The organism is Nonomuraea salmonea (assembly GCF_042428605.1).
GTDB classification, from domain to species: domain Bacteria; phylum Actinomycetota; class Actinomycetes; order Streptosporangiales; family Streptosporangiaceae; genus Nonomuraea; species Nonomuraea salmonea.
Genome location: NZ_JBHMCF010000064.1, coordinates 1 through 57,671, shown reverse-complemented (window position 1 = coordinate 57,671; position 57,671 = coordinate 1). Strand labels below are relative to the sequence as shown.

Sequence of the window (57,671 nt, the reverse complement as noted above, 5' to 3'; positions counted from 1 at the left end):
CCGGCTACACGGGCGTGGTGGCGACGAACTGCGAGCAGACCTACCACCGCTACGTACGGGTGGGCGAGCGGCTCACCCCCGCCACCCGGCTGTCGGGGCTCGCCGGGCCGAAGCGCACGGCACTGGGCACCGGCTACTTCACCACCTGGAACGTCACCTGGTACACCGACGAGGACGAGCCGGTCGCCACGATGATGTTCCGCGTACTCAAGTTCCGCCCCCCGGACAGGGAACAGGCCGAGGAGCGCACGCCGTACCCGCTGCGGCCGGCCGTGAACGAGGACACCGCGTTCTTCTGGGAGGGCGCGAAGCAGGGCGAGCTGCGCATTCAGGCGTGCGCCGACTGTGGGGAGCGGCGCCACCCGCCGGGCCCGCTCTGCCCGCGCTGCCGCTCCGCCAACCGGGGCCACACGGTGGCGAGCGGTGAGGGCGTGCTGTTCAGCTACGTCGTGCACCACCATCCGCCGGTGCCGGGACGGGAGACGCCGTTCGTGGTGGGGGTGGTGGAGCTGCCGGAGGGCGTACGGGTCGTGGGCGACGTCGTGGGCTGCCCGCCCGGGGACGTGGAGGTCGGGATGCGGTTACGGGTGCGGTTCGACGCGATGGACGCCGAGCTGGTGCTGCCGAGATGGGAGCCCGCATGATCGGGACGACGCTGCCCGAGCTGACGATCGAGCTCACGCCGACCATGGTGATCTCGACGGCGCTCGCCACGATGGACTTCACACCCGTCCACCACGACACGGCGCTGGCCCGCGCCCAGGGCTCGAAGGACATCTTCCTCAACATCCTGACCACGATGGGCCTGGTCGAGCGGTACGTCACCGACTGGGCGGGACCCGGAGCGGTGATCAAGGCCATCGACGTACGGCTCGGCGTGCCGGCGTACGCGGGGGACCGGCTGACCTTCAGCGGCACGGTCGTCGAGGGCGCGGACGGCGCGCCGGCCGTGCGGGTGCGCGGCCGGGTGAGCCTCGGCGACCACGCCACCGCGACCGTCACGTTCCTCCAGGGGGAGAGCCAGTGAACACCGCCATCGCGGGCATCGGCGCCACCGAGTTCAGCAAGCGGTCGGGACGTTCCGAGCTGCGCCTGGCCGCCGAGGCCGTGCTGGCGGCGCTGGACGACGCGGGCCTGTCGCCCTCCGACGTGGACGGCCTGGTCACCTTCACCCAGGACAGCAACCAGGAGATCGCCGTGGCCAGGGAGACCGGCATCGGCGAGCTGACCTTCTTCTCCCGCGTCGAGTACGGCGGTGGCGCGGCCTGCGGCACGGTCGCGCACGCGGCCATGGCGGTGGCGACGGGCATGGCGAGCACGGTGGTCTGCTACCGGGCCTTCAACGAGCGTTCAGGACGCCGGTTCGGGCAGCCCAACTCGGGGCTGAGCGGGCAGCCCACCTCGCAAGGGCTGGAGATGAGCTGGCACGTGCCGTACGGGCTGATGACGCCCGCCGCCTGGGTCGCCATGTTCGCCCGCCGCTACCAGCACGTGTACGGCGCCACCTCCGAGGACTTCGGCCGGGTGGCGGTGGCCATGCGCCGGCACGCCGCCACGAACCCGGCCGCCTGGTTCCACGGCCGGCCGATCACCTTGGAGGAGCACCAGGCGTCCCGGTGGATCGTGGAGCCGCTGCACCTGCTCGACTGCTGCCAGGAGAGCGACGGCGCGGTGGCCCTGGTCGTCACCTCGGCCGAGCGGGCCCGCGACCTGCGCAGGTCGCCCGTCCTGATCGCGGCCGCCGCGCAGGGCGCCGGGGCCGAGCAGATGATGATGACCAGCTACTACCGCGATGACATGACCGGGCTGCCCGAGATGTCCGTCGTCGGGCGCCAGTTGTGGGCGAAGTCGGGGCTCTCGCCGGCCGACGTCCAGACGGCCATCCTGTACGACCACTTCACCCCGTTCGTGCTGACCCAGCTGGAGGAGCTGGGCTTCTGCGGGCGCGGCGAGGCGGCGGGCTTCGTGCGGGACGAGGGCATCGAGCTGGACGGGCGGCTGCCGGTCAACCCGCATGGAGGGCAGCTCGGGGAGGCGTACATCCACGGCATGAACGGCATCGCCGAGGCCGTCCGCCAGATCAGGGGGACGGCCGCCAACCAGGTGCCGAACGTCGCCAACGTCCTCGTCACCGCCGGGACAGGAGTGCCGACGAGCGGGCTGATCCTGTCCGGCGGCTGACCGCCCCTGACCGTCCTGGGGCGGTCAGGGGTTGACGAAGACCGGCATGGAGAAGAAGACGATCATCGCGATCGCCACGCACAGCAGGAAGCCGACCACTTCCCACACCCAGTCGTAGTGGCGGTTCTTGCGGCGGCGCTGCTTCTGCGGGCGCGGGGTCACCTCGGGCCGGCGCTTGGTGACGGGACGGGCGCGTACGGGACGCGGCGCGATCAGCGACGCCTCCTGCCACCCCGCCTCCAGCCCGACCTCCCGCCCGGCCCGCTGCCCGGCCTCCCAGCCGGTCTCCCGCGCGGCCTGCCGCCCGCCCCGCCGCTCGGCCCCGCGAAGAGCGTCCTGCCCGAATTCCCGCGCGGATTCCTGCCCGAGTTCCTGCGCGGATTCCTGCGCGGTCCTGGTCTTCTGGCCGCTGCTCCACGGGGTCTCGCGGGCGGGCTGGGCCGAGGGCTCAGGGGTGGCGGGGCGCTCGGGCAGGCGGTAGACGGGCTCGCTCGCGGGCTTGCCCTTGGCCGGCCTGTCCGGGGCCTTGCCGCCGGTCGCGCGGTGGCCCGGCTTGCCCGTCCCGCCGGACTTCTGGGGCCGTTCGGACGGGCGGGAGCGCGGCTTGAACAGCGGCGCGGCGGGCTCGCGGACCGGCTCGTCCGTCAGAGCCGCCCCTGAAGGCATCTCGGGCAGGCGGCGGAACTCCTCCGGCGTGGGCTGCGGCTCCAGCGACGGCTGGCGCCGGTCGCCCCGAGGCGGCGGGACCGGCCGGGCAGGACCCTTGTGGAGGAGGACGTCACCCGTCATGTACGGATCGGGCGCGTCCTTCGGCAGGATCACGTCACCCGTCGCGAACGGGTCGGCCGCGTGGGGCTCGGGCTCGGCCAGGTAGAACGGCCGCTCGACCGGCTGCCCGCCCGACGTACCGGACCAGGCGAGGACGTCGCCGGCGTCGCGCGGATCACGCGCGGACCCGCCGAGCGGACCTCGGCCGGCCCGCGGGTCCTTGAAGGCGCGGGTCGAGCCGAGCGGGTCGCGCAGCGGCACGCCGGGATCGAGCACGTCGCCCGGCGGCCTGAGCGGATCGCGCAGCTTCGGCATCGGCGCCGTGGTGGCGTCGTGCTCGGGCCGGTGCGATGTCGCGGGCGGCGTCAGCAGCTCGGCCGGGAAGATCACCGTGCTGGTGGCCGGGTCGGCGTCGGCCAGCGGCTGCGGCCAGACGGGCGGGCTCGGCCAGCGCGGCTTGGTGAACAGCGGGCCGGGCGCGGCGGGGCGCGAGCCGGCGAAGTGGATGCGCAGCGCACCTGGCGGCTGCGGCCACGGCAGGCGGCCCAGCACGTCGGGCAGCGGCGCGACCCGCAGGGCGCCGTACACGTCGGCGATCGGCTTGGGCAGCCGGGCCCCGGTGGAGGCGAGCGCGGTGCCCAATGCCTGCCTGAGCTGGTGTCCCGCTCCGATCGCCAGCTCTTCGGCGGTGTCGGGCGCGACGTCGAGCACCCAGGCCAGCTCGGCCTTGCTGAGCCCGCACACCGCGCACAGCACGAGCACCTCGCGCTGGTGCGGGCGCAGCTCGCGCAGGGAACGCTCGACGAGCGCGGTGGCCGGGTCGATGAGCGGGTCGACGGTGGGGGGAGAGTAGACGATGTCCCTGCGGTGGATCTCGCGGCGCGCGAACGCGTAGAGCGCGGCACGCGGCGGAGCGGTGGCCGGGACGCCGTTGAGCACGGACGCCAGGACGTCGGACGCCGCGCCGAGATCCCCGAGCTGGTCGGCGCAGTACGCGAACAGCCCGGCGGCGTGGCGGTCGTAGAGCTCTGCGATCAGTTCGGCGCGCTGGCGCTGATCGGTGAGCGGCTGAGACACGTGGCCGGTCCCTTGCTGGATGCGGACGCTGGGGGGTGAGAGGCGCGTCAGGAGGTTGTGAGCTGATGCGTCAGGATGCGTGAGGGTAATCATGCCAACTGGCGTGGTCCGGCGCACTACCAGATGCGGAATTGCCAGGAATATCCGGTCTTTACGCAGGTTTTCTGTGATGCGGCAAGTGAAGCGTTTCAGGAAAACCCGGGAGGACAGGCCGGTCAGAGTCACCGTAGTCTGTGGGTCCAGCAGATCATGCGGCGGTCGTGGCACGGGGGCTGCGGCGCTGCCTCCCGAAGCCCGAAGCGAGAGTTCGCGCGTGATCACATTCGAATCCGTCACCAAACGCTATGCCGATGGCACGGTAGCCGTCGATCACCTCGACCTAGAGGCGCCCACGGGCGAGATCACCGTGCTCGTCGGCCCGTCTGGCTGCGGAAAGACGACGTCCCTGCGCATGATCAACCGGATGATCGACGCCTCGGAGGGCCGCATCCTCCTCGACGGCGTCCCGGTGCAGGGCATCGACCCGCCGACGCTGCGGCGCGGCATCGGCTACGTCATCCAGCAGGCCGGTCTCTTCCCCCACCGCAAGATCGTGGACAACGTCGCGACCGTCCCCTACCTGCTCGGCTGGGACCGCAAGAAGGCCCGCTCCCGGGCCATGGAACTGCTCGAACGCGTCGGGCTCGACCCCGCGCTGAGCCAGCGCTACCCGTTCCAGCTCTCCGGCGGGCAGCAGCAGCGCGTGGGCGTGGCGCGGGCGCTGGCCGCCGACCCGCCGGTGCTGCTCATGGACGAGCCGTTCAGCGCGGTCGACCCCATCGTCCGTACGAGCCTGCAGGACGAGCTGCTGCGGCTGCAGAGCGAGCTGAACAAGACGATCGTGTTCGTCACCCACGACATCGACGAGGCCATCAAGCTCGGCGACCGGGTGGCGGTGCTGCGGGTGGGCGGCAAGCTGGCCCAGCTCGCCGACCCCAAGACGCTGCTCGCCGCGCCGGCCGACGACTTCGTCCAGGAGTTCCTCGGCCACGACAGGGGCATCAGGCGGCTGCAGTTCGTCTCCACCGAAGGGCTGCGGCTGCGTACGGACCTGACCGTGCCCGAAGACTCGACGGCGGCGTCACCCGAGCCCTGGCTGCTGGTCGTGACCGGCGACGGCTCGCCGGTGGGCTGGCGCACCGGCGAGCCGGGCGGCGAGCTGGAGCCGTTCGGCACCTTCCGGCACGGCCACGACAGCATGCGCACCGCGCTCGACGCCGCGCTGCTGTCGCCGTCCGGCTACGCGGTGGCGCTCGACGCCGACGGCAAGGTGGCCGGCGTGGCCACCCGGCAGGCGCTCGACGAGGCGCTGGCGGAGGCCGCAGATGGGTGACGGTCCTCCCTCCCTGTGGGAGTGGATCGGGCGCAACTGGGACACCGGCCGGGTCGACAGCATCAGCAACCTGCTCACCGACCACCTCGTGATGTCGTTCATGCCGATCCTGCTCGCGCTGGTCGTGGCGCTGCCGCTGGGCCTGGCCTGCGCGCGCTGGCGCTGGCTCTACCAGCCCACCTCCGGGCTGATGAACGTCGTCTACGCGCTGCCTTCGCTGCCGGTCTTCATGCTGCTGATCTCGGTGACCGGGCTGTCGCAGACCACGGTGATCATCCCGCTGGCCTTCTACGGCACGGCGGTGCTCATCCCCGCCGTGGTCGACGGCCTCGACTCGGTGCCCGACCACGTCCGCCAGTCGGCCGTGGCCATGGGCTTCACGCCGCTGCGTCGGCTGCTGGCGGTCGAGCTGCCCATCGCGGTGCCCGTGGTGCTGGCCGGCCTGCGGGTGGTCGCGGTCTCCAGCATCAGCCTGGTCAGCGTGGGCGCGCTCATCGGGCAGGGCGGGCTCGGGGGCCTGTTCACCCGGGCCTACCAGAACCCGTTCATGCCGCCGGTCATCACCGGCATCGTGCTCATCGTCGCGCTGGCGCTGGTCGCCGACGGCCTGCTGGTCCTCGCCCAGCGACTGCTGACCCCCTGGGTGCGCGCACGGAAGGGGACCGCGTCGTGACCTGGCTGACCTCCTTCTTCGGCTGGCTCGGCGACTTCTTCGGCGACCCGGCCAACTGGTCGGGCACCGGCGGCATCCCCGCCCGTCTGCTCGAACACCTGGAGTTCTCGGCCCTCGCGCTGCTGCTCGCGGCGGTGATCGCGGTGCCGCTCGGCCTGCTGATCGGCCACACCGGGCGGGGCGAGGTGCTCGTCGTCGTCACCGCGAACCTGGCCAGGGCGCTGCCCACGCTGGGGCTGCTGGTGATGTTCGTGCTGCTGCTGCTGGGCACCGCCTCCATCTGGCCGGTGATCATCCCGCTGGTCCTGCTGTCGGTGCCGCCGATCCTGGTCAACACCTTCGAGGGGATCAAGGGGGTCGATCCCGAGCTGCGCGACGCCGCGTACGGGATGGGGCTGCGCGGCGGGCAGGTGCTCGGGCGGGTGCTGGTGCCGGTGGCGCTGCCGCTGATCCTGCTGGGCTGCCGGTTGTCGGCCATCCAGGTCGTGGCCACCACGACGGTCGCGGCGTACACCGGGCTCGGGGGACTCGGCCGTTATGTCATCGACGGTTTCGCGACCAAGGATTACGCGAGCGTCGTCGGTGGTTCCGTACTGATTGTGCTGTTCGCGCTCGTTGTGCAGGTGCTGTTCGCTCTCGCCCAGAGAGTGGCGGTCTCTCCGGGGGTGAGCCGGCGCCTGAAGGTTCGCTAGGTTTTGCTGTATAACCTCCCGCTAAGAAGGGAAAAGTCATGAGACGCACGTACGGCATCGCGGGGGTGCTCCTGTCGGCGATGCTCGCGCTGACCGCCTGCGGTGGGGGTGGCTCCACCGGGGGCAACCCGCTCGACACGACGAGCGCGGCCCCCTCCGGCTCGGCTTCCGGCGGGGGAGGCAAGGCGATCGTCGGCTCCTTCGACTTCGACGAGAGCGTGCTGCTCGCCTCCATCTACGCCCAGGCGCTTGAGGCCAAGGGCGTGCAGGTGGAGGAGAAGCCGCGCATCGGCAGCCGCGAGGTCGTCTACGACCAGGTCAAGAGCGGCGGCCTGACGATCGTCCCCGAGTACAACGGCAACCTGCTCGCCTTCGTCGACATCAAGGACACCTCGGTGACCACCGACGAGGTGAACGCGGCGCTCAAGCAGAAGCTGCCGGCCGAGCTCGAAGTGCTCGACTCCTCGCCCGCCGAGGACAAGGACAGCCTCTCGGTCACCAAGGACACCCAGGCCAAGCAGTCGCTCACCACCATCGAAGACCTCGCCAAGGTCTCGAAGGACATGGTGCTGGGGGCTCCGCCCGAGTTCAAGAAGCGCTGGGAGTCGCGCTTCAAGGAGGTCTACGGGCTGGAGTTCAAGGAGTGGAAGCCGACCGGCCCCACCACGGCCGACGCGCTCAAGGACGGCTCCATCCAGGTCGGCAACGTCTTCACCACCGACCCCAAGATGACGACGAACGACCTGGTGCCGCTCGAGGACACCAAGAACATCTTCGCCGCCCAGAACGTGACCCCGCTGCTGCACAAGGCGTCCGCCGACGACACGATCAAGACCACCCTGAACGGCATCTCGGCCAAGCTGACCACCGACTCGCTGCTGCAGATGATGCAGAAGATCTCGGTCAACAAGGACGAGCCCGCTACGGTGGCCAAGGAATGGCTGACCGGCAACGGCCTCGCCTGAGCGCCGTCACTCACGTCAGGGGCCTCCGCACGCGCGGAGGCCCGGCCAGTTGCTCGCCGGGGCGGGCGGCGCGGTGAGCGAGCTGTTCACGGAGGCGATGGCGCAGCTCGCGGCCGGCGTGGCGGTGGTGACCGCGCGCGACGGGCGCGACGACATCGGCACGACCGTGTCGGCGCTGATGTCGGTCTCGCTGGAGCCGCCGCTGGTGCTGGTGAGCCTGGCCAGCCGCGGCTACCTCAACGAGGTGCTGCTGCGGCAGGACCGCTGGGCCGCCTCGCTGCTGTCGTCCGGGCAGGCGGCCGTCGCCAGCCGCTTCGCCACCGCGGGCCGGCCGAGCGCCCGCCTGCTCGTCGCCGGCACCCCGCACCACCGGGGACCGCACACCGAGGCGCTGGTCGTCGAGGGCGGGGTGGCCGCCGTCGAGGCCGAGACCACCAAGGTCGTCGCGGCCGGCGACCACACGATCTTCATCGCCGCCGTCCTCGCCGTCGACTACGTCGACGCCGCCAAGCAGCCGCTGGTACGCCTGCGCGGCCGCTACCGCTCCACCGGCTGAGAGCCTGCCTTGAGGGACCGCATCAGCTGATCCGGTACCACGAGGGCAGGAGGAGCGGGCCGCCGGCGGGCAGGCCCAGCTCGGCCGAGAGGCGCGCGAGCGGCCCCCACGCGTCGAGCCGGATCCTGGCCAGCGCCGCCGACTTGTCCTCGCTGGACTCCGGCCCGCGCAGCCGTTCGAGCGGGTTGAGCCGGGGATAGGTGCGTACGGGAGCGTCGTCGGTCAGCCCCGTGCGCTTCCTGGCCAGCGCCAGCGCGTCCTCGAGGCCGCCCAGCTCGTCCACCAGCCCGTTGGCGTGCGCGTCGGCGCCCGTCCAGACGCGGCCCTTGGCCAGCTCGTGCGCCCGCTCGGGGCTGAGGTCGCGGCTGCGCGCCACCTTGCCCACGAAGTCGTCGTAGATGCGGTCGAGCCAGGCGTTCACCCGCTCCCACTGCTCGGGCGAGAAGCCGCGCGAGGAGGAGAACATCCCGGCGTTGGCCCCCTCGGCCAGCAGCTCGGAGTTGACCCCGATCTTCTCCAGCAGCTCGGCCAGCACCGCCTTGCCGCCGTAGACGCCGATCGAGCCGGTCAGCGTGCCCGGCTGCGCCACGATCACGTCGGCGGCCATCGACACGAAGTAGCCGCCCGAGGCCGCCACGTCGCCCATCGACACGATCACCGGCTTGACCTTGCTCGTCAGCGTGACCTCGCGCCAGACGGTGTCGCTGGCCACGTAGGAGCCGCCGGGGCTGTCGACCCGGAACACCACGGCCTTGACGTGCTCGTCCCGCCGGGCGGCGCGCAGCGAGGCGCTGATCGTGTCGGAGCCCATCGCGCCGCCGCCGCCGAGCGGGCTGCGTCCGCTGCGGCCGCTCTTGATCATGCCGGTGCCGTGGACGAGCGCGATGCCGTCGGCCATGGGCTGGGGCAGCTTGCGTACGGAGGCGCCCTTGGCGTAGCGGGAGACGTACAGGAGGTGGGCGTCCTCGCCGGCGGCGCGCTTGAGCTCGTCGTAGACCTCGTCGCGGTAGGCCAGCCCGTCGACCAGCCCCGCCTCCTTCGCCTCGGCGGAGGTGAACGGCCCGCGGTCGATCAGCTCGCGCACCTTGCCGGGGTCGAGCCGGCGGCCGTCGGCGATGCCCGCGACGACCGTCTCGGTCACCGACTCCAGGATGCGGGCCGCCGACTCGCGGTGGGCCTCGGTCATGTGGTCCTGGGTGAAGGTGTTGACCGCCGTCTTGTACTCGTGCCGCTGGCCGGCCTCGTAGCCGATGCCGAGCTTGGTCAGCGCGCCCTTGACGAACCGCTGCTCCATGGCGAGGCCGGTCAGCCCGACGTCGCCGCTCGGCTGCAGGTAGAGGCGCTCGAACGCGGTGGCGAGGTAGTAGGGGACGGTGCCGCCGCCGAACTCGCCGAACGTCTCCGCGTACGCGACCGTCAGCTTGCCCGACGCCCGGAACCTGATCACCGCCTGACGCAGCTCCTGCACCATGGCGAGGCCCAGCGGGTTGCCGCCGACCTTCACGACCAGCGCCCTGACCTTCGGATCCTGGCGGGCCCGCTTGAGCCCGGACAGGATGTCGGCCAGGCGCGGCTTGCGCATCGACAGCACCGCGGCGAGCGGATCGGACGGCGGGCCCTCGGTGAGGCCCTCGGTCAGATCGAGCTCCAGCACCAGCGGGGCCGTACGCCGCTGGCGGAGCTTGCCGACGGTTTCGAAGATCGCCTTGCCTGCGTCCATAGAAGCCACCCTAAGCGACACAATTCGAAATGCGGCCTTGCCGGACGAGGGGTTCCCCGGCTCACATCGTGAGGACGACCTTGCCGGTCGCGTGCCCCTCCTCCTGGTAGCGCATCGCGGGCCGCAGCTCGTCGAACGCGTACGTGCTGTCGATCACCGGCCGCACCTTGCCGTCGTCCATGAGCCCGGCCAGCTCGTCCAGGTTGCGGCGGATGTCGGGGCAGCCGACGACGTTCGCCACGACGGCCCGCTGCGAGACCAAGGCCGACGCCGCGATCGTCCCGATGAGCTGCCCCATCGGCTGCACCCACCGCCCCGGCGAGCCGCCGATGAGCACGCACACGCCCTTGGGCCGCAGCACCCGCCGGCACTCGCGGAACTTCCTGTTGCCCGCGATGTAGAGCAGGGAGTCGTACGGCCGGCCGCCCCTGGTGAAGTCCTCCTTGGCGTAGTCGATCACCTCGTCGGCGCCGAGCGTGCGCATCAGGTCCGCGTTCCTGCCGCCGCACACGGCCGTGACGTGCGCCCCGTACGCCTTGGCGAGCTGCACCGCGAACGTGCCCACCCCGCCCGACGCGCCGTTCACCAGCATCCGGTGCCCTGGCCTGACCTTGGCGTGGTCGCGGATCGCGAGCAGTGCCGTCATGGCGGCCAGCGGCACGGCCGCCGCCTCCGCGAACGACAGGTGGTGCGGCTTGCGCGCGACCTTGTCCGCGGAGATGGTGACGTACTCGGCGAACCCGCCGCCTTCGGGCATCGACCACACCTCGTCGCCCGGCGCGAACTCCGTCACCCCCTCGCCGGCCGCGACCACGACGCCGGAGACGTCCGCGCCCAGGACGCTGAGATGCGGCCGGCGCAGGCCGAGCGGGCCCACCAGGCGGGCCATCAGCGGCTCGCCGCGCATCAGGTGCCAGTCCCAGGGCTGGACGGACGCGGCCTTGACCTGGACCAGGACCTCGCCCGGGCCGGGGGCTGGGCGGTCGAGGTCGGTGAGATCGAGCACGTCGGGGGAGCCGTACCGGCGGAGGACCCAGGCCTTCATCGCGCATCTCCTTCTGCTGGTTCGCTGCGCTGACGGCCTCAGTGTGGGCGCGGGAGCAGGGGCGGCGTAACGGCCGTAAGCGGGACCGTCCGGCAGCCGAAAGTACGACGTGCGAGCCCGCCGGACGGCCCCAGGGAACGGACCCCTGGACCGATGCCCCGGTGTGGTCCGCGCGGTCACCATCGCAGCATGAGAACTCCAGGTGGATGGGCGGTGCCCGCCGGGCTGATCGCGTTGGGGCTCGTGCCCGTGGTGGCCGGGGTGCTGCGGGTGGGCGACCTGCCGGGGGAGGCGGCGCACGGGGTGCCGCTCGCGCTGCACGTCACGGCCTCGCCGCTCTACACCGTGCTCGGCGCCTTCCAGTTCGCGTCGGGGTTCCGCCGGCGCAGGCGCGGGTGGCACCGGGCGGCCGGGCGGGTGCTGGTCGTGGCGGGGCTCGTGGCGGCGCTGTCGGCGGTGTGGATGACGCTGTTCGCGCCGCTCCCGCCGCGCGACGCGGGCCTGCTCACCGCGTTCCGGCTGGTGTTCGGGACGCTCATGGCGGTCGCGCTCGTCCGCGGCTTCGCCGCCGTCCGGCGCAGGGACGTCCGCCGGCACCGCGCCTGGATGACCCGCGCGTACGCGATCGGCCTCGGCGCCGGCACGCAGGCGTTCACCCTGGGGATTTGGGAGGCGGCGGCGGGCCCGCCGGACGCCTTCGCCCGCGCCCTGCTCCAGGCCGCCGGCTGGGTGATCAACCTGGCCGTCGCCGAGTGGGGGATCCGCAGGTCAGCGCCGCACCCGGCGGGTCTCGTACGCCCACATGGCGATCTCCACCCGGTTGCGGAGCCCGAGCTTGGTCATCAGGCTGGCGACGTGACTCTTGACCGTGCTGAGTGAGATGTGCAGCTCGTCGGCGATCTCGCTGTTCGTCCGCCCGCGTGCCACGGTGAGCAGGATCTCCTCCTCCCGCTCGGTCAGCGGCTCGACCGGCTGCGCGAGCGGCTGGGCGGGCCCCGTGCCGGCGAACGCGGACAGCAGCCTCGCCGTGACGTTCGGGGCGATGAGCGCGTCGCCGGCCGCGGCCGCGCGTACGGCCTGGGCCAGCAGGTCGGGCCCGGCGTCCTTGAGCAGGAATCCGCGGGCGCCGGCCCTGAGCGCCGCGTAGACGTACTCGTCCAGGTCGAACGTCGTGATGACGACCACCGCGAGGGGGTCGGCCACGTCGGGCCCGGCCAGCCGCGCCGTCGCCTCGATGCCGTCGCAGCTCGGCATGCGGATGTCGAACAGGCACACCTCCGGCCGCAGCCGCCTGGCCAGCTCGACCGCCCGCGCGCCGTCCCCGGCCTCGGCGATCACCTCGATGCCGGGCTGCGCGTCGAGGATCATCCGCAGCCCCGTACGCGCGATCTCCTGGTCGTCCGCGACGATCACCCGAATGGGCTCGCTCACGCCTGTCCTCCCGCCCACCGCTCCGTCCGGCTCGCGGCCGGTCGCCTGCCGAGCTCCGCCTGAGGTCCTGAGCGCGGCAGCACGGCGGTGACCGTCCAGCCGCGGCCCGGGTTGGGTCCCGCCTCGCAGGTGCCGCCCAGCAGGTCGGCGCGCTCCGCCATGCCGAGCAGGCCGTACCCGGACGAGATCACGGGACGGCCGGCGGTGCTGTCGCCGTCGTCGCTCACCTTCACCCGCACCGACGTGTCGTCCACCGTCACCCGCACGTCGATCCTGGTGGCGTGCCTGGCGTGGCGGCGGGCGTTCGTGACGGACTCCTGGGCGATCCGGTAGACCGCCGCGCCCACCGACGGCGGCACGCCGCCGAGGTCGCCGTCGATCTCCAGCACCACGACGGGCCCGGTGCCGGACGACCGTCCCGCGAGCTGTTCGAGGTCGGCGAGGCGCGCGTTGGGCGTCCGCTCGGCGACCTGGTCCCTGCGCAGCACCCGCACCATGGCGCGCATCTCGGCGAGCGTGCGCGACGCCTCGGCCTCGATCACCCGCAGCGCGTCAACGGCCGCTCCCGGATCGGTGGTGGCGGTCGCGATGCCCGCCTGCGCCCTGATCGCCATCGCCGAGACGTGGTGGGCCACGGTGTCGTGCAGGTCGCGGGCCAGTTGCTCGCGTTCGAGCAGCTTGACCTGGTCGAGCTCGCGCATCCTGGCCCGGGTGAGGAAGCGGAAGGTCGCGCCCAGCGCGAACACCGCGAACACGGCGCTGAACGCCCCGAGCACGTCGCCCGGCGCGATGACCCCGGAGACGGTGGCGGTGAGCACCGCGAGCACCATCAGCCCGAGCGCGGCCAGGGCCTCACGCCCGCTGCCCCAGCGGGCGGGCGCGTGGAGCAGGAGCAGCACGTACGCCGACGCGGTCAGCTCCGACAGGTCGGCCCCGATGGTGAGCTGGATCAGGCCCGTCAGCACGATGGGCACGGCCAGGGCGAGCAGCGGATGGGTGCGCCGCATCAGCAGGGTGGGCAGCAGCGCCAGCGCGAAGATCATGGACAGCGGGCGGTGCTGCAGGTCGTCCCTGAGCAGGCCCTCCAGCACGATGGCCGGCACGAGCAGGCCCACCAGCACCCAGTCGTGCCACACCCGGCACGGGGGATCGGGCGGGCGGGGCTCGCTCCAGATGGAGCGTAAGAAGCCGGGCACGTGCACATCGTACGTTCCCGCGCGCCGCCGGGGGGTCTCAGCCCCCGGCGGCGAGGTGACGGCGCCGGTCGTCGCCGGCGCGCTTGAGCGCCTGGGGCAGCTGCTCCGGGCTCAGAGCCGGGGGTCCATGCTGGCCTGGGCCGTGGTGGTGGCGCGTTCCAGGTCGATCCTGGAGGTGACCACCGGCGTGCCCGAGGCGTCGAACTGGATCGCCGTCCCGGTGTCCCGCAGCCGCTGCAGGCTCTGCGCGACCGTGAAGTCCGGGTTGGCCTGCCGCAGCAGCGCGAACGCCCCCGCGACGTGCGGCGCGGCCATCGAGGTGCCGCTCTTGTCCCCGTACGCGTCGTCCGGCACCGCCGAGTTGATGGTCACGCCCGGCGCGAACAGGTCCAGCAGCGGCCCCCTGTTCGTGAACGAGGCCAGCCGGTCACCGTCGTCGGTCGCCCCCACGGCGATGGCCGTGGAGATGCAGGCCGGCGAGGCCACCGCGTTGGCGAACCCGCTGTTGCCCGCCGCGACCACGGGCGCCACGCCCAGGTTCACCAGCGCGTCGAACTCCGGCTTGACGGCCGCGGCGGTCGGGTCGCCGTCGCACGCCTCCGAGTACGGCGTCCCGCCGCCCAGGCTCATGTTCACCGCGGCGACGTTGTGCCTCCTGACCACCCGCGAGACGTACTCGAGCGCCAGCTTCTGGTCGGAGGTGTAGCTGAGGAAGCAGGGCGCGGTGCTGCCCCGCAGCGCGCAGGTCAGGGCGTTGTCCACCCGGCTGAACACCTGGATGGGCAGCAGCCGGGCCTCGGGGGCGACGCCGTTGGCGGGCGCGCCGTCGGTCATCTTGCCCGCCGCGATGCCCGCCACGTGGCTGCCGTGCGAGCACGCGTTCTGCCCGTTGACCAGGCACTGCGCGGTCTCGGCGTCGGCCGCGCCAGGCCCGGTCTGGCTGGGCTGGTTGTTGGGGCAGAGCGAGACCGTGCCGTCGGTGGCGCTGGCGGAGGAGAAGCAGGCTTCGTCCACGATGCGCCCGGTGAAGAATGGATGGTCCCGGTCGATCCCGGTGTCGAGCACGGCGATGGTGGTGCCGGTGCCGTTCCAGCCCGCCGCGTTCGCCCGGTTCGAGCGGATCAGGGCGGTGCTGACGTCGAGAAAGGGCATGCTCAGCTCGTCCTTGTAGACCGAGTGCACGCGATCGTCCTGCTTGAGCTTGTCGAGCGTGCGCCGGTCCACCTCGGCGACGAAGAAGTGCGGCGAGCCCGTCGCCTCGACGATGCGGCTGCCGTCGGACGCCTGCTCCAGGTCGGCGGCCACCGCCTGCACGCTCTGACCTGGTTTGAGCTGGATGATGGAGCGGACCCGGCTCTTCGCCTGCACCTCCGAGGCCAGTGCCGGGCTGATGATGGGATCGCCCGTGTCGGCGGCGTCGGCGTGGAATGCGGGGGCCGCGTACAGCACGGCTGATGTCAGGGCCAGCGTCGCCGCGCCGGCCAGCAGAGACCGTAGCCTCACTTGTTCCTCCCGGAGGCTGGAGCCGTGAAGCGCGTCCGGCTCCCGGCTGATTACAGCCGCTACCTCCCCGCCTGTGACAACTGTGATGTCAGTGGCCTATGTGAGGCAGAGAAACGATGGAGGGTTCTTTACGGGGAATCGGGAGAAGAGAAGAAGGCCGGTCCACATTCGACCGGCCTTCTCGCTACATGTGGCTATTTGACGGTTTTGAGGATGTTCGTGGTGGCTTTCTTCAGCGCCTTAGCGGACGGCTTGCTCGACAGGCGCACCTTCTCCGCCGCCGTCAGCGCCTTGGTGCCGTTCGTGCCGTGCGCCCAGTTGAGCCAGGCCGTCAGCAGCGCGCCGTCCAGCTTCGCCTTGCCGCTGCTCGTCCCCTTGATCACCCGGTACGCCTTGCCCAGCGACGACGCCTTGGTCAGCTCGGGGAACACCTTGCTCGACTTCGCGATCAGCTTCAGGTAGCAGGTCAGCGTCTCGTCGGACAGCTTGCCGCTGCTGCGGTGCAGCTCCACGGCCCACTTCTTGGCGCTGAGCTTCTTGGCCCCGTTGTGGGCCGCGGTGCCCCGCGTGCACACGGCCGCCGCCGGCGCCGCGGGCGTCGCCGTCTGCGTCACGGTCACCGTGACCGTCACCGTCGGCAGCGGTACGGGACTGGGCGGCGTCGAGGGCTGGTCACCCGGCTCCTCCGGCTGCGGCGTGGGGCCGCTGCTGTCGGTCGGGTTCGGCTCCAGCTCGCCGGGCGGAGGCTCGGGCGCCGGGCTCTGGGAGACGGGCGGCTGCGTGGTGGCCCCCGTGATGGCCGCCGCCAGGTCCAGGCGCGGCGTGCTGACCTGGGCGCCGGCGGCCTCGTACACGTACGGGCGGCCGGTGGTCTTCAGCTTCTCGATCAGCTCGGTCATCGGCGTGCCGGGGTTGGCCTCGCGCATCAGCGCCAGCGCGCCCGCCACGTGCGGGGTGGACATCGAGGTGCCGCTGTAGGCGGTCGTCGCGTCGTCCGGCACCGCCGAGGTGATGTCCACGCCCGGCGCGAACAGGTCCAGCAGCGGCCCCCGGTTCGAGAAGTCGGCGATGCGGTCCTCGTTGTCGTTCGCGCCGACCGCCACCGCCGTCGAGACGCAGGCCGGGTGCGCCACGCCCTCGTAGTACTCGTTGCCCGCCGCCACCACCGTCGCGATGTTCTTGGCCAGCAGGGCGTCGATCGTCTCCTTGAAGACGGCGCCCTCCGGCTCGGTGTCGCAGCTCGTGTCGTACAGCCAGCCGCCCAGGCTCAGGTTCACCGCGGCGATGGGCCTGGCGACGTTCAGATCCCGTACGTACTCAAGAGCCCGGCGCAGCGACGACTCGTACGCCATGAGGCAGGCCGCCTCGCCGCACAGGTCCTCGTCGTTGATCCGGCTGAACACCTGCACCGCCACGATGCCCGCGCCCGGTGCGACGCCGCCGGTGCCGGCCGCGATGCCCGCGACGTGCGAGCCGTGGTCGCACATGTTCACCGAGCCCAGCAGGCACTTCGGCGTGGTCGCCGAGGCCGCGTCGCCGTCGAGCTGCTCCGTCGCGCCACTCGGGCAGAGCGACTCGACGCCCGCGTCCTCGGTCGCCGAGAAGCACGCCTGCGCCAGGATCCGGCCCTGGAACCAGGGGTGGTCCACGTCGATGCCGGTGTCGATGACCGCCACGGCCTGGTTCGCGCCGGTGTTGCCGCCCTGGTGCACCTGGTCGGCGCCGATCAGCGAGAGGTTCGGGGTGACCTCGGCCGGGCTGTAGAGGCGGTCGCGGTGGATGGAGGAGACGCGCGGGTCCGCGGCCAGCTTGGCCAGCTCCGCGGCGGTGCCCTCGACCACCATGAACGACTGGTCCTGCGGCTGGAGCAGCACGTCCACGCTCTCGGCTGCGGCCTGCGTGGCCACGGGGGCGTGCTGGGCCGGGTCGGTCAGCTCGACGATGGCCCGCTCGGTGCCGCCGTCGACGCCTAAGCCCTCCTCGACCTTCTCCTCAGGAGTCCTGGGCGTCTCCTGCGGCGGCGGAGGCGTCTCCTCAGGGGCCGGCTGCTGCTCCGGGGGCGGCTGGGTGGCCGGCGGGGTGCCGGGCGGGGTGACCGGCTGGGTGACGCCCGGGGTGGGCGCCGGCGTCGGATCGGCGTACGCCGGGCCCGCGAGCGGCAGCAGGGCCAGCGCGATCGAGGTCACGAACAAGGGGCGGAATCGCACGCGTCCTCCGAGAGGGGATGATCTCGGAGTTTAGGGTGAATTTCCGGGCAGGCACAGGCCCCCGCCCCGCTTTCTCACCGAACTTTCAGCAGCTGCCCCTCAATCGTCCAGCCGGCTGCCCGGGTGCGTGAGCCAGACCGCGCCGAGCGGCGGCACCCGCAGCGTCGTCGAGTACGGCAGCCCGTGCCACGGCTCGTCCCCGGCCTCGACCAGCCCCATGTTGCCCACGCCGCTGCCCCAGTAGTCGTAGGCGTCGGTGTTGACCATCTCCGTCCACTGCCCCGCGTACGGGAGCCCCAGCCGGTAGTTCTCGTGCGGCCCGCCACTGAAGTTGACCACGCACGCCACCGCCGACCCGTCGTTCGCATAGCGGACGAACGAGAACGTGTTGCCCAAGGCGTCGTCGGCGTCGATCCACCGGAACCCCTCCGGCCTGGAGTCCTGCTCCCACAGCGCGGGGGTCTCGCGGTAGATCCTGTTGAGGTCGCGGACCAGCCGCTGCACGCCCTGGTGCCCGTCGAACTCCAGCACCCACCAGTCGAGCCCGCGGCTCTCCGACCACTCCGAGCCCTGACCGAACTCGCCGCCCATGAACAGCAGCTGCTTGCCCGGATGCGCCCACATGAACGCCAGCAGCGCCCGCAGCTGCGCGAACCGCTGCCACTCGTCGCCGGGCATCTTCCCCAGCAGGGAGCCCTTGCCGTGCACGACCTCGTCGTGGGAGAGCGGCAGCACGTAGTTCTCGGAGTAGGCGTACAGCAGCGAGAACGTCATCTTGTGGTGGTGGTACTGGCGGAAGATCGGCTCGTGGCGCAGGTATTCGAGCGTGTCGTGCATCCAGCCCATGTTCCACTTGAAGCCGAAGCCCAGCCCGCCCAGGTGCACCGGCCGCGAGACCCCCGGCCAGGCCGTCGACTCCTCCGCCACGGTGGAGATGCCGGGCGCCTCGCGGTAGCAGACCGCGTTCATCTCCTTGAGGAACTCGACCGCGTCGAGGTTCTCCCTGCCGCCGTAGACGTTCGGCGTCCACTCGCCCTCGCGGCGCGAGTAGTCGAGGTAGAGCATCGAGGCCACCGCGTCCACCCGCAGGCCGTCGATGTGGAACTCCTTCAGCCAGAACAGCGCGTTGGCCACCAGGAAGTTGCGCACCTCCCTGCGGCCGAAGTCGAAGACGTACGTGCCCCAGTCGGGGTGCTCGCCCCTGGCCGGGTCGGCGTGCTCGTACAGCGGGGTGCCGTCGAAGCGGGCCAGCGCCCAGTCGTCCATCGGGAAGTGCGCGGGCACCCAGTCGAGCAGCACGCCGATGCCGCGCTGGTGCATGCGGTCCACGAAGTGGCGGAACTCGTCGGGCGTGCCGAACCTGGCCGTCGGAGCGTAGTAGGAGGTCACCTGGTAGCCCCACGAGCCGCCGAACGGGTGCTCGGCCACCGGCAGCAGCTCCACGTGGGTGAAGCCCAGGTCGGCGGCGTACTCGGAGAGCTGGTCGGCCAGCTCCACGTACGACAGTCCGGGCCGCCACGACCCCAGGTGCACCTCGTAGATGCTCATCGGCCCCGTCTGCGGCTGCTGCTCGCGCCGCTCGACCATCCAGGCGTCGTCCTGCCAGCTGTAGTCGGACTTGTCGATCACCGAGGCGGTCATCGGCGGCACCTCGGTGCGCCGCGCCATCGGGTCGGCCTTGTCCCGCCACACGCCGTCGGCGCCCAGGATCTGGTACTTGTACCGCTGCCCGGCCCCGAGCCCCGGCACGAACAGCTCCCAGACCCCTGAACGGCCGAGCGAGCGCATGGGGTAGGCGGTGCCGTCCCAGTGGTTGAAGTCGCCGACCACCCTGATGCCGCGCGCGTTGGGCGCCCAGACGGCGAACGCGGTGCCCTCGACGTCCTCGTGCTCCATCACACGGGCGCCGAGCGCCTCCCACAGCCGCTCGTGCCGTCCTTCGCCGATGAGGTGCAGGTCCACCTCGCCGAGCGTCGGCCAGTGCCGGTAGGGGTCGAGCATCTCGATCGGCTCGCAGCCCTGATACTTCACGCTCAACGTGTACGCGGGCACTTTGTCCAGCCCCGGCACGGTGACCTCGAACACGCCGTGGGCCTGGTGTTTCATGTCGTGGGCAGAGCCGTCCTCGAACACCACGCGCACCCGCTCGGCGAGTGGACGCAGCGCACGGAACACCACCCCGCCGCTGACGGGGTGCGCTCCGAGCACGGAGTGCGGGTCGTGGTGCGCGCCGCCCGCGAGGCGGTCGAGCTCTGTCCTCATCGGCATGCTCCCAACACTGCCCTATGATGACCGTTCCTCCCAGGCACTGCCCGCTTTCACCCTGACAATCACTGCAAGTGCGAAAAACAGGGGTTGTTCTTGGGTTTAGACAAAAGGTGCATCAGGGACGCTTTCCGGCGTTGCTCGCTAAACGGTGTCTTCCAGGGGGAGAGCGGCGCCCGCCGCCAGGGCGGTCGCGAACGCCTCCCGCCCCAGCGCCGTACGGACGGCCGCCGTGATCCGGTCCACGTCACCGCGCTCGCCCTTCGGCAGCGGCGCACCCACCGACTCCCTGAGCGCGGCGGCCCGGCCGAGCAGCCGCGCCGCCTCCTCAGGACGGCCGCCGAGTGCCCGCGCGCCCGCCAGCCCCTCCAGGGCGAGCGCCGCCGCCCTCGGGTCGCCGACCTTGCGGGCCATCGCCAGGCCCTGGAGCTGCAGGTCGAGGGCGGCCGCCGGATCGCCGCGCTGCTCGGCCACGAAACCCAGCTCGGCCAGGATCAGCGCCGCCCCAGGATCACCCGCCACGTCCGCGACCCAGCCCAGCCAGGCACGCAACCGCCGCTCCGCCTCGTCCAGCCGGCCCTGCCTGCGCGCGCTCAACGCCAGCCCCAGCTCGGCGAACTCCTCGGCGGGCTGGTTCGACTGCGCCACCGCCAGCCGCCTGGCCCGCTCGTGGTGGTCGTCCGCCCGCGCGTGGTCGCCGGTCAGCAGCGCGACCCGGCCCAGCCTGGACAGCGCGTCCGGCACCGTGCTCCACAGGCCCAGCTCCTCCGCCAGCCCCAGCACCTCGGTGCGCAGCGCCGCCGCCCGCTCGTAGTCGCCGGTGATCTCGGCCAGCGTCCCCAGGTTCTCCGCCGCCCGCAGCTCACCCCACCGGTCCCCGGCCGCCCTGAACATCGCCAGCCCACGCTCGGCGTGATCACGTGCGGTGCCGAGCTCGCCCAGCAGGCCGGCGTGCCGCCCGAGCACCGTCAGCGCGGCAGCGGTGCCCCACTCGTCGCCCAGCTCGCCGAACTCCGCCAGCGCCGCCCGCATGAGGCCCACGCTCGCCGACAGATCGTCGTACCCGTACAGGGCGTGCCCGACGAACCACCGCACCCGCGCCCGCCGCCCCCGATCGGCGATCTCCTCGAACCGCAGGCGATCCACCGGCACGAGCCTGCCCGCCAGCAGCGTCACCCCCGCCAGCCACGCTCCGGCCTCCGCCGCGCCGGAGCCGTCCGTGCCCAGGGACGTGCCCAGGGACGTGCCCAGGGACGTGCCCAGGGACGTGCCCAGGGACAGGGCCGACTCCAGGGCGCGCCTTGCCTCGCCGAGCCGGCCGCGCAGCACCCAGTACCAGGCCAGGGAGTTGACCAGGCGCAGCGCCTCGGCCGCCGCCCGCGTCCTGACCGCCGTCTCCAGCGCCGCCCGCAGGTTCGCGCCCTCGGCGTCGAGGCGGGCCAGCGCCTCCCGCTGGCCGTGGCCGCGCAGGTGCGGCTCCAGCCGTTCGGCCAGGGCGGCGTAATGGCGTACGTGCCGCAGCCGCACCTCCTCCAGCTCCCCGGCCGCCTCCAGCCGCTCCACGCAGTACGCCGCCACCGACTCCAGCAGCCGGTACCGCGCCTCGTGAGGCGCCGTCCTGACCACGAGCGAGCGGTCCACCAGGCGGGCCAGGAGGTCGAGCACGTCGAGGCCGGGTTCGGCGCAGACGTCCTCGGCCGCCTCCAGCGTGCAGCCGTCGGCGTGCACGGCCAGGCGGCGCAGCACCACCCGCTCCGCGTCCGTCAGCAGCTCCCAGCTCCAGTCGATCATCGCCCGCAGCGTGCGCTGCCTGGCCGGCGCGTCGCGCATCCCGGAGGCGAGCACCCTGAACCGGTCGTCGAGCCGCTCCACGAGCTGCCTGGGCGTCAGCGTGCGCATCCGCGTGGCGGCCAGCTCCAGCGCGAGCGGGATCCCGTCCAGCCGCGCACAGATCTCCATCACGTGGGGATCGGGGGCGACCGAGGCGCGGGCGGTGAAGAGGGCGACCGCCGCGTCCAGGTCCAGCGGGGGCACGGCGTAGATCGCCTCGCCCTCGATGCGCAGCGGCTCCTGACCGGTGGCCAGCACCCGTAGGCCGGGCGCGGCCCGCAGCAGGCGGGCGCTCAGCTCGGCGACCTGCTCGATCACGTGCTCACAGTTGTCCAGCACCAGCAGCGCGCGCCGCCCGGCGAGGGCAGCGGGCAGCCGGTCCGGAAGCCTGCCTGGGGTGTCGTCGCGTAGGCCGAGGACGTCGGCGACGGCCTCCGCCACCTCGATCACCCGTGCTCCCGGCCGGAGTGCGGCCAGTTCGACGAGCCAGACGCCGTCGAAGGCGGTTTCGTGTTGAGCGGCGGCCAGGGCGAGGCGGGTCTTGCCGACGCCTCCGGGGCCGGTGAGGGTGACGAGCCGGTGATCGCGGAGGAGAGCGCGCACCTCGGACACCGCCGTGTCCCGTCCGACCAGGGGAGTGAGGGGAGCGGGGAGGTTCGTCCTGGGCCGCGCCTCGGGTGGCGGCGCGCCCGGTCGCACGGCGGTCGCACCTCGGGCGGGCGCGTTCGTGAGTGTCGGGTCCTGGCGGAGGACGGCTTGGTGGAGGGCCGCCAGGTCAGGGCTGGGGTCCAGGCCCAGTTCGTCCTTGAGCCGACGGCGGAGGTCCTGGTAGGCGTCCAGCGCCTCGGTGGGGCGGCCGGCGCCGTAGAGGGCGCGCATGTGCGCGGCGCGCAGACGTTCGCGCAGCGGATGGGCGGTGATGAGGTCGGGGAGATCGGCGGCGACCAGCGCGTGCTCGCCCAGCCCGAGACGGGTCTCGGCCAGCTCCTCGTACGCCACCAGCCGCTGCTCGTCGAGCCTGGCCACGGCGGCGACGGCGAAGGGCACGTCGGCGAACTCGGCGTAGGCCGGGCCCCGCCACAACCCGAGCGCCTCACGGAGCACGGCGGCGCGCTCGTCCAGGGCGGCGGTGTGCCGGGCGCGCCGCAGCAGCGACTCGAACAGGGCGGCGTCCACGGACGCGGGCTCGACGCGCAGCGCGTACCCGGGCGGCCGGTACGCCACCAGCTCCCGATCACCCAGTGCCCGGCGCAGCTGGGACACCTTGACCCGCAGCGCGGCGGACGCGTCGGCGGGCGGCCGCTCGCCCCAGAGGTCCTCGACGAGCCGGCCGGCGGAGACGGTACGCCCAGGGTCGACCAGCAGCCTGGCCAGCAGCGCGCGGACCTTGACCTCGGGCACCCGCACCGCACGCCCGTCCGCCGACCACACCGCGAGCGGCCCCAGCACCCCGAACCGCATCCGAAGAACCCCCATAACCAACTCAGAACCCGACCATAACCGCCCACCAGCAGCCTGGATCCCGACGCAACATCCTCATTCAGAAGGAACACCGAAATGTCGGAAAATATCTCCGTCCTGGGCCTCGGCCTCATGGGAACCGCGCTCGCCAAGAGCCTGCTCGCCGCCGGCCACCAGGTCACGGTCTGGAACCGTACGCCCGCCAAGGCCGACCCCCTCGTGGCCGAGGGCGCGAAGCAGGCGGCCACCCCGGCGGCGGCGGTGGCGGCGAGCGAGCTGGTCATAGCCTGCCTGCTCGACAGCCGGTCCGTCACCGCCACGCTGGAGGGCGCCGAGCTGCGGGGCCGGGTCATCGCGAACCTCACCACCAGCCGCCCCGTCGAGGCCCGCGAGATCGCCGCCCTGGTGACCGAGCGCGGCGGCGACCACCTGGCCGGCGGCATCATGGCCATCCCTCAGATGATCGCCACGCCGGGCGCCCTCATCCTCTACAGCGGCTCCAAGGCCGCCTATGACCGCTACGAGCAGGCGCTGTCCGCCATGGCCCGCCCCCAGTACACGGGCGCGGACCCCGCGATGGCGCCGCTGCTCGACCTCGCGATGCTGACCGGCATGTACGGCCAGATGGCCGGCTTCCTGGAGGCCGCCGCCCTGGTGCGCTCGGCGGGCTACCCGCTGCGGGACTTCACCTCCGGCCTGCTGGTCCCGTGGCTGAACGCGATGGCCGCCCAGCAACCGGCGTGGGCGGAGAAGATGGAGTCGGGCGACCACGGCACCGACGTCTCCAACCTGGAGATCAACAGGTCAGGCGTGGCGAACCTGGTGCGCGCGTTCCACGAGCAGGGCGTGCGGCCCGACCTGCTGCTGCCGATGCAGGAGATCCTGGAGCGCCGCGTGGCGCGCGGCCTGGCGCACGAGGGCCTGTCGGGGCTGGTCGAGGAGCTGGTCTCGGACTGACGGCGGTCTCGGATTACGGCGGTCTCGGATTACGGCGGTCTCGGATTACGGCGGTCTCGGATTACGGCGGTCTCGGGCTACGGCGGTCTCGGGCTACGGCGGTCACGCCGCGCGCGGGCGGAAGGCGGCCAGGGGGATCGGCATCCAGGCGGGGCGGTTGCGGGCCTCGTACACGACCTCGTACACCGCCTTGGACAGCTCGAACGCCCGCAGCAGCGCCGCGTCGGCGGCGTTGATGACGCCGCCGCCCTCGGTGTAGCCGTCGAGGAAGGCGGCGCGGTTGCGGTCGGCCCACTCCTGCGCCCGGGGCTCCAGCCGCTCGGCCTCGGAGTGGCCGAGCAGCAGGTGCCGGGCCGCGTAGTCGAACGAGCGCAGCATGCCGGCCACGTCCCGCAGCGGCGAGGAGAGGGCGCGGCGCTCGGCGAGCGGCTGTCCTGGTTCGCCCTCGAAGTCAAGGATCACCCAGTCCGTCGGGGTGCGCATGACCTGTCCGAGATGGAAGTCTCCGTGAACCCGTTGCACGGGCACCTCGGTGGTGAGTAGTTCCACCTGATGGTAGGCGGCCTCAATGGCGCTCACATGCGGCCGCAGCTCGGGCACCTCGGCCACGGCCCGCCCGAGCCGCCGCCTGAGCCCCTCGGCCATGCGCTTGACCTCGTGGATCTCGACGATGCTGGTGGGGAAGGCGGCGGCCAGCTCGTGGTGGACGCGCGCGGTGGCGATCCCCAGCCGCAGCGCCTCGGCCGCGAAGTCGCCGCCCGCCTCGCCGGCCGGCACCTCGGGCAGTGAGGCGTACAGGTCGCGCACGCTGGCCAGGGCGAGGTCCCAGCCGTCGTTGGCGGGGGTGAGGAACTCCTGCATGATCGCGAGCGTGGTGTCCGTGCCGTCGAGGTCGGCCTCGATCCACCCGTACGGCTGCGCGATGTGCGGCGCGTTCCTGTCCGCGAGCGCGGTGATGATCTCCAGCTCGGGGTTGACGCCGGGGATGAGCCGCCGGAAGAGCTTGCAGATGTACGCGTCCCCGAACACCAGCGAGGTGTTGGACTGCTCGGCCCCCAGCACGAGGCTGCGCGGCGAGGTGTCCACGGTGTGCCCGGGCACGTGCCGCATGCGCAGGCCGTTGCGGGTCCCGTCGGCCGCCATGCCTTCGAGCAGCACGTGCATCAGGTCGCTGTCGTGGACCGCGTCATAGAGGTAGGTGGCGTCCTGGGTGCCGATGAGGGCGTGGGAGAGCCGCTCCGGCAGGTCGTCACGCTCGCCCAGCAGCAGCTGGTAGCGGTCGCGCGAGCCGTCCTGCCAGACGGCCACGATGAGGTGCCGCAGCCCGGCGGCGAGCTCGACGTCCGCGTCGATCGACAGGTCGTCGATCGGGCGCCCCTTGCCGCCGAACCAACGCTGACGGCTGATCCATGCGGCAAGGAGCTCATCAAGCACGCTCTACTCCTCCTGGGTGACGGCCGGCGGGAGTGTGAACCAATAGAACCCATGCCCGGGAAGCGTCAAAAGATACGGAAGCTCGCCAATTGCCGGGAATGGAACGCCGCCCATGGTCTCCACGGGCGACACGCCGACGAACCTGCGCAGGTCGAGCTCCACCGGCTGCGGGAAGCGTGACAGGTTGTTCACACACAGCATCCGGTCGTCGCCCAGCTCCCGGACGAACGCCAGCACGCTGGGGTTGGAGGAGTTGAGCTCGGCGTAGCCGCCCAGCCCGAAGACCGGATGGCGCTTGCGGATCTCGATCATGCGGCGGGTCCAGTGCAGCAGCGAGCCCGCGTTCTTCTGCTGGGCCTCGACGTTGATGGCCTGGTAGCCGTAGATCGGGTCCATGATGACCGGCAGGTAGAGCCGGCCGGGGTCGCAGTCGGAGAAGCCGGCGTTGCGGTCGGGGTCCCACTGCATGGGGGTGCGCACGCCGTCGCGGTCGCCGAGCCAGATGTTGTCGCCCATGCCGATCTCGTCGCCGTAGTAGAGCACGGGGGAGCCGGGCAGCGACAGCAGCAGCGCGGTGAACAGCTCGATCTGGTTGCGGTCGTTCTCCAGCAGAGGGGCCAGGCGGCGGCGGATGCCGACGTTCGCCCGCATGCGGGGGTCTTTGGCGTACTCGGTGTACATGTAGTCGCGTTCTTCGTCCGTGACCATTTCGAGGGTGAGCTCGTCGTGGTTGCGGAGGAAGATCCCCCATTGGCAGTTTTCCGGAATTTTCGGTGTTTGGGCCAAAATTTCGGAAATGGGGAAGCGGGATTCCCTGCGGACGGCCATGAAGATTCGGGGCATCAGCGGGAAATGGAAGGCCATGTGGCATTCGTCCCCGCCGCCGACCGGGTCGCCGAAGTACTCCACCACGTCCGACGGCCACTGGTTGGCCTCGGCGAGCAGCACGCGGTCGGGGTAGATGCGGTCCACCTCGGCCCGCACCTGCTTGAGGTACTGGTGGGTCTTCGGCAGGTTCTCGCAGTTGGTGCCCTCCTCCTCGAAGAGGTACGGCACCGCGTCCAGCCGGAACCCGTCGATGCCCAGGTCCAGCCAGAAGCGCAGAACCTCCAGCATCGCCTTCTGCACGTCCGGGTTGTCGTAGTTGAGGTCGGGCTGGTGGTGGAAGAACCGGTGCCAGTAGTACTGGCCGCGTACGGGGTCGTACGTCCAGTTCGACGTCTCGGTGTCGATGAAGATGATCCGGGCGTCCTGGTACTTCTCATCCGTGTCGGACCAGACGTAGAAGTCCCCGTACGGCCCCTCGGGGTCGTGCCGGGACGCCTGGAACCAGGGATGGGCGTCGCTGGTGTGGTTCATGACCAGGTCGGCGATGACCCGCATGCCGCGTTTGTGCGCCTCATCAACCAGTCGTACGAAGTCCCCGAGATCGCCGAACTCGGGCAGGATCTTCATGAAGTCCGAGATGTCGTAACCGCCGTCACGCAGCGGCGAGTCGTAGAGCGGCAGCAGCCAGAGGCAGTCGACGCCCAGCCATTGCAGGTAGTCGAGCTTGCTGATGAGGCCCCTGATGTCGCCGGTCCCGTCGCCGTTGGAGTCGGAGAAACCCCGGATCAGGACCTCGTAGAAGACCGCGCGCTTGTACCAATGGGGATCGCGCGGTTTTTCCTCGTCAAAGGTGTTGGGAATGGGTGTGGAGCTCATGAGCCGCCTCGCAGAGGGCTCATGAGGGAGGCGCTTTCACACACGTCGAAGACTCCCCGCTGAATTCAGTTTCTTACCGTGGCGCGGCTCGTACGGTCAGAATGTGGGCAGGCTGGATGTGGGGGTCGAGGCGTACATAGTTGCTCTGCCGCCAGCGGTACGACTCGCCTGACAACTCGTCGTCGACGACGAACTCGGCGTTCCAGTCGAGCCCGAGTGCAGGCAGGTCGAGTTCTACAGTCGCCTCGTGGGTGTGATGTGGATCGAGGTTGATGACCGCCAGAACGACGTCGCCCAGCCCGTGCCTTCGTGTGGCCGTGTCATAGGCGCCCGGGAGCCGTTTGGAGAAGCAAACGATGTCCGGTTGGTCGACCCTGTGGAACCGTAGATTACGCAATTCCTGCAGTGCCGGATGCGCTCTTCGGAACAAATTCAGGTGAGTGATGAAGGGGGCGAGGGTCCGTCCTTCGCGTTCGGCCGCAGCCCAATCGCGCGGTTTGTACTGATATTTTTCGCTATCCAGGTATTCCTCGCTACCGGGCCGAACCGGCACGTTTTCGAAGAGTTCGTAACCGGAGTAGACGCCCCAGGTCGGCGATGCCAGCGCGGCCAGCACCGCCCTGATCTTGAATGCGGGGACACCGCCGTGTTGCAGGTATTCGTGCAGGATGTCGGGAGTGTTGACGAACAGGTTCGGACGCAGGTAGGCCGAGGTCTCCTTGGCCAGCTCGGTCAGGTAGGTCTCAACATCCCACTTGCTGTTCTTCCAGGTGTAATAGGTATAGGACTGGTGGTAACCGGTCTTCGCCAGCGTACGCATCATCGCCGGCCGCGTGAACGCCTCAGAGAGGAAGATCACATCGGGGTCGGTGCGATGCACGTCGGCCAGCAGCCGCTCCCAGAACGCCACCGGCTTGGTGTGCGGGTTGTCCACCCGGAAGATCCGCACCCCGTGGTCCATCCAGTGCCGCAGCACCCGCTTGACCTCGTTGTAGATCCCCTCGGGGTCCTTGTCGAAGTTGATCGGGTAGATGTCCTGGTATTTCTTGGGCGGGTTCTCGGCGTACGCGATCGACCCGTCGGCCCTGATCGTGAACCACTCCGGGTGCTCCTTGACCCAGGGATGGTCGGGCGAGCACTGCAGCGCGAAGTCCAGCGCCACCTCCATGCCCAGGGCCCTCGTCCGCTCCACGAACTCCTCGAAGTCCTCGATCGTGCCCAGGTCGGGGTGGATCGCGTCGTGGCCGCCGTCCTCGGAGCCGATCGCCCACGGCGAGCCAGGCTCGTCGGGCTCGGGGCTCAGCGTGTTGTTGCGCCCTTTGCGGAACGTGGTGCCGATCGGGTGGATGGGCGGCAGATAGACGACGTCGAAGCCCATCTTGGCGATCGCGGGCAGCCGCTTGGCGGCCGTCTGGAACGTGCCGGACTTCGACACGCCGTTCTGGTCGACCACCGCCCCCTCTGACCTGGGGAAGAACTCGTACCAGGAGCCGTAGAGCGCGCGGCGGCGATCCACTCTCACCTTGTGCGACTTCGACCTGGTCACCAGCTCGCGGAGCGGATGCGCCTCCAGCAGCGCGGCCGTCTCGGGGAGCTGGGCGATGGACAGCCTGGCCCGCGGGTCGAGGTTGTCGTCACGCAGCGTGGCGGAGATCGACAGCAGGGCGGCGCGGTGGCCGCACGCGCTGTCGCCGTTGCCGTTCCCGTTCTGGCGCTGCCTGGTGGTCCTGGTGCCCTCGGCGTTGGGGCAGTCGGCCGGGCGTACGGCCTTGGCCGCCCGCTCGAACAGCCGGGCGCCCTCCTCGCACATCAGGTCGACGTCCATGCCGCGCGGGATCTTGATCTCCGCGTCGTGCAGCCAGGTCGTGATCGGGTCGCTCCACGCCTCCACGCGGAACAGCCAGTCGCCCTCGGCGGGCAGGCACACCTCGACGGCCCAGCGGTCGGTGCCGGGCGCCAGCTCGCGCATCGGTCTCAGGCGCCCGCGCTGTCCGTCGGGCGCGGTGAGCACCACGCCCGCCGCGACGGCGTCGTGGCCCTCTCTGAACACGGTCGCCGAGACCTCGAAGGTCTCGCCGGCGACCGCCTTGGCGGGCCACTGCCCGCAGTCGACGACGGGGGAGATGTCCGTGATGGGAATTCGTCCGATCATCGCATTCAAGGGTTTGCGGCGGTACTCCCGGTACCGCCGGAGGCTTTCCCTGGCAGGAACGATCCTTGCATGTAAATTGTGGACAGCAGCGGATAGACCTCCCCGGACTGTGTGCGGGAAGGCCCAACAACCTGGAAAGTTGCCCCAATAGTCCCTCTTCATGCTTGTTCCCGGAAGGGGTTTGAACGGCCTTGATGAGGGTGAAGGACTCAGAGGTCCCTCCTAGCCCGTAGGGTGCAGAAACGTGAGAGCTATCCGCCGGTTTACCGTCCGCACCGTCCTGCCCGCGGAGCTGGCCGCCCTCGGCGAGCTCGTCCAGAATCTCCGCTGGTCATGGCACCCGGAGACGATGGACCTCTTCGCGGAGGTCGACGCCGAGCTGTGGGAACAGGTCGGCCACGACCCCGTGGCCCTGCTCGGCGCCGTCACCCCGGCCCGGCTCACCGAGCTGGCCGCCGACCGCCGGTTCCTGCGCCGCCTCGCCGACGCGGCCGACGACCTGCGCGAATACATGACCTCTCCGCGCTGGTACCAGACGCTGCCCGACAGCGCCAGGGCCATCGCCTACTTCTCGCCCGAGTACGGCATCGCCGGCGCGCTGCCGCAATACTCCGGCGGCCTCGGCATCCTCGCGGGTGACCACCTGAAGGCGGCCAGCGACCTGGGCGTGCCCATCCTCGCGGTGGGCCTGCTCTACCGCCACGGCTACTTCACGCAGTCCCTGTCACCCGAGGGCTGGCAGCTGGAGCACTATCCGTCGCTCGACGCCGGCGGGCTGCCGCTCAGCCTGCTCAAGGAGCCCGACGGCACGCCCGTCAAGATCCGCCTGTCGCTGCCCGACGAGCGGGTCCTGCACGCCCAGGTGTGGGTGGCGCAGGTGGGCCGGGTGCCGCTGCTGCTGCTCGACTCCGACGTGGCCGAGAACGACAACGCGGCCAGAGACGTCACCGACCGCCTCTACGGCGGCGGCACCGACCACAGACTCATGCAGGAGCTGCTGCTCGGCGTGGGCGGCGTACGCGCGATCAGGGCCTACTGCCGCATCACCGGGCACGCCGACCCCGAGGTCTTCCACACCAACGAGGGCCACGCCGGCTTCCTCGGCCTCGAGCGCATCCGCGAGCTGACCGAGGCCCGCATGTCGTTCGACGAGGCGCTGGAGGCCGTACGCGCCGGCACCGTGTTCACCACCCACACGCCCGTGCCCGCCGGCATCGACCGCTTCCCGCGCGACATGATCGAGCGGCACTTCGGCGGCCCCAACTCCTGGCCGACCGTGCCGGTCGAGCGCATTCTCGCGCTGGGCGCCGAGGCCGACCCGAGCCGGTTCAACATGGCCGTGATGGGCATGCGGCTGGCCCAGAGGGTCAACGGGGTGTCCCAATTGCATGGAGAAGTCAGCCGGGAGATGTTCAAAGATCTCTGGCCCGGTTTTGACCTGGACGAGGTGCCGATCGGCTCGATCACCAACGGCGTCCACGCGCCCACCTGGGTCGGCCGCGAGTTCATGGAGCTGGCCGGACGCGAGCTGCCCACGCTGCTGGAGCGGGCCCGCGGGTGGGAGGGCATCCAGAAGATCTCCGACGCCGACATCTGGCACATCCGCGGCACGCTGCGCAAGCGGCTGGTCGAGGGGGCCCGCGTGCGCCTGCGCCGGTCGTGGCGCGAGCGCGGGGCCTCCGACGCCGAGCTGGGCTGGATCGACGACGCGCTCGACCCCGACGTGCTGACCATCGGGTTCGCGCGGCGGGTGCCGTCGTACAAGCGGCTCACCCTCATGCTGCGCGACCCCGAGCGGCTCACCGAGCTGCTGCTCGACCCCGACAAGCCGGTGCAGATCGTGATCGCCGGCAAGGCGCACCCGGCCGACGAGGGCGGGAAGAAGCTCATCCAGCAGATCGTCAAGTTCGCCGACCAGCAGCAGGTCCGCCACCGGATCGTGTTCCTGCCCGACTACGACATGGCGCTCGGGCAGCTCATGGTGCAGGGCTGCGACGTCTGGCTGAACAACCCGCTGCGCCCGCTGGAGGCGTCCGGCACGTCGGGCATGAAGTCCGCGCTCAACGGCGGACTGAACCTGTCCATCCGCGACGGCTGGTGGGACGAGTGGTACGACGGCACCAACGGCTGGGCCATCCCGACCGCCGACGGCGTGAGCAACTCCGACCGGCGCGACGAGCTGGAGGCCGCCGCCCTCTATGACCTGATCGAGCATGAGGTGTCCGACCGCTTCTACGACCGGGCGTTCGACGGCCTGCCGCGGCGCTGGATCGAGATGGTCAAGCACACCCTGGCCTCGCTCGGGCCGAAGGTGCTGGCCGGGCGCATGCTCCGCGACTACGTGCTGACCCTCTACAACCCGGCCGCCGCCTCCGCCCGCGGGTTGTCCGCCGAGTCCTACGCTCCCGCCAAGGCGTTCGCCGCCTGGCGGGTGCGGGTGGCCAGGGCCTGGCCCGGGGTGCGGGTCGAGCACGTCGAGGCGACCGGCGTCGGCGACACGCCTGAGGTGGGGGCCGCGATCGAGCTGCACGCCACGATCGCGCTCGGCGACCTCGACCCTGACGACGTCCAGGTGCAGGCCGCGTACGGGAAGGTCGGGCCGCACGACGAGCTGGTGCACCCGGCGTACGCGACGCTGTCGGTGCAGTCGGTGGACGACGACCGGCGCGCCCACTACACCGGGAAGGTGCCGCTCGACCGCACCGGCGCGTTCGGCTACACCGTGCGCGTCGTCCCGCACCACCCGCTGCTCGTCACCCCGGCCGAGCTGGGGCTCGTCACCGTTCCAGAAGAGCCGGCCGGCATGACCAACGGGACGTTGCGGTAGCACTGCGGGCCGGGGCCAGCAATGCGGTCAACGCGGCATAATCAGGGGGTGGACGACAACGGGAACGGCCTGCGCGCCGACACACTGGTGGCCACGGTTCGCGGTGTGCTGCCGTCGTTGACGCCTGCCGCCCAGACCGTCGCCCGCCTCATACTCGAAGACCCCGCGACGGTGGCCAGGAGCACCATCACCGAGCTCTCGGCCGCCTCGGGCACCAGCGAGGCCACGATCGTGCGCACCGCGCGGCTGCTCGGCTTCGCCGGATATCCGCAGCTCAGGCTGGCGTTAGCCGCGGCGGCCGCGCAGCCCGACCGGCTGGTGCCCGGTGATCTCGCCCCCGACGACCCGCTGTCGGAGGTCATCCACAAGGTGGCGCGGGCCGAGTCGGAGGCGATCAACGACACCGTCGCCCAGCTCACCTCCGAGCGGCTCGGCCTGGTGGTCGACGCCATCGTCGGCGCCCGCAGGATCGACGCCTACGGCGTCAGCGCCTCCGGCCTGGTCGCCGAGGACGTCGCCCAGAAGCTGATGCGCATCGGCCTGTCCTCCCACGCCTTCCAGGACGCCCATCTCGCGCTGACCAGCGCGGTGCTGCTGCGCGAAGGCGACGTCGCCATCGGCATCAGCACCTCGGGCGAGACCCCCGACGTGATCGAGCCGCTGACCCGCGCCAAGGAGGCGGGGGCCACCACGGTCGCCATCACCAACAACCCCCGCTCCTCGATCGCGGAGCTGGCCGAACACGTGCTGATCTCGGCCGGGCGCGAGACGGAGTTCCGTCCCGGCGCCCTGGCCAGCCGCATCAGCCAGCTCCTCGTCGTCGACTGCGTCTTCGTCGGCGTCGCCCAGCGCACGTTCGACTCCTCTCAGGAGGCGCTCGAGAGCACCAGGCGCGCCGTCACGGAGTTCACCCGGAGAACGTCACCCGCACGTCGTCAGCCTTGACGAACATCACGCGGTGGCCGAACTGGATCTGCAGATACTTCGTCCTGCCGCGCACGACCGTGTGGTCCTCCAGGTTGAAGGTGACCGCCCGGTAATACTCGGCCGGCGCAACGCCCGCGAGCGTGTACTTCTCGCCCGCCGAGAACGTGTACTGCAGCGGGGTCACCGCCTGGTACGGGATGCCCTCCGGGTACGCCTCCTCCTCGGGGTAGGCCCTGCCGTAGACCGGCACGGTCGCCTTGCCCGGCTTCGGCGTGACCAGCAGGCCCATCGACGGCACGGCGGTCGGGTTCGAGGCCGGGTTGTGGAACCACGCCTTCTGCCCGAGGTACCAGATGGCCGTCCAGTCGCCGCTGCGCTCGGCCACGGCGTAGCGCTGGCCGGTGCTGGCGCGGGCGCTGTGGTCGTAGACGCTGTAGAGGGACTCGCCGGTCGGGTGCTTGCCGATGTCCTTGACCAGCGGCGCGTCCTCGCGCGGCTCCGTGCGCAGCCACACGGTGTGGGCGGGCAGCGGCGGGCAGTCGGCCTCGGGGTTCTGGCGGTCACAGCCGTAGAAGTGCGGCTTGTTCGTCGCGAAGTCGGGTCTGATCATGACCGCGCCGGAGCGGGGGCCGCCCAGCCCGTGCAGCGGCGCGCCCATCAGCTTGAAGTAGTGCGCCCAGTCCCAGAACGGCCCCGGGTCCTCGTGCATGCCGCGCACGGTGGTCGGCAGGGTGCCGGGGACGTTGTCGTGGCCCAGGATGTGGGCCCGGTCGAGCGGCACGCCGTGGCGCAGCGCCAGGTAGCGGACCAGGCGGGCCGACGAGCGGTACATCGCCTCGGTGAACCAGGTGCCGCCCTCCGCCAGGAAGCCCTCGTGCTCGATGCCGATGGACTTGGCGTTGATGTACCAGTTGCCGGCCTGCCAGCCGACGTCCTTGGTCTTGATGTGCTGGGCGATGTGGCCGTCGGTGGAGCGGACGGAGTAGTGCCAGCTCGCGCCGTAGGCGGGGTCCTGGTTGAGGCGAATGGAGGGCAGGAAATATCCCTCCATGTCGTGAATGATGATGTAGTCGACTTTCTGGCTGGCCGGGCGGTTCGCCAGGTCGTAGTGGCCGTAGTCGTCGTTCGGGAGCTGCGCGTACGCGGCCGGGATCCACTCGCAGGAGATCGACGCCGGGCACTCGATGCCGTCGGGACGCACCGGCGGGCGCAGGCCGAGCTTCTCCAGCCACTTCTCGATCGCGTCGAGGCGCGGCACGGCGGGCAGCCGGACCCGGTGGCCGTCGTCGGTCGTCCGCTCGGCCCCCTCCTTGATGATCGAGAAGACCTCGTCGGCGAAGAACTTGGCCGCGCCCGACTCCTCGGCGCCCGAGTACTTCGCGACCGCGCCGTACCACTGGCCGGGATCGTCGCTCAGCGGCGCGCCGAGCGCCTTCTGGTACTCGGCCAGCAGTGCCGCGCCGCCGCGGATGTTGGCGGCGGCATCGGAACGCAGCCGCTCGCGGCTCTCGCCGGTCAGCTGCGCGGCCCGCTCCATGGTCCGCAGCGAGGCCGGCAGCTCGGCCGGCGCCGGGCGGGCCTCGGGGGCGGGCAGCGGACGGCCGTCGTCGCCGCGCGCGTCCTCCTCGCCCGCGTCGTGATGGTTGCCCGCGCTGAACGCGGCGGCGTCGGTGAGGTGCATCGGGCCGAAGCCGGCGTCGCTCGACGGCTGCCCGGCGTGGGCGTCCCAGCGGGACTCCAGGTAGGAGACACCCAGCAACACGCTCTCGGGGACGCCGAACTCCTCCGCGGCGGACGCGAACGCCTGCTGCCGGTCCGCCGGCGGCGCTGCCTGGGCGGGGCTCGCCGGGATTAACGGCAGCAGGGCGACGAGCGAGGTCGCCAGTAGTCTGCGCATGAACCACTCCTCGGGGCTGGGGGGCGCATAGTGCGATTCAGCGTCTCAACATTTTCCTTCTCAGGCGAGATCTTTGCGAAGATATTTTTCAGCTCTCAACGGCCGGTCCTGGAGGGGGTGCCGGCGGCCCTGAGGTGGGGTCGCCGTGCCAGGAGTGCCAGAGGGCCGCGTAGGCGCCGCCTGCCGCCACCAGCTCCTCGTGCGTGCCCAGCTCGGTGAGCCGGCCGTCACGCATGACCGCCACCCGGTCGGCGTCGCGGGCCGTCTGCAGCCGGTGCGCGATCGCGATCACCGTACGGCCCGCGAGCACGGCGGCCAGCGCGCGCTCGGTGTGCCGGGCCGTCCTCGGGTCGAGCAGGGCGGTGGCCTCGTCCAGGATCAGCGTGTGCGGGTCGGCCAGCACCACCCTGGCCAGCGCGAGCTGCTGCGCCTGCGCGCCGTCCGGGCGGTGACCACCGGGGCCGAGGTGCGTGTCGAGGTCCACCGCCCAGTCGGCGCCGACCGCGTCCAGTGCCGCGCGCAGATGGGCGTCGGTCGCGTCGGGGGCGGCGATGGCCAGGTTGTCGCGCACGGTGCCGAGGAACACGTGGTGCTCCTGGGTGACGAGCATGACGCGCTCGCGCAGCCGGTCAGGGTCGAGCCCGGCCACGGGGACGCCGCCCACCGTGACCTCGCCCGTACGCGGGGCGTCCATGCCAGCCAGCAGCCGGCCCAGCGTGGTCTTGCCCGCTCCTGAGGGGCCGACGATCGCGAGCCGCTCGCCCGGACGTACCCGCAGATCCACGCCGTGCAGGACGTCGGGCCCCGCGTCGTAGGCGTAGGACGCGCCGCGCACCTCGATCCGGTCGTCCACCGGCTCGGGGGCCGCACCCGCGGGCCCCCCGCGCGGCGCCTGGGCCAGGCCCTCCACCCGGGCGAACGACGCGCTGCTGCTCTGCAGCAGCTCCAGGTTCTCGAGGATCGTGTTCAGCGGCGCGGACAGCTGCCGCAGGTAGAGCGCCGCCGCGACCACCGTGCCCAGCGTCACCGCGCCCTGCGCCATGAGCACGCCGCCCAGCAGCAGCACGGCGGCCACCGGGATCGCGTACGAGACGTCCACCACCGGGAACAGCACACTGCGCAGGAACAACGTCCTGACCCGGGTGCGCCGGCACTCCTCGATGGCGCGGCGGCACGCCGACAGGCGGCGGTGCTCCAGCCGCAGCGCCGCCACCGTGCGGGCGCCGCTCGTGGTGGCCGCCAGCTCCTCGGCCAGCGCCGCGTTCGCCCTGCCCTCCGCCAGGTACGCCGTCACCGCCCTGCGCAGGTACCACCGCGTCGCGAACCAGATCCCGGCCAGCCCGGCCACCCCGCACGCGCCCAGCAGCGGGCTCAGCACGAACACGGCGGCCAGCACGAACGTGGCCTGCACGGCGGCGATCGCCATCGTGGGGCCCGCGTCGCGCAATGTCGCCCCGACCGCCGCCACGTCGGTGGTGCCCCTGGTGATCAGGTCGCCCGTGCCCGCCCGCTCGACCGTGGTGGCGGGCAGGGCGAGCGCGCGATCGGCGAACTCCTCGCGGATGCGGGCCAGCGTGCGCTCCCCGAACCGGTGGCCGGCCAGGCCCGCGTACCGTGACAGCACGATCTGGGCCAGCGCGCACACCAGGATGGCCAGCGCCAGCCGGTCCACCGTCGCGAGGCCCGCGCCGGCGCGCACCTCGTCCACGATCCGGCCGAGCAGCCACGGCGCGGCCAGCCCCGCAGCCGCGGCGAGCCCGTTGAGCGCCAGCACCCCGGCGAACGCCCGCCCGTCCATCCGAACGAGCCGCACCCACGCCCGCCGCACCTGGGCGGACCGGGCCACCGGCAAGCGATCCACCGCCTCTGCCGCCTCGCCGCCTCGCGCCGCCGCGATCACGATCGGCCTCCTGTCCCGGCCCCGATGGGGTCGCTGTCGAGGTCGCCGGGGGATTCGTCCCCTTCGCCGTTCCCGTCGGGTTCGCCGCGCGAGACGAGGGCGCGGTAGCCGGGGGAGTCGCGGAGCAGGGTGCGGTGGTCGCCGGAGGCCGCGACCGTGCCGTCGACCAGGTAGTAGACGGTGTCGGCGTGCTCCAGGACGAGCGGCGAGGTGGTGGTGACGGCGGTCGTGCGGCCCGCACGTACGGCACGCAGGCGCGCGGCGACCACGGCCTCGGTGTGGGCGTCCAGGGCAGAGGTGGGCTCGGCGGCCAGGAGCACGTCGGGGGCGGCGAGCAGGGCGCGGGCCAGCCGGACCCGCTGGCGCTGCCCGCCGGACAGGTTGCGGCCCTGGGCGGTGACGGGCGCGTCCAGGCCGTACCTGGCGACGTCCTCGGCCCCGGCGGCGTGCAGGGCGAGCTCCAGCTCCGCGTCCGAGGGGTCGGCACGACCGGCCACGACCTCACGCAGCGTGCCCGCGAACAGGTCCGCCTCGTTGTCGGCCACCAGGACGCGCTCCCGCACCCACGCGGGGTCGAGGTCACGCAGACTCACCCCGTCCCAGGTAGCGGCCGGTTCGGCGAACCCGCCCAGCCGGTCGAGCACCGCCGCCCCCTCCGCGGCCCGCGCGCCGGCCAGCGCCGTCAGCCGCCCCGGCGCCAGCTCCACCCCGGACACGCCGTCCCGCAGCACGCCATAGGTCGGCGCGGGCGGTTCGGCGCCCGGCGTCCCGAGGTCCTCGGGTTCGAGCGACAGGAACCGTACGGTCCTGCGAGCCGCCACCAGACCCCTGCTGATGTCGTAACCGCCCTCCACGAAGAACGTCACCGGCACCACCAGCACGGCGGCGTACCCGTACACCGCGACCAGCTCCCCCGCCGTGATGTCGCCCTGCACCGCCATCCTGGCCGCCAGCCACGTCACCGCCCCCAGGAAGAGCGTGGGCAGCCCGACCCCCAGCGCGTGGATCCAGCTCGTCACCGCCCCCACCCGGTAGCCGCGCTCGCGCAGCTCCTGGGAGCCGCGCCGGTAGCGGGCGGCGTAGACGTCCTTGCCGCCGATGCCGTTCAGCACCCGCAGCCCGCCCACGATGTCGGCGAACCGGGCGGCCAGCTCGCCCTGCCCGGCCCGGTACGCGGTCTCCGCCCCGCGCAGCCGTCCGAGCAGCGGCCCCAGCAGCACGACGAGCAGCGGCACGCCCAGCAGCACCACGGCGGCCAGCACCGGCGAGACCGCCAGCAGCAGCACGGCCACGACGATGTAGGCCAGCACTGCGCCGACGCCCGGCCCGGTGACGGTGAGCGTGGCGGACATCATGGCCGCGTCCCCGAACCCGATCGTGACCACCTCACCGGCCGTCACCTTGCGCGGCAGCGCCGCACCCAGCCGGGCCGCCTGCAGGGCCACCACGTGGGCGGTGCGGAAGGCGGCGTCCATGCGTACGCGCGTCATCGTCCTGTGCCGCATGATGGCCAGCCAGGCGTTCAGCACGCCGGTGCCGAGCACCGCCGCCACCCAGCCGGTCAGCACGGCCAGGTCCCCCGTGGCGAGCCCGTCGTCGATGGCGCGGGAGAGCAGGTACGGCGGCAGCGTCAGGCACACCATCCACGCCGTCCCTAAGCACGCCCCCAGCGACACCCGCCCAGGCTGCCGGACGACCAGCCACCACAGGTAGCGAGCCGCACCGCGACGGTCGGGCGTTCCCGGGTCGGCAAGGGGATCAGCCATGCCAAGCACCTTAGAACCCGCCCCCGCCGGCTTGCGCGGGCGGGTCAGGGGACGAGGACGACCTTGCCCGTGGTACGGCGGGACTCCATGGCGGCGTGGGCTTCGGCGGCCTGCTCCAGGGGGAACGTCTGGACGGCAGGCACGAGTGTCCCGTCGGCCGCCGCGGCGAGGGCCTTGGCCTCGTACGCGGGTCGCGTCTCCGGGTGCTCCAGCAGGAGCAGCAGCGCCTTGGTCGCGGTCTGGCCCCGGGCGGCGAGGGTGTCGTCGTCGGGCCAGAAGTCCTGCTGGGAGGCGCTGCCGATGGTGAGGAACCGGCCACCGTCGGCCAGCAGCCCGAACGCGGCCCGCGCCTTGTCGCCGCCCACCCCGTCGAGCACCGCCGTGACCTTGCGGCCCCCGAGGTGCCCGGCGACCTCCTCGTCCCAGGAGGGCAGGTCGTAGTCCACGGCGAGGTCGGCCCCCAGCTCGCGGACGGCCGCCACCTTGGCGGGGCCGCCCGCCGCGCCGATCACGGTGGCGCCGAGGCGGCGGGCGTACTGGATGACCAGCCGCCCGATCCCGCCGGCCGCCGACGTCACCAGCACCACGTCGCCCGGCGTCAGCGCGGCGACGTCCAGGTAGTGCAGGGTGGTGCCGCCGGTGACGATCATGGCGACGGCCGTCACGTGGTCGAGGCCCTCGGGCATCGGGTGCAGGGTCGTCACGTCGGCCACGGCCAGCTCGGCGTACCCGCCGGGCCGCCCGCCCGACGTCACCACGTCACGGCCGATCCAGGACGGATCGACGCCGGGCCCCACGGCGTCCACCCGGCCCGCGACCTCTCCTCCCATGATCGCCGGCAGCTCGGGCAGCGGCGGCGTGAAGCCTGCGGTCGGCCCCGACCGCAGGACGGCCTCGATGAAGTGCACCCCGGCCGCCTTGACGGCGACGCGCACCTGCCCGGGGCCGGGCTCGGGGTCGGGGACTTCCTCGTAGCGAAGGTTCTCGGCGGGACCGAAGGCGTGCAGAACGACGGCGTGCATGACGTGCTCCAAGAAAGACGAACAGCTTCGTCCTCCGAGCCTGCAACCCCAAGCCCACTTGAGGTCAAACCCCGCATCCCAGACCCCCGCACGCCGACCGGCGCGGTCAGGGGACGAGCCGGAGCGACGGGCGGCGGTCGGGGAGGCCGATGAGCTCGCGGACGCGGGCGATCGGCCAGGCCAGCTCCTGGGCCAGCGCCGCCGCGCTCAGCGAGCCCTCGCGGCAGGCCAGCTCGAACGCCTCGGCCAGCAGCACCGGCTGCTCGCCCGGGTAGCCGGACACGGGCTCGTTGGTGAAGCCCGGCTGGCCGCGCAGGGCGTTGAGCCGCTGGTAGGCGCGGCCGGCCGCCGAGTCGGACAGCAGCCCGGTCTCGCGGCACCGGTAGAGCAGCGAGTCGACCGACACCCCCCACGTCAGCCGCAGCTCGGCCAGCTTGCGCAGGTCGGCGCGGGAGGGCAGGCGGGGCAGGATGCTCTCGCGCGGCGTCAGGAACTCGGCGGCGAAGGCGTCGGCCTCGCGTTCCTGCTGGGAGTCGCCCGCCGCGGTGTCGCCATGAAGCACCAGGTGGCCCAGCTCGTGGGCGGCGGTGAAGCGGTGGCGGTAGATGTCGTCGAAGCGGTTGGGCGTCAGCACCACGATGGGCCTGGGCAGGCTGGAGGTGGAGAAGGCGTCGACGGTGACGGCGTCGGGGTCGTGGCGGGGGAAGGCGACGACGATGCCGTGGGACTCCATGCGGCGTACGAGGTGGCTGATCGGGCCCGTGCCGAGCCCCCAGTGGGCCCGCAGCGCGCGGGCGGCGCCGGCCGGGTCGCGCGGCAGCGCGGAGTGCATCTCGCCGCCCGCGAACCCCGGCAGGTCGACGGCGGGCAGCTGGACGCGTTTCTCCAGCGCGTACGTCAGCTCCCACACCTGCTCGACGAAGGCCACGGCCTTGGCCCGCTGGTAGGCCCGGGTGGAGCGCAGGCTGCGGAAGTGGGCCATGGACCCGTCGAGCTTGCCGTGGGGCCGCCCGGACAGGAAGAACGCCGCCGGCACCGACAGCACCTCGGCCAGCAGCGGGATCAGGTCGGGCCGCGGCCGGGTGACGCCCGCTTCGTACTGCCCCACGGCGGCGGGCGAGACGCCGAGCCGCTCGGCGACCTCCTTCTTGGTGAGCGCGGCCAGATGACGGGCCTGCGTGAGCCGCGTCGCGTCGAACGCGTCCGCCACCGCCTGTGGCGTCGGCCCGGGGGTGCCGGGGTCACGCACCGCCGGCGGCTTCCGGCCAGAGAGGGATGGGGGCGGGGCCGGCCGAGCGCGGGTTGAGCTCGGGGGAGGGGAGCGCGCCCTGGTCGAACGCCGCCGCGGTGTCGCCCTGGGCGAGCGCGGCGGCCTCCTGGGTGAGCGGGATCTCCTCGCAGTGGTGCCAGCGCAGGCTGCCGAGGCGGTCGAGCAGCTCGGCCTCGCCCCACCAGGCGTCGAGCAGCCCGGCGTGGGCGTTGGCCGCGTACGCGATCAGCACCAGGCGGGTGTCGTCGGGCAGGTCGCCGAGAGCCTCGGCCACCGGCACCGCGTGCGGGGCGACGTCGTGCAGCGCGAGCTGCCGCATGCGCGGCTCCGGCCCGAACCGGTTGAACAGCGCCTGCACCAGCGCCGACGGCCGCCCGTCGCCGATGCGGGCGCTCATGACGCTGCCCGAACGGTCTTTGGCGTAGCGGAACGGGAACAGCAGCGTGCCGTCGAGCACCACCAGCTCGTGCTGGGAGCCGCCTGGCTTGACGATGCGCACGTCACCGAGGTCCTGGAACGCCTCGGCCAGCGCCTCGAACTTGCGCGACATGAGTGTGAACCCGAACGGGTGCAGATGATCGGTGCGCGCGACCTCCTGGGCCTCGCGCGCGTTGTCGGCGGCCACCGACAACGCCTCGGCGACGCACTCCCTGACCAGGGACGCCCGCTGCCCGAACATGTCGTGAGCCCACTGCGACATCCGCACGCCCGACCTCCCGCCGCTTTACTTTCCAACATCATAGACCCGCTGCGGCTTCACCTTGCCCCGCGCCACGCCGGTGCTCGCGGTGTGTCACGATGCCATCTCGAGCAGGGCCAGAAAAGGACCCGCCCGACCGGAAGAGGCTCGCGCGGGGTCAGGGGAGGCGGGCGGTGTAGACGGCGCGGGCGCGGTCGTACAGCCGGAGGTGGTCGTCGAGCTGGGCGGGGGAGTCGAAGACGCCGAACCGCCGCACCAGCCCGGCCAGCCGGTCGAGCCACGCCAGGCACCACCGCACGTCGGCCTCCCTGGCGACCGGCCGGCCGCCGACGTCCAGGTGGACGGGGCTGGTGTGCGCGTACGCGCCGTCGCCGCGCATCGCGCGCGGATGCGGCCCGCCGGTGGCGACGGCCACCACGTACGTCGGCTCCGTCACCTCAAGGGTGGCCGCGAGCCGTCCAGGAGGCCCCTGGGCGAGGACGCCGTCGGCGGTGCGGATCTCCAGCTCGGTCACCTCGGGCCCGATGGAGGTCACCTCGATCTCCACCCGAGCCCCGGGCGCGAGGTCGAGCCGGTCGCCTGGCCCGTGCCCGTTCACGGTGAGCTCCAGCCACGGCCCGGTGGTCGCGAAGGTCCGCCCGAGCCTGACCGCCTCCGCGTACGACCCGGCCGTCAGCGGGCCGTCGACCCTGGCGTAGACGCGTTCCCAGCCGGGCGGTCCCGAGGCGGTGCCGCGGCGGCAGAAGGACAGCACCGCGTCGGTCCCCGCGGTGACGGCGAGCCGGTTGCCCGCGCCGATCAGCCGCCGGTAGACCGCCGCCGTGGCGCTGATCGAGGAGTGGTTGAGCACGTCGAGGGTGTCGATCAGCCCGAGCGCCGCGTCGGCCACGATCTCCCTGGCCGAGCAGTTGCGCGCCCGGCCGAGCACGACGTCCGGCGGGTCGTCGTCGGTGAACGGGAAGTGGAAGGGGTGCCCGTAACCGGTGAGTCCACCGAGCGAGCGCAGCTCCTCAAGCGCGACCGCGTTCGGGGGCCAGTCGACGGCGCCCGCGAAGCCGGTGTGGTAGCGGGCGGGAGGGCGGCTGATCCCGAACGCGGTGAAGTGGCCCAGGAGGTCGCTGCGGTACTCGACGCCCAGCCTGGCCAGGTGTCCCGCGTCCGACCACGGCAGGTCCCGGCCCGCCCAGTGTTCGAGCGCCTCCCGGTCGTAGACCCGCTCACTGGCCACGTTGCCCGCGACGAGGTTGAGCACGTGCAGGTCCTCGCCGTGCTGCGCGGCGGCGGCCAGGGCGGGCGCGGCCGGCTCCTCACCCATCCAGTTGAGGTGAACGTGCAGGTCGCCGCCGTACCAGCCGCGGGCGGCGGCGTCGTACAGGCGCGAGGGGGCCAGCTCGACCAGCGTCTCCCCGCCGGCCTCGGGGGTCACGACGACGGAGGCGGTGTCGTACTCCATGCCTCGGGTGACGGTCACGGTGATCGGCTCGGCCGGGACGTCGAGCACGAGGTCGTCCCCGTGGAAGTACGGCCGGCGCAGCCCGTCGAGCTTGGGCGGCGCGCCCTCCGGGTACCAGCCCTGCCCGTTGCGCCCGGTGACGCCCCACCGGCACGGGAACCCGGCCCGCACCCGCAGCATGGCCGCCGGCACCCGCCTGACCAGCGGCGACAGGTCCACGGGTTGCCCGTCCACGCTGACGGACCCGGTCACCTCGACGACCCTGGCCCCGCCTGGCTCGACCACGTAAGAGGTGCCGTCCACGACGACCGTGACCGGCTTGTCGCGGCTGGAGTCCAGCAGCAGCGCCGTACGTAAGGGGCGCTCGTCCAGCACCACCCGGGGCTCGGCCGCCACAGCGCAGCCGTCGGGCGTGAGCCGCAGCGCGGGCAGCCGGATGGGGGTCTCGCCCTTCATGGCGTCGCGGACGAGCCGGCCGAGGTCGGCCTGGTCGAGGTGATCCTCCAGCTCGGCCTCGGGCACGTCGGGCAGCCGTGCGGCCATCTGCCGCAGGCCCGTGCCCCAGAAGTCGTCGTCGTCGCGGAGGTAGAGGGTGGTCCACGCCTGGACCACGTACGAGAGGGGCGGTTCGCCCCAGCGGACGTCGTGCGCGTCACGTAACGACCGGTAGTCGGTGAGCGCGGCGGCCACGGACGGAGGAAGCAGCGGATCGTGACACATTGGACACTCCCTGGATAGGACGCGCCGTCATCGTGACACGAAACGTCCGCTGCGTCCCCCCTCTCACAGCGTCCGCGTCAGCCGCGCCGGTCGAGCCGGAACGAGGGTTGTCCCGGCCTGCCCGGCTGGGCGTCCAGCGACTTGTCGTCGAGGATCCGTACGGCGTCCTCGGCGACGAACACCCGTACGTCCTCCTTCTCGACGACCTGGTCACCGGCGTGCGGCGTGCTCGCCAGCGTGACCTCCAGCGTTCCTGCCTCGTCTGCCTTCGGGGCGATGCGCAGGCCCGCGTCGGCGGGCACGTTCTCCCCGACCAAGAGGTCGCGGATGGCGACCACGGCGTTATCGGTCAATGTCAGCACGACCTGCTCCTTTGTCCTCTTGGAACCCTCCGACTCCCCCCACCTCGGAGCAGCAAACACATGCGCCGGGCGGCGCCGGGTAGCGGGGACGGCATGGCGAAGACCGATGAAGCCGTCCTGGAGGCGCTGCTCGACCGTTACGGCCGCACGTACGCGGGCGAGGCCGGCATCAAGCTCGCCGATCGCCCCAAACCGCTCTACGAGCTGCTGGTGCTCGCGACGCTGCTGAGCGCCCGCATCTCGGCGGACGTGGCGGTGGCGGCGGCCAAGGAGCTGTTCGCCGCCGGGTACGGCACGCCCAAGGGCATGTGCGAGGCGAGCTGGCAGGACCGGGTGGACGCGCTGGGCCGCGGCCACTACCGCCGCTACGACGAGCGCACGGCCACGATGCTCGGCGACGGCGCGGAGCTGCTGCTCGACCGGTGGAAGGGCGACCTGCGGCGGCTGCGCGACGAGGCGGGCGGCGACGAGCGGCGGATCGGGGAGCTGCTGACCGAGTTCCCCGGCATCGGCCCGACGGGGGCCGACATCTTCCTGCGCGAGGTCCAGGCGGTCTGGCCGCAGGTCGCGCCGCACCTGGACCGGCGGGTGCTGGACGGCGCGGGCAAGCTGGGCCTGCCGCGCCAGGCGGGGCCGCTCGCCGAGCTCGCCGGGTCCGGCGGCGAGCTGGCGCGCCTGTCGGCCGCGCTCGTCAGGGTGGCGCGGAGCAAGAAGTCCGTGGACGAGGTCAAGGCGGCGGCCGCGCGGTGATCGGCGGCTGTTAGGTTCTGGGTCATGGGTGAGTTCGTAAGCGTCGAGGTGGCCGACCACATCGCCACGATCCGTCTGGACCGTCCGAAGATGAACGCGCTCAACGCTCAGGTGCAGCGTGAGCTCGCCGAGGCGGCCGCGCTGATCGACGCCGACCCGCAGGTGCATGCGGTCATCCTGTACGGCGGCGCGCGGGTGTTCGCCGCCGGCGCGGACATCAAGGAGATGTCCGCCATGTCGTACGTCGAGATGTCCGCCCACTCCGTCACCCTCCAGGGCGCGCTGACCGCGATCGCCCGCATCGGCAAGCCGGTCATCGCCGCCATCACGGGTTACGCCCTCGGCGGCGGCTGCGAGCTGGCGCTGTGCGCCGACTTCCGGGTGGCGGGCGAGTCGGCCAAGCTGGGCCAGCCCGAGGTGCAGCTCGGCCTCATCCCCGGCGCGGGCGGCACCCAGCGCCTGCCCCGGCTGATCGGCCCCGCGCGGGCGAAGGACCTCATCTTCTCCGGCCGCCACGTCGACGCCGCGGAGGCGCTCGCCATCGGGCTGGTCGATCGCGTGGTGCCGGACGAGCAGGTCTACACCGCCGCGCTCGAATGGGCGGCCACGTTCGTCGGCGGGCCTGCCGTGGCCCTGCGCGCCGCCAAGCAGGCCATCGACCAGGGCCTGGAGACCGACCTGGAGACGGGCCTGGAGATCGAGCGGCTGCAGTTCTCCGGCATGTTCGCCACCGAGGACGCGAAGGCCGGCATGCGCGCCTTCACCGAGCGATCCAAGCCGACGTTCAAGGGCCGCTGAGCGATTCCCCCCGAAGCCATCACATTCGGTTACGCCCGTCCATAGCGGGATTCGTTTACCACTATGGTGGCCTTCCATGAAGCGCGTCCTGGTCCCCGCACGGCTCAGAAAGGCCGTGCGCACGTGGTTCGACTCCCGCTACATCTCGATCGCCGATCACCGTCAGGACATCAGGGACGCACTCTGGGAGGTGCAGACGCTGCGGCGGGAGATGCAGACCCTCCAGGAGGAGGTCGAGCGGCTGCGCAAGGCCCGCCCGCCCGTGATCGACAAGAAGAAGGTCGACGAGACCCACCGGCTCGCCCAGGAGACCGCCAAGGCGCTGGACGGCGTGCTGCAGAACGAGGTCCTCGTCTGGCAGGCCATCGACCAGCTGCGTGACGAGCGGGGCCGCGCCGAGGAGCAGCCGTGCGCGTGACCTGGACGGGCGCCGCGCAGCTGAGCTTCCGTCTCGACCCCGAGGACGAGATCACCGGCAGGGCCTCCGACGACTACCCGATCAAGCTGGCCATCAACTCCTGCTCGATCACCGGGGTCCCCGAGGACGCACACCCCGACCTGTACGCCGTCGCCGCCTGGACGGTCGTGGCCCCGTGGACGCGCCGGCGCGTCACGTTCGACCGGGCGATCTCCGCCGAGCTGGCCGAGGCGCTGCACGACGGCTTCGGGGTCGAGGCGGGCCCGGTGGGCGCGGAGCGGCGGCGGCCGGGGGCGCGGCTGGCCATCTCCTACAGCGGCGGCGCCGACTCGGTCGCGGCGGCCACGATGTACCCCGACGCCCCCTTCGTCCACTTCCAGCGGGTGCCGCATCCGCGCGTACCGAACCGCTGGCCCCACTACCGCTCCGACGTGCTGGCCAAGCTGGCCGCCAAGACCGGCCGCGAGCTGACCACGGTCAGCTCCGACCTCGAATACACCCTGGCCGAGCCCCGCCCCGGCTACCCCGAGCACCACGCGGTCGCCGCCGGCGCGCTGCTGCTGGCCGACCAGCTCGACCTGGGCGGCCTCGGCTTCGGCTACGAGCTGGGCTCGCGCTGGCTCGGCGGCGACCGCTACCTGGGCCGCTTCACCCCCGACAACCCCATGTGGGCGCCGCACGGCCGCTGGGGGCGCTTATTCGCGGCGGCGGGCCTGCACATCGTGCTGCCCGTCGGCGGCGTCAGCGAGGCGGTCACCATGCGTCTCGCGCTCGGCTCGCCGCTGCGCGAGCAGGTCCGCTGGTGCCTGCAGGGCGTGGACGGCCCCTGCCGCAAGTGCGGCAAGTGCTTCTACAAGGAGCTCATCCAGGCCGCCGTCGAACGCCGCCCGCTGGACTCGCCGATGAAGGCCGAGCACCCGTCGGTCAGGAAATACCTCAAGAAACCGCCGTACGGCGGCCAGGAGATGATCCAGTACGGGCTCTCCCGCGTCCCCGGCATCGAGAAGACCGTCCTCGCGCCCGCGCTCGACTACTTCGACGTCGGCGAGGAGGCGACGAGCTGGCTCGACCACTGCTACCCGCCGGCCCTGGAGGAGATCCCTGAGCCGTGGCGCGCGGAGGCGGCCGCGTTCGTCGAGGCGAACGTCGGGTTGATGACGGAGTCGGAAGTGCGCCAGGTGGAGACCTGGGGGAGTGGAGCAGGGGCGTGAAGGTTTACCTGTCGGTGGACATGGAGGGCGTGACCGGGCTGACCGACCCGGAGGAGATGCACGCCGGCAAGCGCGGCTACGAGCGCGGCTGCGAGCTGATGACGGCCGACGCGAACGCGGCGGTCGAGGGCGCGTTCGCGGCCGGTGCGGACAGCGTGCTGGTCAACGACGCCCACGGCTCCACCAAGAACCTCAGGATCGACCTGCTCGACCCGCGGGCCAGCCTCATCAGGGGGCCGGGCAAGGCGCAGCGGATGGCGCAGGGCCTCGACGGGACGTTCCAGGCGGCCTGCTTCGTCGGCTACCACGCCCGCGCCGGGGTGCCCGACGGCGTGCTCAACCACACCTGGATGGGCAAGGAGATCCAGAACGTCTACCTCAACGGCGACCTGTGCGGCGAGACCCGGCTGGTGGCGGCGTGCGCCGGGTTCCACGGGGTGCCGGTCGTCCTGGTGACCGGGGACGAGGCGGTCGGCGATGAGGCCCGCGAGCTGCTCGGCGACGTCGAGACCGTGGCGGTCAAGAAGGGCATCGACAAGTTCTCGGCCGAGCTGCTGCCGCCGAGCGTGGCCCAGGGCAGGATCCGTGAGGCCACCGAGCGGGCGCTGGGCCGGTTGAGCGACTTCACGCCGTACGTGGTGCCGGCGCCGTACACGCTGGGCGTGGAGTGGAACTCGACCGCCATCGCCGCCGCCGTGTCGCTGGTGCCGGGCGTCAAGCAGGTGGGCACCCGCCACACCGAGTTCACCACCGACGACTTCGCCCAGATCATGGCCCTGTTCGGGATCTTCGCCACGATCGGCGGCCAGGTCGCGTGCGGCAGCGGGCCCTATGGCTGACGGCAAGGGGGCCGCGCTCACCCGGCGCGGCCTGCTCGTCGGGATCGGCGCGGCCGGCGGCGCGGGCGCCATGTACGCCGCCATGGGCGCGCTCGGCCTCGCCCCCACCGGGCAGGACAAGGAGTTCACGCCGCCGCGCGCGGGCGACTTCACGCTGCGCGGCAAGGCGTCGGCCAGCGTGGTCATCCTGGGGGCCGGGGTGGCGGGGCTGACGGCGGCGTACGAGCTGGGCAAGGCCGGCTACGACTGCACGCTGCTCGAAGCGCGGCCCAAGGCCGGCGGCAGGAACCTCACGCTGCGCGGCGGCGACCGCGTGACCGAGCTGAACGGCCCTCCTCAGGAGGTCACGTTCGGCGAGGGCGTCTACTTCAACGCCGGGCCGGGCCGCATCGCGCCGTGGATGGTCACCCTCGACTACTGCCGCGAGCTGGGCATCCCGATCGAGACGTTCGTCAACTCGAACGCTGCCGCGTACGTGCACGTCGAGAACAGGACGGTCAGAGCCCGCACCGCCCGAGCCGACATGTACGGATATGTCGCCGAACTCCTCGCGAAAGTCACCGACTCCGGCGCCCTGAACAGGACCCTCACCAGGGACGACAGGGAGCGCCTGCTGGAGTTCCTCAGGCGATTCGGCGACCTCGGACCCAAGCACGAGTACGAGGGCTCGCCCCGGCGCGGCTTCGAGAAGTTCCCCGCCGTCGACGGCGGCACCCCGCTCGACGCCCCCGGCACCCTCCGCCAGGTGCTGGCCGCCGGCACCGGCCGCGCGATCACCAACGACTTCGGCTACGAGCAGGCCACCCCCATGTTCCAGCCGGTCGGCGGCATGGACGCGATCGTCACCAGGCTGCAGGAGGCCGTCGGCACGGACCGGATCAAGACCGGCGCCAAGGTCACCAAGATCACCACGATGGACGACGGCGTCGAGGTCGCCCACACCGGTGGCGTGCTCAAGGCCGACTACTGCATCGCCGCGCTCCCGCCGCACGTCCTCGCCAAGATCCCGCACAACCTCGGCGCCCAGGTGACCAGCGCCCTGGCCACCCCCGTCCCGGTCGCCGCCGGCAAGATCGGCCTGGAGTACGGCATCCGCTGGTGGGAGCGCGAGGACCGCATCTACGGCGGCGTCACCGAGACCGACCTCGACATCACCCACATCTGGTACCCCTCGCACGACTACCACGCCGAGCGCGGCCTGCTCGTCGGCTACTACAACACCGGCCCCGAGGCCGAGCTGTACGGCGCGCTCACCCCCGAGGACCGCAGGCGCAGGGCGCTCACTCAGGGCAAGAAGATCCACGGCGAGAAATACCGCCAGAACGTCCTGGGCAGCGCCTCCATCGCCTGGCACCGGCAGGAGCACATCCTGGGCGGCTGGGTGCGGTGGCCCTCCTTTGATCCGTCGTTCACTCTTCTGCAACGCCCGGCAGGAAGGGTCTACTTCGCGGGCGACTGGCTCACCCACCTCATCGCCTGGCAGGCGGGGGCCATGGAGTCGGCCCGCGCCGTCGTCACCGGGCTGCACCAGCGCGTGTTGCGGTCTCCGTGACGTCGCACGCTGCTCCGGCGGCCGCAATAGGCTCGTCAGGAGAAGCGAGACGAGGAGTGGGAGATGACGTTGCAGTGGGTGCCCGCGACCGGACGGCCCGACCTCCTGGCCGGCCCGGTGACGCGCGCCGTCGCTGACCTGGAGGGCGTCGAGGTGGCCGAGATCGACCCCGAGCTGGCCGACACGGCGGCGTTCTGCGAGCGCTACGGCGTGTCACTCGACGAGTCCGCCAACTGCGTCGTGGTGGCGGCCAAGCGGGGCGGCGAGACGCGCTACGCCGCCTGCATGGTGCTCGCGACGATGCGGGTCGACGTCAACGGCGTCGTGCGCAGGCATCTCGACGCCCGCAAGACGAGCTTCGCGCCGATGGCCGACGCGGTCGAGCGCACCGGCATGGAATACGGCGGCATCACCCCCCTCGGCCTGCCCGAGGAGTGGCCCGTCCTGGTCGACACCAGGGTCGCCGAGCATCCGCGCGTGGTGATCGGCAGCGGCGTGCGCAGGTCGAAGCTCGCGGTCCCGGGCGCCACCCTGGCCGGGCTGAAGAAGGCGGAGGTGCTCTCCCTGGCCGGCTGACGGCGGAATCGAGGCCATTTCGAGACCGTCGTTGGGGAAACCGGAGGGGGCTTCTTGGACGTTGTACGAGTGGGAATGTGGCCTCATGGTTCATCTCGTGGGCGGGGATTAAGCCGGTATGGTGCTTCATGCCATGAACGATGACCGACTAGGCCCTTACCGGCTGCTCAGGCGGCTCGGTGAAGGCGGGATGGGCGTTGTCCACCTCGCTGTCGACCCCCAGGGTCGGCAGGTGGCGGTCAAGGTCCTGCGCGCGGAGGTCGCCGGCGACGAGGTCGCCAGGCGGCGGCTCTCGCGCGAGGTCGAGACCATGCGCAGGGTGCGCAGCACATACATCGCCGAGGTGCTCGACGCCGACGTCACCGGTCATCGCCCCTACATCGTCACCCGCTACGTGCCGGGCCGGCCGCTCGACGAGATCGTCAAGGACGACGGCCCGCTCGACCTGCCCGCGCTGGTCAAGGTCGCGCACGGGGTGGCCACCGCGCTGGCCGCCGTCCACTCGGTCGGCGTGATCCACCGCGACCTCAAGCCGGGCAACGTGCTCATCCTCGACGGCGAGCCCGTGCTGATCGACTTCGGCATCGCCCAGGCGGTCGACGCCACCCGGCTGACGCAGACCGGCATGTTCATCGGCACGCCCGGCTACCTCGCGCCCGAGATCATCGAGGGCCAGGAGGCCGGCCCCGAGGTCGACATCCACGCGTGGGCCGGCACCCTGCTCTACGCCGGCACCGGCCAGCCGCCCTTCGGCAAGGGCACGCTGGAAATGATCTTCTACAACATCACCGCGGGCAAGGCCGACATCAGCGCCGCGCCGGCCGAGCTGCAGCCGCTGCTCAAGGCCGCGTTCTCGCGCAACCCCGCCAAGCGGCCCAAGGCCGCCGAGCTGGCCGAGCAGACCGCCCGCATGCTGCCCAAGCCGCCGCCGGGCGACGCGCCCGACGAGATCTCCACGCTGCCGCGCACCGACGGCTCGCGCGCGGTCCCGCCGCGGGTGAGCGACAAGCCGTCGTACGACGTCTCCACCCCGCCGGTGACCCCGCGGCGGCTGCTGGAGGGCCAGGACCACCAGGCGAGCCCGCCGGTGCCGCCGCCCGCGCAGCCCGAACAGCAATACGTCTCGCTGCTGCCCGACCAGCCCGACCCGTGGCCGACCCGCCGGGTCTCGCCCGAGGAGCTGCGGCGCATCCAGCGCGAGGCCGGTCTCGGCAACCCGCCGCAGAGCCAGAGCCTGCCCCAGCAGGGGCTTCCCGTGCCGCCGCCGGCCGGCGAGGGCGACGTGCCCACCCGGCGCGTACGCCCCGACTCGCCCGAGCTCCGGCGCCTCACCCAGCCGCCGGTGCCCAACCTCAGCCAGCCCAACGCGAGCCAGCCCAACGCGAGCCAGCCCAACGCGAGCCAGCCGCACCCGGGCCTGCCGCACGCGGGTCACCCCAACGCGGGGCACCCCCATGTGAGCCATCCCCACACCGGTCGTCCCAACGCCGGTCATTCCAACGCCGGTCATCCCAACGCCGGTCATCCCAACGCAGGCCGGTCCGACTACGCGCGGCCCAACCCGATGCCGCTGCAGCCGCCGCCGTACATCCCGGCGCAGCAGCAGCCCTACCCGCAGCAGCAGGCCGCCCCGAGCACCATGCGCGAGCCGTACATCCCGAGCGTGCCGCCCGGCCGGGTGCTGCAGCGCTCCCGCGCGTACGGCGTCTCCGCGGCCATGCTGCTGGTCCTGATGATCGTGGCGGCCGTGCGGGCGCCCGTCATCGTGGCCGTCCTGGCGCTGCCCGCGGTCATCCTGCTGCGCGCCGCCGACCTGGCGCAGCCGCAGCTGACGGCTCGCAGGGCGGCCGGAGCGGCGGCGCTCGACGTGGTCAGGGTCTTCGCCTACCCCGCCGTGCTCGCCAAATCGGTGGGCATCACGCTGGCGCTCACGCTCTACGCGCTCATCCTCGGACTGCCGGTGACGCTGCTGCTCACCGTCGTCGTGAACATGAGCCCTTATTACGCTCTGGCCTGGGGGGCATCCATCGCCCTGTGGACGGTCTGCGCCGGCCCAGGAGTGGAAGGCCCGGGCAAACAGATGCGCAGAACGCTCTCGTCGCTCGTACCCTCGAGAACAGCGGCAATGGTAATGGCGGGAGTCCTGGTGGCCGCGGCCGCGCTCTCGCTGATCCTCGCTTACGGCACGTTCGGGGACAAGCCAAGGGGGGCCGGTGTATGGACTCCGCTGAACGTCGACGCAGTGGTGGAGCAGTTGGAAGGGTTGAGGGGGAATTCCGGGGGATGACGCGGGGAAGGTGGCGATGAACACCCAAGCACCAGAACGCCTCGGGCCCTACCGCCTGGTCAGGAAGATCGGCGAAGGTGGCATGGGGGTCGTCCACCTCGGCCTCGACGGCGCGGGCAGGGAAGTCGCCATCAAGGTCCTGCATCCCCACGTCGCCGCCGACCTCAAGGCGCGCGACCGGCTCACCCGCGAGGTCGAGACCATGCGCAGGGTGCGCAGCCCCTACGTCGCGGAGGTCATCGACGCCGAGCTCGTGGGCGGCCAGCCCTACGTCGTGACCAGGTTCGCGCCGGGCCGCACGCTCGAGGACACCGTGCTGACCGAGGGGCCGCTGGAGGCCCGCCAGGTCATCAGGCTCGCCCAGGGGCTCTGCCAGGCGCTGGTGGCCATCCACGCGGCCGACGTGATCCACCGCGACTTCAAGCCGTCCAACGTCATGCTGGTCGACGGCGAGCCGCTGGTGATCGACTTCGGCATCGCCCACCTGGTCAACGCCACCCGGCTGACCCAGACCGGCATGTTCGTCGGCACGCCCGGCTATCTCGCGCCCGAGATCATCCGCGACTCCGAGATCACCCAGGCCGCCGACGTGCACGCGATGGCCTCCACGGTGTTCTTCGCCGCCACCGGGGCGCCGCCGTTCGGCACGGGGACGTTCGAGTCGGTCTGCTTCAACATCATGGAAGGGCGGGCCCAGCTCGACAAGGCGCCCGCCTGGCTGCGCGGCTGGCTGAGCAGGGCGCTCCACGTCGACGCCGAGGCCCGGCCGAGCGCGCCCGAGCTGCTGCGCATGGCCAGGGCGCTCGACCCGTCGGTGACGACGTTCAACGAGGCGTCCTTCGACGGGCCGACCGGCACCAAGCGGCTGGCCGACCGCACCCGCACCATGGACACCTTCTCCGACCTGCTGCCGCCGGTCGAGTACGGCAAGGCCGCCCCGCCGCCGCCCGCGCCCTCACCGACGCCCACCAGGCGTGAGGAGCGCCCGCCCCCTTACGTGCCCGCGCCGATGGCCGCCAGGCCGCCCGCGCCGCGCCCCGACCAGCGCGTGGCCGGTTATCCCGCGCCACAGCCACAGCCACAGGCCAGGCCCTACGAGCCGCCACCGCCGCAGTACACCCCGCCCGCCGAGCGCAAGCGCTACCTGTTCGGCAGCCAGGTCGTGGGCCTGCTGCTGCTGGTCACGCTGGTGGCGCTGAGCGTGGTGATGCCGGTCATGGCGGGCGCGATCGCCGTCGCGCTCGCGCTCGTCCTGCGCATCGGCGAATACCTGTTCGGCGACATGGTCAAGCGGCGGCAGGTGCGCGGCAGCAGTGCCGCCGACCCGCTGCTCGTCCTGGTCGGCACGCCGTGGGCGCTGATCAAGTCCGCGCTCGTCACGGTGGTGCACGTGCCGCTGGCCCTGCTGTTCGGCGTGTGCGTCTGGGGCGTGCTGCACTTCGCCGGGCCGTTCACCCTCAACGAGGCGGCCGCGTACGCGGCGGGCGCCTTCACCGCCGGCCTGTTCGTGCTGCCCGGCGGCGGCGCCCCGCGCAAGGCCGTCACCCGCACGCTCACCGGCGTGCTGCGCAGTCCTGGCGCGGCGCTGATCGCGGTGCTGCTGGTGGGCACCGCGGCGCTGTTCGCCGTCATGTTCGCGATGGGGCAGGCCACCGACTGGTATCCGTGGCGGGCTCCGGAATCGGTGATCGACGGCCTCGCCAACGAGGCAAGACAGAGCACGATCGGCCTGATCACCGGCCTGATCGGCAGCCTGATGGACGGTCTGGGGCTGAGCTTCCTGAATCCCTGGTCCTGAGTGTCCGCCTGGTCCTGCGGGGGGAGAGATGAAGTATGAGCGAGCACCTCGGCCCGTACGAGCTTCTCTCCCGTCTCGGGTCCGGCGGCTTCGGCGAGGTGCACCTGGCGCTCGACGCCGAGGGGCGTACGGTCGCGGTCAAGGTGCTCCATCCCCATGTCGCCGCCGACGGCGGGGCACTCGCCAGGCTGGCCCGCGAGGTCGAGACCATGCGCATCGTCGGCGGCCCGCACATCGCCGAGGTGCTCGACGCCTCGCTCGACGGTGACCGCCCCTACCTCGTCACCCGCTACGTCCAGGGCCGCCCGCTGAGCGCCGTGCCCGTGCCGGTCGCCGACCTGCGGCGGCTGGCCGCCGGGCTGGCCGACGCGCTGCTCGCCATGCACGAGTCGGGGGTCGTCCACCGCGATCTCAAGCCGGCCAACGTGATGATGACCGAGGGCGAGCCCGTCGTGATCGACTTCGGCATCGCCAGCGCGCTCGACTCGCTGTCCGTCACCGCCTCGGGGGCGGTCGTCGGAACGCCCGGCTATCTGGCGCCCGAGGTGCTGGAGGGGCGGCCCGCCGGGGTGGAGGCCGACGTGTTCTCGTTCGGGGCGACGCTCGCGTACGCGGCAACCGGGCGGCAGCCGTACGGGCAGGGTCCCGCCTCCGCCGTGGCCTACCGGGTCGTGCACCACCCGCCCGACCTGGAGGGCGCGCCGGCTTGGCTGGAGCCGCTGTTACGCGAGTGCCTGTCCACCGACCCGGCACGGCGGCCCACGGCCGCCCAGATCTGCGACCGGCTCGGCGTGGCGCCCGTCGCCCACGTGCCGCCTCCGCGTCTCGGGCCCGTACGTCCCCGGGTCGCCGAGCACGACGAGATGAGCACCAGGGAGATCCGGCCGCCGGCCAAGGAGCAGCACCGGCGCTCTGTGGAGGAGTCCAGGGCGCGGCACCGGGAGAAGGTGCGCAGGCGGTGGCTGATCGGGTCGGCGCTGTTCGTGGCGCTGCTGGCGGCGGCCGCGCGTGAGCCGCTGCCCGAGGTGTCGTTGTTCCTGCTGGCGGCGTACGCGCTGGGCGTGGTGAGCGACGCGGGGGTGGCGCTGTTCTCGAAGGGCCCCTACCGGCGCAGCCGGATGATCGCGGACCTGCTCGGCGTGGCGGGGACGGTGGGGCTCTGCTTCGGGCTGGCGACGTGGTTCAGCGCGTTCACGCTGGCTCTGTTCGCGGGTACGGCGCTGGTGGTGGGGGTCGTGTTCCTGCTGTCGGCGTAAGAGATGTCACAGGTGCTGACCGAATAAAGTTCGGTATGGTAGGGGCAAGCCGCCGTGCTCGGTTTGCGCGGAAGCTACCCATGGGTAACATAACGGCGAAACCTCGGCAGACCCTCTGTCGGATGCCCCTGGGGCACCTGGCAGTCTGGACAGATGGATTCGGCGCCCACCGCAACGAGGCGGGGGCGCAGGCGAACTACGGGAGGTCGGCCACCGGCCATGAACATCGTCGTCTGCGTGAAGCAGGTCCCCGACACGGCGACCGAGCGCAAGCTGCGGTCCGATGACAACACGCTCGACCGGGACGCCGCCGACGGCGTGGTCAACGAGCTTGACGAGTACGCGGTCGAGGAGGCACTGAAGCTCAAGGAGGCCCACGGCGGTGAGGTCACCGTCCTGACCATGGGCCCCGGCAAGGCCACCGAGACCATCCGCAAGGCTCTGGCCATGGGCGCCGACAAGGCCGTCCACCTGAGCGACGACGCGCTCCACGGCTCCGACGCGCTGTCCACCTCGTACGCGATGGCGCAGGTGCTCAAGAAGATCGGGTTCGACCTGGTCATCCTGGGCTCCGAGTCCACCGACGCCCGCACCGGCATGCTGCCGGCCATGCTGGCGGAGCGGCTCGGCACCCCGCAGCTCACGCTGGCCAACAAGGTCGAGGTCGACGGCGGCACGATCGCCGTGCAGCGGCTGGCCGACTACGGCTACGACCGCGTCGAGGCCACGCTGCCCGCCGTCGTCTCCGTGGTCGAGAAGATCAACGAGCCGCGCTACCCGTCGTTCAAGGGCATCATGGCGGCCAAGAAGAAGCCGGTCGAGACGCTCGCCATCGGCGACGCCTCCATCGACGCCGACCAGGTCGGCCTGGGCGCCGCCTGGTCCGAGGTGGTCGACTTCGCCCCGGCCCCGCCGCGCGCGGCCGGCACGATCGTCAAGGACGAGGGCGACGGCGGCGCGAACGCGGCCGACTTCCTGGCTTCCAAGAAGTTCATCTGAGAACGGGGGATTCACTGATATGTCGGACATTCTCGTTCTCGTCGAGCAGGTCGACGGTGAGGTCAAGAAGGTCACGCTCGAGCTGCTGACCCTGGCCCGCACCCTCGGCACGCCCGCCGCCGTCTGGGCCGGCCCCGGCATCACGCCCGAGGCCAAGGCCCGCCTCGCCGAGTACGGCGCCGACAAGATCTACGTCGCCGCCTCAGGCGACCTGGTCGAGCACGTCGTCGCGCCCAAGGCCGAGCTGCTCGCCCAGCTCATCACCGAGAAGTCGGCGGCCGGCGTGCTCATCGCCGCCACCGCCGAGGGCAAGGAGATCGCCGGGCGGCTGGCCATCAAGACCGACTCCGGCGTCATCACCGACGCCGTCGGGGTCGGTGAGGGCTTCGTCGCCGACCAGTCCATCTTCGGCGGCGGCATCAACGTGCACGCGCGGGTCCGCAAGGGCACCCCCATCATCGCCGTACGCCCCAACTCCACCGCCCCCGTGCCGGCCGCCGGCGCGGGCACGGAGGAGGAGGTCACGGTCGCCCTGTCCGACGCCGCCAAGGCCGCCCGCGTGGTGGAGCGCGTCAAGCAGGAGAAGGGCGCCCGCCCCGAGCTGACCGAGGCCGCCATCGTCGTCTCCGGCGGTCGCGGCGTGGGCTCCGCCGAGAACTTCTCGGTGATCGAGGAGCTCGCCGACTCCCTGGGCGCCGCGGTGGGCGCCTCGCGCGCCGCCACGGACGCCGGCTGGTACCCGCACCAGTTCCAGGTGGGCCAGACCGGCAAGACCGTCTCGCCGCAGCTCTACATCGCGGCCGGCATCTCCGGCGCCATCCAGCACCGGGCCGGCATGCAGACGGCGAAGACGATCATCGCCATCAACAAGGACCCGGAGGCCCCGATCTTCGAGCTCGCCGACTACGGCGTAGTGGGCGACCTCCACCAGGTCGTCCCCCAGCTCACCGAAGAAATCAAGAAGCGCAAGTAAGCGACCCACCGAAGGGGCCGGCACGACTTCCGGCCCCTTCCGCTTACCCGGAGAAAGGGGTACCGCGCCCCGCGCCTGACCACGATCAAGCCCGCGTGCCGCCCCCTCCGCGCCCCCACGATCCGTCGCCCTTCCGCCTCCGCGCGGCTGCGCTCCCGCGCCCCCTCCGGGCCTCCGCGCC

44 protein-coding genes (1 of these 44 running past the window's edge) are annotated in these 57,671 nt (G+C 72.0%); 24 read left to right on the top strand and 20 right to left on the bottom strand.

The features are described 5' to 3' along the window. The 3 genes in view from ACFFR3_RS49185 to ACFFR3_RS49175 are tightly spaced (each overlapping or abutting the next) and all read left to right on the top strand, a layout consistent with a single transcriptional unit that may run on beyond the window. Positions 1-644 carry the 3' portion of a bifunctional MaoC family dehydratase N-terminal/OB-fold nucleic acid binding domain-containing protein gene (locus tag ACFFR3_RS49185; protein WP_379485457.1) on the top strand. 262 nt of this gene lie to the left of the window's left edge, so 644 of the gene's 906 nt are visible here — the last part of the coding sequence; its start codon lies off the left edge, out of view; it ends in the stop codon at positions 642-644. Further along, positions 641-1,027, top strand: coding sequence for a MaoC/PaaZ C-terminal domain-containing protein (locus tag ACFFR3_RS49180; protein WP_364376630.1), 387 nt, complete (start codon positions 641-643; stop codon positions 1,025-1,027). The genes ACFFR3_RS49185 and ACFFR3_RS49180 overlap by 4 nt, the downstream gene beginning before the upstream one ends. Continuing rightward, complete coding sequence (locus tag ACFFR3_RS49175) at positions 1,024-2,181, top strand: lipid-transfer protein (protein ID WP_364376627.1); 1,158 nt, start codon at positions 1,024-1,026, stop codon at positions 2,179-2,181. The genes ACFFR3_RS49180 and ACFFR3_RS49175 overlap by 4 nt, the downstream gene beginning before the upstream one ends. A 24-nt stretch (positions 2,182-2,205) precedes the next feature. Here ACFFR3_RS49175 and ACFFR3_RS49170 read toward each other — a convergent pair whose 3' ends face one another. Continuing rightward, a complete protein-coding gene (locus ACFFR3_RS49170) occupies positions 2,206-4,026 on the bottom strand; it encodes an RNA polymerase sigma factor (protein ID WP_379485456.1) in 1,821 nt (606 codons plus the stop codon). Between the two features lie 313 nt (positions 4,027-4,339). Here ACFFR3_RS49170 and ACFFR3_RS49165 point away from each other — a divergent pair, with 313 nt between their 5' ends. The 5 genes from ACFFR3_RS49165 (at position 4,340) to ACFFR3_RS49145 (ending at position 8,284) form a co-directional block, all read left to right on the top strand. Further along, entirely contained in the window at positions 4,340-5,398 is a 1,059-nt protein-coding gene (locus ACFFR3_RS49165; RefSeq protein ID WP_345389380.1) for an ABC transporter ATP-binding protein, read from the top strand. Then, positions 5,391-6,071 (top strand): ABC transporter permease, encoded by a 681-nt coding sequence (locus ACFFR3_RS49160; RefSeq protein WP_345389378.1) that lies wholly within the window; start codon positions 5,391-5,393, stop codon positions 6,069-6,071. The genes ACFFR3_RS49165 and ACFFR3_RS49160 overlap by 8 nt, the downstream gene beginning before the upstream one ends. Continuing rightward, positions 6,068-6,763: an ABC transporter permease gene (locus ACFFR3_RS49155; protein WP_379485455.1), complete on the top strand. Its 696-nt coding sequence runs from the start codon at positions 6,068-6,070 to the stop codon at positions 6,761-6,763. The genes ACFFR3_RS49160 and ACFFR3_RS49155 overlap by 4 nt, the downstream gene beginning before the upstream one ends. Positions 6,764-6,801: 38 nt before the next feature. After that, the gene (locus tag ACFFR3_RS49150) at positions 6,802-7,728 is read left to right on the top strand and encodes an ABC transporter substrate-binding protein (RefSeq protein WP_364376617.1); all 927 of its coding nucleotides are present in this window, start codon (positions 6,802-6,804) and stop codon (positions 7,726-7,728) included. Positions 7,729-7,825: 97 nt separating this feature from the next. Then, complete coding sequence (locus ACFFR3_RS49145; protein WP_345409381.1) at positions 7,826-8,284, top strand: flavin reductase family protein; 459 nt, start codon at positions 7,826-7,828, stop codon at positions 8,282-8,284. A 22-nt stretch (positions 8,285-8,306) separates the two neighbouring features. On the opposite strand, the gene sppA is transcribed toward ACFFR3_RS49145, so the two are convergent. Beyond that, entirely contained in the window at positions 8,307-10,004 is a 1,698-nt protein-coding gene (gene sppA / locus ACFFR3_RS49140; RefSeq protein WP_379485454.1) for a signal peptide peptidase SppA, read from the bottom strand. Positions 10,005-10,065: 61 nt separating this feature from the next. Beyond that, positions 10,066-11,049, bottom strand: coding sequence for an NAD(P)-dependent alcohol dehydrogenase (locus ACFFR3_RS49135; protein ID WP_345389374.1), 984 nt, complete (start codon positions 11,047-11,049; stop codon positions 10,066-10,068). A gap of 189 nt (positions 11,050-11,238) precedes the next feature. Here ACFFR3_RS49135 and ACFFR3_RS49130 point away from each other — a divergent pair, with 189 nt between their 5' ends. Continuing rightward, complete coding sequence (locus ACFFR3_RS49130) at positions 11,239-11,928, top strand: DUF2306 domain-containing protein (RefSeq protein WP_345389372.1); 690 nt, start codon at positions 11,239-11,241, stop codon at positions 11,926-11,928. On the opposite strand, the gene ACFFR3_RS49125 is transcribed toward ACFFR3_RS49130, so the two are convergent. The 6 genes from ACFFR3_RS49125 to ACFFR3_RS49100 form a co-directional block, all read right to left on the bottom strand. Next, positions 11,818-12,480 (bottom strand): response regulator, encoded by a 663-nt coding sequence (locus ACFFR3_RS49125; protein WP_345389370.1) that lies wholly within the window; start codon positions 12,478-12,480, stop codon positions 11,818-11,820. The genes ACFFR3_RS49130 and ACFFR3_RS49125 overlap by 111 nt on opposite strands. Continuing rightward, the gene (locus tag ACFFR3_RS49120; protein ID WP_345389368.1) at positions 12,477-13,676 is read right to left on the bottom strand and encodes a sensor histidine kinase; all 1,200 of its coding nucleotides are present in this window, start codon (positions 13,674-13,676) and stop codon (positions 12,477-12,479) included. The genes ACFFR3_RS49125 and ACFFR3_RS49120 overlap by 4 nt, the downstream gene beginning before the upstream one ends. A gap of 111 nt (positions 13,677-13,787) precedes the next feature. Then, the gene (locus ACFFR3_RS49115) at positions 13,788-15,179 is read right to left on the bottom strand and encodes a S8 family peptidase (protein ID WP_379485453.1); all 1,392 of its coding nucleotides are present in this window, start codon (positions 15,177-15,179) and stop codon (positions 13,788-13,790) included. Positions 15,180-15,373: 194 nt separating this feature from the next. Further along, on the bottom strand, positions 15,374-17,386 hold the full coding sequence (locus ACFFR3_RS49110) for a S8 family peptidase (RefSeq protein WP_379485452.1): 2,013 nt from the start codon (positions 17,384-17,386) through the stop codon (positions 15,374-15,376). A gap of 99 nt (positions 17,387-17,485) precedes the next feature. After that, positions 17,486-19,648: a 1,4-alpha-glucan branching protein GlgB gene (gene glgB, locus ACFFR3_RS49105; RefSeq protein WP_364376598.1), complete on the bottom strand. Its 2,163-nt coding sequence runs from the start codon at positions 19,646-19,648 to the stop codon at positions 17,486-17,488. A 147-nt stretch (positions 19,649-19,795) separates the two neighbouring features. Continuing rightward, positions 19,796-22,942: an AfsR/SARP family transcriptional regulator gene (locus ACFFR3_RS49100; RefSeq protein ID WP_379485451.1), complete on the bottom strand. Its 3,147-nt coding sequence runs from the start codon at positions 22,940-22,942 to the stop codon at positions 19,796-19,798. Between the two features lie 96 nt (positions 22,943-23,038). On the opposite strand from ACFFR3_RS49100, the gene ACFFR3_RS49095 reads away from it, so the two are divergent. Then, positions 23,039-23,899: an NAD(P)-dependent oxidoreductase gene (locus ACFFR3_RS49095; protein ID WP_379485450.1), complete on the top strand. Its 861-nt coding sequence runs from the start codon at positions 23,039-23,041 to the stop codon at positions 23,897-23,899. A gap of 102 nt (positions 23,900-24,001) precedes the next feature. Here the strand turns inward: ACFFR3_RS49095 and ACFFR3_RS49090 are convergent, their stop codons facing one another. The 3 genes from ACFFR3_RS49090 to ACFFR3_RS49080 all read right to left on the bottom strand — a co-directional run bounded on the left by ACFFR3_RS49090 (position 24,002) and on the right by ACFFR3_RS49080 (position 29,189). Continuing rightward, complete coding sequence (locus ACFFR3_RS49090) at positions 24,002-25,333, bottom strand: maltokinase N-terminal cap-like domain-containing protein (RefSeq protein ID WP_364376589.1); 1,332 nt, start codon at positions 25,331-25,333, stop codon at positions 24,002-24,004. A 3-nt stretch (positions 25,334-25,336) separates the two neighbouring features. Continuing rightward, complete coding sequence (gene treS, locus ACFFR3_RS49085; RefSeq protein ID WP_364376586.1) at positions 25,337-27,037, bottom strand: maltose alpha-D-glucosyltransferase; 1,701 nt, start codon at positions 27,035-27,037, stop codon at positions 25,337-25,339. A 73-nt stretch (positions 27,038-27,110) separates the two neighbouring features. Beyond that, entirely contained in the window at positions 27,111-29,189 is a 2,079-nt protein-coding gene (locus tag ACFFR3_RS49080) for an alpha-1,4-glucan--maltose-1-phosphate maltosyltransferase (RefSeq protein WP_364376583.1), read from the bottom strand. A 244-nt stretch (positions 29,190-29,433) separates the two neighbouring features. On the opposite strand from ACFFR3_RS49080, the gene glgP reads away from it, so the two are divergent. Both glgP and ACFFR3_RS49070 read left to right on the top strand, forming a co-directional pair. After that, positions 29,434-32,016, top strand: a complete 2,583-nt coding sequence (glgP, locus tag ACFFR3_RS49075) for an alpha-glucan family phosphorylase (RefSeq protein WP_364376580.1) — start codon at positions 29,434-29,436, stop codon at positions 32,014-32,016. Positions 32,017-32,064: 48 nt separating this feature from the next. Next, entirely contained in the window at positions 32,065-32,961 is an 897-nt protein-coding gene (locus ACFFR3_RS49070; RefSeq protein ID WP_355414562.1) for a MurR/RpiR family transcriptional regulator, read from the top strand. Here ACFFR3_RS49070 and ACFFR3_RS49065 read toward each other — a convergent pair. The 8 genes from ACFFR3_RS49065 to ACFFR3_RS49030 all read right to left on the bottom strand — a co-directional run bounded on the left by ACFFR3_RS49065 (position 32,924) and on the right by ACFFR3_RS49030 (position 44,033). After that, entirely contained in the window at positions 32,924-34,840 is a 1,917-nt protein-coding gene (locus tag ACFFR3_RS49065) for an N-acetylmuramoyl-L-alanine amidase (RefSeq protein ID WP_364376577.1), read from the bottom strand. The two genes, ACFFR3_RS49070 and ACFFR3_RS49065, sit on opposite strands and share 38 nt — an antisense overlap. Positions 34,841-34,928: 88 nt before the next feature. Then, positions 34,929-36,740 (bottom strand): ABC transporter ATP-binding protein, encoded by a 1,812-nt coding sequence (locus ACFFR3_RS49060; RefSeq protein ID WP_379485449.1) that lies wholly within the window; start codon positions 36,738-36,740, stop codon positions 34,929-34,931. After that, the gene (locus ACFFR3_RS49055) at positions 36,737-38,506 is read right to left on the bottom strand and encodes an ABC transporter transmembrane domain-containing protein (protein ID WP_379485448.1); all 1,770 of its coding nucleotides are present in this window, start codon (positions 38,504-38,506) and stop codon (positions 36,737-36,739) included. Before ACFFR3_RS49055 ends, ACFFR3_RS49060 begins: the two co-directional genes overlap by 4 nt. Positions 38,507-38,550: 44 nt before the next feature. After that, positions 38,551-39,528 (bottom strand): zinc-binding dehydrogenase, encoded by a 978-nt coding sequence (locus ACFFR3_RS49050; protein ID WP_379485447.1) that lies wholly within the window; start codon positions 39,526-39,528, stop codon positions 38,551-38,553. Positions 39,529-39,634: 106 nt separating this feature from the next. Continuing rightward, positions 39,635-40,777 carry a helix-turn-helix domain-containing protein gene (locus ACFFR3_RS49045; protein WP_364376565.1) on the bottom strand — a complete coding sequence of 381 codons (1,143 nt, stop codon included), beginning with the start codon at positions 40,775-40,777 and terminating at the stop codon, positions 39,635-39,637. After that, a complete protein-coding gene (locus tag ACFFR3_RS49040; protein WP_379485446.1) occupies positions 40,770-41,498 on the bottom strand; it encodes a hypothetical protein in 729 nt (242 codons plus the stop codon). The genes ACFFR3_RS49045 and ACFFR3_RS49040 overlap by 8 nt, the downstream gene beginning before the upstream one ends. Before the next feature lie 157 nt (positions 41,499-41,655). Further along, positions 41,656-43,671 (bottom strand): CehA/McbA family metallohydrolase, encoded by a 2,016-nt coding sequence (locus tag ACFFR3_RS49035; RefSeq protein WP_379485445.1) that lies wholly within the window; start codon positions 43,669-43,671, stop codon positions 41,656-41,658. 77 nt (positions 43,672-43,748) lie between these two features. Further along, positions 43,749-44,033, bottom strand: coding sequence for a Fe-S cluster assembly protein HesB (locus ACFFR3_RS49030; protein ID WP_345389333.1), 285 nt, complete (start codon positions 44,031-44,033; stop codon positions 43,749-43,751). Between the two features lie 93 nt (positions 44,034-44,126). On the opposite strand from ACFFR3_RS49030, the gene ACFFR3_RS49025 reads away from it, so the two are divergent. The 12 genes from ACFFR3_RS49025 to ACFFR3_RS48970 all read left to right on the top strand — a co-directional run bounded on the left by ACFFR3_RS49025 (position 44,127) and on the right by ACFFR3_RS48970 (position 57,490). Beyond that, positions 44,127-44,783, top strand: coding sequence for an HhH-GDP family DNA glycosylase (locus ACFFR3_RS49025; protein WP_345389331.1), 657 nt, complete (start codon positions 44,127-44,129; stop codon positions 44,781-44,783). A 24-nt stretch (positions 44,784-44,807) separates the two neighbouring features. Further along, on the top strand, positions 44,808-45,581 hold the full coding sequence (locus ACFFR3_RS49020) for an enoyl-CoA hydratase/isomerase family protein (protein ID WP_345389329.1): 774 nt from the start codon (positions 44,808-44,810) through the stop codon (positions 45,579-45,581). 76 nt (positions 45,582-45,657) lie between these two features. Further along, the gene (locus ACFFR3_RS49015; RefSeq protein ID WP_345389327.1) at positions 45,658-45,999 is read left to right on the top strand and encodes a hypothetical protein; all 342 of its coding nucleotides are present in this window, start codon (positions 45,658-45,660) and stop codon (positions 45,997-45,999) included. Further along, entirely contained in the window at positions 45,990-47,210 is a 1,221-nt protein-coding gene (locus ACFFR3_RS49010; RefSeq protein ID WP_364376552.1) for a DUF6395 domain-containing protein, read from the top strand. Before ACFFR3_RS49015 ends, ACFFR3_RS49010 begins: the two co-directional genes overlap by 10 nt. Then, on the top strand, positions 47,207-48,049 hold the full coding sequence (locus tag ACFFR3_RS49005; RefSeq protein ID WP_364376549.1) for a M55 family metallopeptidase: 843 nt from the start codon (positions 47,207-47,209) through the stop codon (positions 48,047-48,049). Before ACFFR3_RS49010 ends, ACFFR3_RS49005 begins: the two co-directional genes overlap by 4 nt. After that, positions 48,042-49,601 carry a flavin monoamine oxidase family protein gene (locus ACFFR3_RS49000; RefSeq protein ID WP_379485444.1) on the top strand — a complete coding sequence of 520 codons (1,560 nt, stop codon included), beginning with the start codon at positions 48,042-48,044 and terminating at the stop codon, positions 49,599-49,601. Before ACFFR3_RS49005 ends, ACFFR3_RS49000 begins: the two co-directional genes overlap by 8 nt. A 63-nt stretch (positions 49,602-49,664) precedes the next feature. After that, positions 49,665-50,177, top strand: coding sequence for a YbaK/EbsC family protein (locus tag ACFFR3_RS48995; protein WP_364376543.1), 513 nt, complete (start codon positions 49,665-49,667; stop codon positions 50,175-50,177). 133 nt (positions 50,178-50,310) lie between these two features. Continuing rightward, positions 50,311-52,464: a serine/threonine protein kinase gene (locus ACFFR3_RS48990; RefSeq protein ID WP_379485443.1), complete on the top strand. Its 2,154-nt coding sequence runs from the start codon at positions 50,311-50,313 to the stop codon at positions 52,462-52,464. Between the two features lie 16 nt (positions 52,465-52,480). Next, complete coding sequence (locus ACFFR3_RS48985) at positions 52,481-54,262, top strand: serine/threonine-protein kinase (protein WP_364376537.1); 1,782 nt, start codon at positions 52,481-52,483, stop codon at positions 54,260-54,262. 35 nt (positions 54,263-54,297) lie between these two features. Beyond that, positions 54,298-55,518: a serine/threonine-protein kinase gene (locus tag ACFFR3_RS48980; RefSeq protein WP_364376534.1), complete on the top strand. Its 1,221-nt coding sequence runs from the start codon at positions 54,298-54,300 to the stop codon at positions 55,516-55,518. Positions 55,519-55,737: 219 nt separating this feature from the next. Beyond that, complete coding sequence (locus ACFFR3_RS48975; protein WP_345389311.1) at positions 55,738-56,517, top strand: electron transfer flavoprotein subunit beta/FixA family protein; 780 nt, start codon at positions 55,738-55,740, stop codon at positions 56,515-56,517. Between the two features lie 19 nt (positions 56,518-56,536). Beyond that, a complete protein-coding gene (locus ACFFR3_RS48970) occupies positions 56,537-57,490 on the top strand; it encodes an electron transfer flavoprotein subunit alpha/FixB family protein (protein WP_379485442.1) in 954 nt (317 codons plus the stop codon). The last annotated feature ends 181 nt before the right edge of the window (positions 57,491-57,671 follow it).

Bases quoted from the DNA above. Each gene is read 5' to 3' on its own strand.
- ACFFR3_RS49180 (WP_364376630.1), top strand. From the start codon at position 641: ATGATCGGGACGACGCTGCCCGAGCTGACGATCGAGCTCACGCCGACC.
- ACFFR3_RS49160 (WP_345389378.1), top strand. From the start codon at position 5,391: ATGGGTGACGGTCCTCCCTCCCTGTGGGAGTGGATCGGGCGCAACTGG.
- ACFFR3_RS49150 (WP_364376617.1), top strand. From the start codon at position 6,802: ATGAGACGCACGTACGGCATCGCGGGGGTGCTCCTGTCGGCGATGCTC.
- ACFFR3_RS49145 (WP_345409381.1), top strand. From the start codon at position 7,826: ATGGCGCAGCTCGCGGCCGGCGTGGCGGTGGTGACCGCGCGCGACGGG.
- sppA (WP_379485454.1), bottom strand. From the start codon at position 10,004: ATGGACGCAGGCAAGGCGATCTTCGAAACCGTCGGCAAGCTCCGCCAG.
- ACFFR3_RS49135 (WP_345389374.1), bottom strand. From the start codon at position 11,049: ATGAAGGCCTGGGTCCTCCGCCGGTACGGCTCCCCCGACGTGCTCGAT.
- ACFFR3_RS49130 (WP_345389372.1), top strand. From the start codon at position 11,239: ATGAGAACTCCAGGTGGATGGGCGGTGCCCGCCGGGCTGATCGCGTTG.
- glgB (WP_364376598.1), bottom strand. From the start codon at position 19,648: ATGAGGACAGAGCTCGACCGCCTCGCGGGCGGCGCGCACCACGACCCG.
- ACFFR3_RS49100 (WP_379485451.1), bottom strand. From the start codon at position 22,942: ATGCGGTTCGGGGTGCTGGGGCCGCTCGCGGTGTGGTCGGCGGACGGG.
- ACFFR3_RS49095 (WP_379485450.1), top strand. From the start codon at position 23,039: ATGTCGGAAAATATCTCCGTCCTGGGCCTCGGCCTCATGGGAACCGCG.
- treS (WP_364376586.1), bottom strand. From the start codon at position 27,037: ATGAGCTCCACACCCATTCCCAACACCTTTGACGAGGAAAAACCGCGC.
- ACFFR3_RS49080 (WP_364376583.1), bottom strand. From the start codon at position 29,189: ATGATCGGACGAATTCCCATCACGGACATCTCCCCCGTCGTCGACTGC.
- ACFFR3_RS49065 (WP_364376577.1), bottom strand. From the start codon at position 34,840: ATGCGCAGACTACTGGCGACCTCGCTCGTCGCCCTGCTGCCGTTAATC.
- ACFFR3_RS49055 (WP_379485448.1), bottom strand. From the start codon at position 38,506: ATGGCTGATCCCCTTGCCGACCCGGGAACGCCCGACCGTCGCGGTGCG.
- ACFFR3_RS49050 (WP_379485447.1), bottom strand. From the start codon at position 39,528: ATGCACGCCGTCGTTCTGCACGCCTTCGGTCCCGCCGAGAACCTTCGC.
- ACFFR3_RS49040 (WP_379485446.1), bottom strand. From the start codon at position 41,498: ATGTCGCAGTGGGCTCACGACATGTTCGGGCAGCGGGCGTCCCTGGTC.
- ACFFR3_RS49035 (WP_379485445.1), bottom strand. From the start codon at position 43,671: ATGTGTCACGATCCGCTGCTTCCTCCGTCCGTGGCCGCCGCGCTCACC.
- ACFFR3_RS49025 (WP_345389331.1), top strand. From the start codon at position 44,127: ATGGCGAAGACCGATGAAGCCGTCCTGGAGGCGCTGCTCGACCGTTAC.
- ACFFR3_RS49020 (WP_345389329.1), top strand. From the start codon at position 44,808: ATGGGTGAGTTCGTAAGCGTCGAGGTGGCCGACCACATCGCCACGATC.
- ACFFR3_RS49015 (WP_345389327.1), top strand. From the start codon at position 45,658: ATGAAGCGCGTCCTGGTCCCCGCACGGCTCAGAAAGGCCGTGCGCACG.
- ACFFR3_RS49000 (WP_379485444.1), top strand. From the start codon at position 48,042: ATGGCTGACGGCAAGGGGGCCGCGCTCACCCGGCGCGGCCTGCTCGTC.
- ACFFR3_RS48995 (WP_364376543.1), top strand. From the start codon at position 49,665: ATGACGTTGCAGTGGGTGCCCGCGACCGGACGGCCCGACCTCCTGGCC.
- ACFFR3_RS48990 (WP_379485443.1), top strand. From the start codon at position 50,311: ATGAACGATGACCGACTAGGCCCTTACCGGCTGCTCAGGCGGCTCGGT.
- ACFFR3_RS48985 (WP_364376537.1), top strand. From the start codon at position 52,481: ATGAACACCCAAGCACCAGAACGCCTCGGGCCCTACCGCCTGGTCAGG.
- ACFFR3_RS48980 (WP_364376534.1), top strand. From the start codon at position 54,298: ATGAGCGAGCACCTCGGCCCGTACGAGCTTCTCTCCCGTCTCGGGTCC.
- ACFFR3_RS48975 (WP_345389311.1), top strand. From the start codon at position 55,738: ATGAACATCGTCGTCTGCGTGAAGCAGGTCCCCGACACGGCGACCGAG.
- ACFFR3_RS48970 (WP_379485442.1), top strand. From the start codon at position 56,537: ATGTCGGACATTCTCGTTCTCGTCGAGCAGGTCGACGGTGAGGTCAAG.